Origin of the sequence: Rhizobium sp. ZW T2_16, assembly GCF_044987325.1 — a bacterium.
Taxonomy (GTDB): Bacteria; Pseudomonadota; Alphaproteobacteria; order Rhizobiales; family Rhizobiaceae; genus Neorhizobium; species Neorhizobium cellulosilyticum.
The window spans coordinates 1-55,434 of the sequence record NZ_JBJDRG010000019.1; the positions used below are offsets into that span (position 1 = coordinate 1).

At 57.9% G+C, this 55,434-nt stretch carries 56 protein-coding genes and 2 pseudogenes (1 of these 58 only partly in view); 30 read left to right on the forward strand and 28 right to left on the reverse strand.

All coding sequences use genetic code 11. The annotated features are described in order from the left end of the window. Nucleotides 1-75 precede the first annotated feature (75 nt). The gene (locus ACI3K0_RS25600; protein ID WP_404946472.1) at nt 76-1,221 is read left to right on the forward strand and encodes an RHE_PE00001 family protein; all 1,146 of its coding nucleotides are present in this window, start codon (nt 76-78) and stop codon (nt 1,219-1,221) included. Nucleotides 1,222-1,477: 256 nt separating this feature from the next. Here the strand turns inward: ACI3K0_RS25600 and ACI3K0_RS25605 are convergent, their stop codons facing one another. From ACI3K0_RS25605 to ACI3K0_RS25615, 3 genes are all read right to left on the reverse strand, one after another. Further along, the gene (locus tag ACI3K0_RS25605; protein WP_404946473.1) at nt 1,478-2,620 is read right to left on the reverse strand and encodes a reverse transcriptase family protein; all 1,143 of its coding nucleotides are present in this window, start codon (nt 2,618-2,620) and stop codon (nt 1,478-1,480) included. A 161-nt stretch (nt 2,621-2,781) separates the two neighbouring features. Continuing rightward, a complete protein-coding gene (locus ACI3K0_RS25610) occupies nt 2,782-4,080 on the reverse strand; it encodes a hypothetical protein (RefSeq protein WP_404946474.1) in 1,299 nt (432 codons plus the stop codon). Nucleotides 4,081-4,095: 15 nt separating this feature from the next. Beyond that, nucleotides 4,096-5,226, reverse strand: a complete 1,131-nt coding sequence (locus tag ACI3K0_RS25615) for a hypothetical protein (protein ID WP_404946475.1) — start codon at nt 5,224-5,226, stop codon at nt 4,096-4,098. A gap of 605 nt (nt 5,227-5,831) precedes the next feature. Here ACI3K0_RS25615 and ACI3K0_RS25620 point away from each other — a divergent pair. The 3 genes from ACI3K0_RS25620 to ACI3K0_RS25630 are packed head-to-tail and all read left to right on the forward strand — an operon-like array spanning nt 5,832 to nt 12,015. After that, complete coding sequence (locus ACI3K0_RS25620; protein WP_404946476.1) at nt 5,832-8,198, forward strand: ABC-three component system protein; 2,367 nt, start codon at nt 5,832-5,834, stop codon at nt 8,196-8,198. Next, entirely contained in the window at nt 8,195-8,884 is a 690-nt protein-coding gene (locus tag ACI3K0_RS25625; protein WP_404946477.1) for an ABC-three component system middle component 1, read from the forward strand. The genes ACI3K0_RS25620 and ACI3K0_RS25625 overlap by 4 nt, the downstream gene beginning before the upstream one ends. Then, the gene (locus tag ACI3K0_RS25630; RefSeq protein ID WP_404946478.1) at nt 8,881-12,015 is read left to right on the forward strand and encodes an AAA family ATPase; all 3,135 of its coding nucleotides are present in this window, start codon (nt 8,881-8,883) and stop codon (nt 12,013-12,015) included. Before ACI3K0_RS25625 ends, ACI3K0_RS25630 begins: the two co-directional genes overlap by 4 nt. 375 nt (nt 12,016-12,390) lie before the next feature. Here ACI3K0_RS25630 and ACI3K0_RS25635 read toward each other — a convergent pair whose 3' ends face one another. Then, nucleotides 12,391-13,140: a pirin family protein gene (locus ACI3K0_RS25635; protein WP_062609425.1), complete on the reverse strand. Its 750-nt coding sequence runs from the start codon at nt 13,138-13,140 to the stop codon at nt 12,391-12,393. 71 nt (nt 13,141-13,211) lie between these two features. After that, complete coding sequence (locus tag ACI3K0_RS25640) at nt 13,212-13,787, reverse strand: isochorismatase family protein (protein WP_062594212.1); 576 nt, start codon at nt 13,785-13,787, stop codon at nt 13,212-13,214. 139 nt (nt 13,788-13,926) lie between these two features. Between ACI3K0_RS25640 and ACI3K0_RS25645 the strand changes: the two genes are divergently transcribed. Next, nucleotides 13,927-14,817: a LysR family transcriptional regulator gene (locus tag ACI3K0_RS25645; protein ID WP_062609427.1), complete on the forward strand. Its 891-nt coding sequence runs from the start codon at nt 13,927-13,929 to the stop codon at nt 14,815-14,817. Here ACI3K0_RS25645 and ACI3K0_RS25650 read toward each other — a convergent pair. Continuing rightward, a complete protein-coding gene (locus ACI3K0_RS25650) occupies nt 14,814-15,143 on the reverse strand; it encodes a helix-turn-helix domain-containing protein (RefSeq protein WP_062609429.1) in 330 nt (109 codons plus the stop codon). The two genes, ACI3K0_RS25645 and ACI3K0_RS25650, sit on opposite strands and share 4 nt — an antisense overlap. 106 nt (nt 15,144-15,249) lie before the next feature. Here ACI3K0_RS25650 and ACI3K0_RS25655 point away from each other — a divergent pair, with 106 nt between their 5' ends. Beyond that, entirely contained in the window at nt 15,250-16,236 is a 987-nt protein-coding gene (locus ACI3K0_RS25655) for an NADPH:quinone reductase (RefSeq protein ID WP_062609435.1), read from the forward strand. A gap of 45 nt (nt 16,237-16,281) precedes the next feature. Here ACI3K0_RS25655 and ACI3K0_RS25660 read toward each other — a convergent pair whose 3' ends face one another. Next, complete coding sequence (locus tag ACI3K0_RS25660) at nt 16,282-17,697, reverse strand: aldehyde dehydrogenase family protein (protein WP_062609446.1); 1,416 nt, start codon at nt 17,695-17,697, stop codon at nt 16,282-16,284. A gap of 98 nt (nt 17,698-17,795) precedes the next feature. On the opposite strand from ACI3K0_RS25660, the gene ACI3K0_RS25665 reads away from it, so the two are divergent. From ACI3K0_RS25665 to ACI3K0_RS25720, 12 genes and pseudogenes are all read left to right on the forward strand, one after another. Beyond that, entirely contained in the window at nt 17,796-18,716 is a 921-nt protein-coding gene (locus ACI3K0_RS25665; RefSeq protein ID WP_404946518.1) for a LysR family transcriptional regulator, read from the forward strand. Nucleotides 18,717-18,938: 222 nt separating this feature from the next. Continuing rightward, nucleotides 18,939-19,550 (forward strand): glutathione S-transferase family protein, encoded by a 612-nt coding sequence (locus tag ACI3K0_RS25670; protein ID WP_062609454.1) that lies wholly within the window; start codon nt 18,939-18,941, stop codon nt 19,548-19,550. 60 nt (nt 19,551-19,610) lie between these two features. Next, complete coding sequence (locus ACI3K0_RS25675) at nt 19,611-21,668, forward strand: pyridoxamine 5'-phosphate oxidase family protein (protein WP_113142894.1); 2,058 nt, start codon at nt 19,611-19,613, stop codon at nt 21,666-21,668. 124 nt (nt 21,669-21,792) lie between these two features. Then, complete coding sequence (locus ACI3K0_RS25680; RefSeq protein WP_062609458.1) at nt 21,793-22,341, forward strand: carboxymuconolactone decarboxylase family protein; 549 nt, start codon at nt 21,793-21,795, stop codon at nt 22,339-22,341. Between the two features lie 75 nt (nt 22,342-22,416). Further along, complete coding sequence (locus ACI3K0_RS25685; protein WP_062609460.1) at nt 22,417-22,881, forward strand: DUF1348 family protein; 465 nt, start codon at nt 22,417-22,419, stop codon at nt 22,879-22,881. 23 nt (nt 22,882-22,904) lie between these two features. Next, nucleotides 22,905-23,210, forward strand: a complete 306-nt coding sequence (locus tag ACI3K0_RS25690; protein WP_062609462.1) for a hypothetical protein — start codon at nt 22,905-22,907, stop codon at nt 23,208-23,210. 72 nt (nt 23,211-23,282) lie between these two features. Further along, nucleotides 23,283-24,173 (forward strand): LysR family transcriptional regulator, encoded by an 891-nt coding sequence (locus tag ACI3K0_RS25695; protein ID WP_062609464.1) that lies wholly within the window; start codon nt 23,283-23,285, stop codon nt 24,171-24,173. Between the two features lie 183 nt (nt 24,174-24,356). After that, the gene (locus ACI3K0_RS25700; protein WP_062609466.1) at nt 24,357-25,328 is read left to right on the forward strand and encodes an alpha/beta fold hydrolase; all 972 of its coding nucleotides are present in this window, start codon (nt 24,357-24,359) and stop codon (nt 25,326-25,328) included. 378 nt (nt 25,329-25,706) lie between these two features. After that, nucleotides 25,707-26,387 carry a TIGR02281 family clan AA aspartic protease gene (locus tag ACI3K0_RS25705; protein ID WP_404946479.1) on the forward strand — a complete coding sequence of 227 codons (681 nt, stop codon included), beginning with the start codon at nt 25,707-25,709 and terminating at the stop codon, nt 26,385-26,387. Nucleotides 26,388-26,644: 257 nt separating this feature from the next. After that, on the forward strand, nt 26,645-26,995 hold the full coding sequence (locus tag ACI3K0_RS25710; protein WP_404946480.1) for a transposase: 351 nt from the start codon (nt 26,645-26,647) through the stop codon (nt 26,993-26,995). Continuing rightward, the gene (gene tnpB, locus ACI3K0_RS25715) at nt 26,992-27,336 is read left to right on the forward strand and encodes an IS66 family insertion sequence element accessory protein TnpB (RefSeq protein ID WP_404946481.1); all 345 of its coding nucleotides are present in this window, start codon (nt 26,992-26,994) and stop codon (nt 27,334-27,336) included. The genes ACI3K0_RS25710 and tnpB overlap by 4 nt, the downstream gene beginning before the upstream one ends. Before the next feature lie 198 nt (nt 27,337-27,534). Next, nucleotides 27,535-27,833: pseudogene (locus ACI3K0_RS25720) on the forward strand (ISL3 family transposase); the annotation flags it as partial. A gap of 37 nt (nt 27,834-27,870) precedes the next feature. On the opposite strand, the pseudogene ACI3K0_RS25725 reads toward ACI3K0_RS25720, so the two are convergent. The 3 genes and pseudogenes from ACI3K0_RS25725 to ACI3K0_RS25735 form a co-directional block, all read right to left on the reverse strand. Further along, nucleotides 27,871-27,994: pseudogene (locus ACI3K0_RS25725) on the reverse strand (VOC family protein); the annotation flags it as partial. Nucleotides 27,995-28,238: 244 nt separating this feature from the next. Then, on the reverse strand, nt 28,239-28,544 hold the full coding sequence (locus ACI3K0_RS25730) for a hypothetical protein (protein WP_404946482.1): 306 nt from the start codon (nt 28,542-28,544) through the stop codon (nt 28,239-28,241). A gap of 183 nt (nt 28,545-28,727) precedes the next feature. Further along, nucleotides 28,728-29,132: a hypothetical protein gene (locus tag ACI3K0_RS25735; protein WP_404946483.1), complete on the reverse strand. Its 405-nt coding sequence runs from the start codon at nt 29,130-29,132 to the stop codon at nt 28,728-28,730. Between the two features lie 200 nt (nt 29,133-29,332). Between ACI3K0_RS25735 and ACI3K0_RS25740 the strand changes: the two genes are divergently transcribed. Together ACI3K0_RS25740 and ACI3K0_RS25745 are read left to right on the forward strand one after the other, a co-directional pair. Continuing rightward, nucleotides 29,333-29,842: a histidine phosphatase family protein gene (locus tag ACI3K0_RS25740; protein WP_404946484.1), complete on the forward strand. Its 510-nt coding sequence runs from the start codon at nt 29,333-29,335 to the stop codon at nt 29,840-29,842. Beyond that, nucleotides 29,835-30,311, forward strand: a complete 477-nt coding sequence (locus ACI3K0_RS25745) for an NUDIX pyrophosphatase (RefSeq protein WP_404946485.1) — start codon at nt 29,835-29,837, stop codon at nt 30,309-30,311. The genes ACI3K0_RS25740 and ACI3K0_RS25745 overlap by 8 nt, the downstream gene beginning before the upstream one ends. Nucleotides 30,312-30,544: 233 nt before the next feature. On the opposite strand, the gene ACI3K0_RS25750 is transcribed toward ACI3K0_RS25745, so the two are convergent. The 4 genes from ACI3K0_RS25750 to ACI3K0_RS25765 all read right to left on the reverse strand — a co-directional run bounded on the left by ACI3K0_RS25750 (nt 30,545) and on the right by ACI3K0_RS25765 (nt 33,146). Then, nucleotides 30,545-30,823, reverse strand: a complete 279-nt coding sequence (locus ACI3K0_RS25750) for a hypothetical protein (protein WP_404946486.1) — start codon at nt 30,821-30,823, stop codon at nt 30,545-30,547. 17 nt (nt 30,824-30,840) lie between these two features. Then, entirely contained in the window at nt 30,841-31,338 is a 498-nt protein-coding gene (locus ACI3K0_RS25755) for a Rap1a/Tai family immunity protein (RefSeq protein ID WP_404946487.1), read from the reverse strand. Then, entirely contained in the window at nt 31,338-31,805 is a 468-nt protein-coding gene (locus ACI3K0_RS25760) for a hypothetical protein (protein WP_404946488.1), read from the reverse strand. The genes ACI3K0_RS25755 and ACI3K0_RS25760 overlap by 1 nt, the downstream gene beginning before the upstream one ends. Nucleotides 31,806-31,895: 90 nt before the next feature. Continuing rightward, entirely contained in the window at nt 31,896-33,146 is a 1,251-nt protein-coding gene (locus ACI3K0_RS25765) for an acyltransferase family protein (protein ID WP_404946489.1), read from the reverse strand. 320 nt (nt 33,147-33,466) lie between these two features. On the opposite strand from ACI3K0_RS25765, the gene ACI3K0_RS25770 reads away from it, so the two are divergent. Beyond that, the gene (locus tag ACI3K0_RS25770) at nt 33,467-34,069 is read left to right on the forward strand and encodes an HAD family hydrolase (protein ID WP_404946519.1); all 603 of its coding nucleotides are present in this window, start codon (nt 33,467-33,469) and stop codon (nt 34,067-34,069) included. A 77-nt stretch (nt 34,070-34,146) separates the two neighbouring features. On the opposite strand, the gene ACI3K0_RS25775 is transcribed toward ACI3K0_RS25770, so the two are convergent. Then, nucleotides 34,147-34,323, reverse strand: a complete 177-nt coding sequence (locus tag ACI3K0_RS25775) for a hypothetical protein (RefSeq protein WP_404946490.1) — start codon at nt 34,321-34,323, stop codon at nt 34,147-34,149. 243 nt (nt 34,324-34,566) lie between these two features. Here ACI3K0_RS25775 and ACI3K0_RS25780 point away from each other — a divergent pair, with 243 nt between their 5' ends. After that, nucleotides 34,567-35,505 (forward strand): GlxA family transcriptional regulator, encoded by a 939-nt coding sequence (locus ACI3K0_RS25780; RefSeq protein WP_404946520.1) that lies wholly within the window; start codon nt 34,567-34,569, stop codon nt 35,503-35,505. Nucleotides 35,506-35,661: 156 nt separating this feature from the next. Here the strand turns inward: ACI3K0_RS25780 and ACI3K0_RS25785 are convergent, their stop codons facing one another. The 4 genes from ACI3K0_RS25785 to ACI3K0_RS25800 all read right to left on the reverse strand — a co-directional run bounded on the left by ACI3K0_RS25785 (nt 35,662) and on the right by ACI3K0_RS25800 (nt 39,141). Then, entirely contained in the window at nt 35,662-36,126 is a 465-nt protein-coding gene (locus ACI3K0_RS25785) for a nuclear transport factor 2 family protein (protein ID WP_404946491.1), read from the reverse strand. Between the two features lie 22 nt (nt 36,127-36,148). Further along, on the reverse strand, nt 36,149-36,955 hold the full coding sequence (locus ACI3K0_RS25790) for an SDR family NAD(P)-dependent oxidoreductase (protein WP_404946521.1): 807 nt from the start codon (nt 36,953-36,955) through the stop codon (nt 36,149-36,151). A 408-nt stretch (nt 36,956-37,363) separates the two neighbouring features. Next, entirely contained in the window at nt 37,364-37,951 is a 588-nt protein-coding gene (locus tag ACI3K0_RS25795; protein WP_404946492.1) for a hypothetical protein, read from the reverse strand. A gap of 290 nt (nt 37,952-38,241) precedes the next feature. Continuing rightward, complete coding sequence (locus tag ACI3K0_RS25800) at nt 38,242-39,141, reverse strand: LysR family transcriptional regulator (RefSeq protein WP_404946493.1); 900 nt, start codon at nt 39,139-39,141, stop codon at nt 38,242-38,244. Between the two features lie 145 nt (nt 39,142-39,286). On the opposite strand from ACI3K0_RS25800, the gene ACI3K0_RS25805 reads away from it, so the two are divergent. The 7 genes from ACI3K0_RS25805 (at nt 39,287) to ACI3K0_RS25835 (ending at nt 45,814) form a co-directional block, all read left to right on the forward strand. After that, nucleotides 39,287-40,060: an SDR family oxidoreductase gene (locus ACI3K0_RS25805; RefSeq protein ID WP_404946494.1), complete on the forward strand. Its 774-nt coding sequence runs from the start codon at nt 39,287-39,289 to the stop codon at nt 40,058-40,060. A 269-nt stretch (nt 40,061-40,329) separates the two neighbouring features. Beyond that, on the forward strand, nt 40,330-42,534 hold the full coding sequence (locus tag ACI3K0_RS25810) for a mechanosensitive ion channel domain-containing protein (RefSeq protein WP_404946495.1): 2,205 nt from the start codon (nt 40,330-40,332) through the stop codon (nt 42,532-42,534). Between the two features lie 52 nt (nt 42,535-42,586). Continuing rightward, a complete protein-coding gene (locus tag ACI3K0_RS25815) occupies nt 42,587-42,856 on the forward strand; it encodes a hypothetical protein (protein ID WP_404946496.1) in 270 nt (89 codons plus the stop codon). A 14-nt stretch (nt 42,857-42,870) separates the two neighbouring features. Continuing rightward, nucleotides 42,871-44,085, forward strand: a complete 1,215-nt coding sequence (locus ACI3K0_RS25820) for a low temperature requirement protein A (RefSeq protein WP_404946497.1) — start codon at nt 42,871-42,873, stop codon at nt 44,083-44,085. An 11-nt stretch (nt 44,086-44,096) separates the two neighbouring features. After that, the gene (locus ACI3K0_RS25825; RefSeq protein WP_404946498.1) at nt 44,097-44,669 is read left to right on the forward strand and encodes a DUF924 family protein; all 573 of its coding nucleotides are present in this window, start codon (nt 44,097-44,099) and stop codon (nt 44,667-44,669) included. A 78-nt stretch (nt 44,670-44,747) separates the two neighbouring features. Then, on the forward strand, nt 44,748-45,506 hold the full coding sequence (locus tag ACI3K0_RS25830) for a type 1 glutamine amidotransferase domain-containing protein (RefSeq protein WP_404946499.1): 759 nt from the start codon (nt 44,748-44,750) through the stop codon (nt 45,504-45,506). An 86-nt stretch (nt 45,507-45,592) separates the two neighbouring features. Next, a complete protein-coding gene (locus tag ACI3K0_RS25835; protein WP_404946500.1) occupies nt 45,593-45,814 on the forward strand; it encodes a hypothetical protein in 222 nt (73 codons plus the stop codon). A gap of 281 nt (nt 45,815-46,095) precedes the next feature. On the opposite strand, the gene ACI3K0_RS25840 is transcribed toward ACI3K0_RS25835, so the two are convergent. The 3 genes from ACI3K0_RS25840 to ACI3K0_RS25850 are packed head-to-tail and all read right to left on the reverse strand — an operon-like array spanning nt 46,096 to nt 47,835. After that, on the reverse strand, nt 46,096-46,935 hold the full coding sequence (locus ACI3K0_RS25840; RefSeq protein WP_404946501.1) for an MBL fold metallo-hydrolase: 840 nt from the start codon (nt 46,933-46,935) through the stop codon (nt 46,096-46,098). A gap of 21 nt (nt 46,936-46,956) precedes the next feature. Then, nucleotides 46,957-47,283: a hypothetical protein gene (locus ACI3K0_RS25845; RefSeq protein WP_404946502.1), complete on the reverse strand. Its 327-nt coding sequence runs from the start codon at nt 47,281-47,283 to the stop codon at nt 46,957-46,959. Nucleotides 47,284-47,289: 6 nt separating this feature from the next. Continuing rightward, nucleotides 47,290-47,835, reverse strand: coding sequence for a sugar ABC transporter (locus ACI3K0_RS25850; protein WP_404946522.1), 546 nt, complete (start codon nt 47,833-47,835; stop codon nt 47,290-47,292). Between the two features lie 169 nt (nt 47,836-48,004). On the opposite strand from ACI3K0_RS25850, the gene ACI3K0_RS25855 reads away from it, so the two are divergent. Further along, entirely contained in the window at nt 48,005-48,904 is a 900-nt protein-coding gene (locus ACI3K0_RS25855) for a LysR substrate-binding domain-containing protein (RefSeq protein WP_404946503.1), read from the forward strand. A gap of 65 nt (nt 48,905-48,969) precedes the next feature. On the opposite strand, the gene ACI3K0_RS25860 is transcribed toward ACI3K0_RS25855, so the two are convergent. From ACI3K0_RS25860 to ACI3K0_RS25885, 6 genes are all read right to left on the reverse strand, one after another. Continuing rightward, on the reverse strand, nt 48,970-50,559 hold the full coding sequence (locus ACI3K0_RS25860; protein ID WP_404946504.1) for a glycoside hydrolase family 43 protein: 1,590 nt from the start codon (nt 50,557-50,559) through the stop codon (nt 48,970-48,972). Nucleotides 50,560-50,628: 69 nt separating this feature from the next. Beyond that, nucleotides 50,629-51,423 (reverse strand): ABC transporter ATP-binding protein, encoded by a 795-nt coding sequence (locus tag ACI3K0_RS25865; protein WP_404946523.1) that lies wholly within the window; start codon nt 51,421-51,423, stop codon nt 50,629-50,631. A gap of 8 nt (nt 51,424-51,431) precedes the next feature. Beyond that, the gene (locus tag ACI3K0_RS25870) at nt 51,432-52,280 is read right to left on the reverse strand and encodes an ABC transporter ATP-binding protein (RefSeq protein ID WP_404946505.1); all 849 of its coding nucleotides are present in this window, start codon (nt 52,278-52,280) and stop codon (nt 51,432-51,434) included. Next, nucleotides 52,273-53,187, reverse strand: coding sequence for an ABC transporter permease (locus ACI3K0_RS25875; RefSeq protein ID WP_404946506.1), 915 nt, complete (start codon nt 53,185-53,187; stop codon nt 52,273-52,275). Before ACI3K0_RS25875 ends, ACI3K0_RS25870 begins: the two co-directional genes overlap by 8 nt. Beyond that, a complete protein-coding gene (locus ACI3K0_RS25880; protein WP_404946507.1) occupies nt 53,187-54,248 on the reverse strand; it encodes an ABC transporter permease in 1,062 nt (353 codons plus the stop codon). Before ACI3K0_RS25880 ends, ACI3K0_RS25875 begins: the two co-directional genes overlap by 1 nt. 26 nt (nt 54,249-54,274) lie before the next feature. Beyond that, on the reverse strand, nt 54,275-55,434 hold the 3' portion of the coding sequence (locus tag ACI3K0_RS25885) for an ABC transporter substrate-binding protein (RefSeq protein ID WP_404946508.1). It continues 430 nt past the right edge of the window; 1,160 of the gene's 1,590 nt are visible here — the last part of the coding sequence; its start codon lies off the right edge, out of view; the stop codon is at nt 54,275-54,277.

A 55,434-nucleotide genomic window follows, 5' to 3' on the forward strand; every position in this document is an offset into this window, starting at 1 on the left:
GCAGCGCCTTCAGCGACAACGTATCGGCATGCTCGACCATGGGCAGGCGGCGCTTCGTCATGAAAGAAGAATCTCATGATTTGCAGAAAACGGGAATCCCTCCTGCCACCGGATTTGCTCCAGTTACTCATGGAGCCGGCTTTCCGGGCCGGTCTCGCCCTCACGCGCCTGGACGAGCGCATCGCCCGCTCGCCGGTCGGCGCCGGCTTCCTCGAACGGCAAAATTTCGCCGACGCCTGCGCCTCGCTGTGGATCGACGGCGAACTGGTCCACCTCGAAGACCTCGTCCTCCATGACGCCACGCGGGATATTCGCACACCTACCCACGAACTGACAATCGCCCGCGACGTCCTGCGCACGCGTCGGCGCATCGCCGGCCAGTCCGCGGATTGGTCGCTCTCTGCCGACGGCATCCGATCGCTGCGGAAAACCTCGGAGATCGGGTCGGGCGGCGGGGACGAGGCGACGACGGCAGGAGTTATTAGGCCTGCGCTCACGAAAGATCCGGAAGGCGAGGGGGAAGACGCTGACTATATCGAACATCTGCCCGGCGTCGACTATGCCGCCATCGATGCGGTGCTCGCCCGATCGGAGGCCGCGATCGAAAACGCAACGCGGCCCGGCCGCGCCAGTGCGGCAGACAGAGACGCACTGGTCTATGACCTCGACTGGGACGAGGATGCCCGGCTGGAGGAATGGCGCGGCGTGTTGCGACAAGCCCAAGAACTACCGGCGGTGCTGCAGGCGATTGTCGCCCTCGATGCCTGGAACGAGCTTGCTGTTCTACAGCACGCACCCTGGCTCGGCCGGCTGCTTTGCGCGTCGATCCTTTGCCAAGCCGGCATCACGTCAGGCGCCCATCTTGCCGCCATCAATCTCGGCCTCAAAACCATTCCCGTCGATCGGCGCCGGCATCGCGACCGGGAAACCCGACTGCTGGCGATCGCCCACGGCCTATTGGCGGCCGCCGAGATGGGCCTGAAAGAGCATGACCGGCTGACGTTGGCGAAGACGATGATGGACCGAAAACTGGAGGGGCGCCGGACGTCGTCAAAGCTGCCGGAGCTGGTCGAGCTCGTGATGGCGAAGCCGTTGGTGTCGGCCGGGATGGTGGCCAAGACACTGGAGGTGACGCCGCAGGCGGCGCGGCGGATTGTTTTGGAACTGGGACTGAGGGAGATGACCGGGAGGGGGAGGTTTCGGGCGTGGGGTATTTTGTGAATTTCGGGGCGGCGATCGGCGGGATAGCGGTGAAACCGGAAAGCCTGAACAGAACTGGAGACCGGAGAATTGGGATTTTCGACCCAATGCGATCGGCTATCAAAGGAGCGGGAACGGAGCTCAACGCTCGGCGTCGCGTGGCCAGTAGGCTGACGCAGCATCGCGCGTACAGATCGAAATGGTCGATAGCACTATGCCGGGGTGGACAATATTGCCCCTACCGATCAGATCGCGACTGGGTGCAATCGCGCGTGCCCTAGGCAAGCCAGTCGATGCTGTTGAATTGCCTGTAGAGTCCCGCAGCGTATTTTTCGTCGACGTGATGCGCGAATGCCAGAAGGCCTTCTATATGTTGGCGCATACCGATGACTGAATCGAAACCCCGGTTCTGCATGTGCGACCGAACGCCGATCTTATGACTGGTGAGCGCGTATAGGTGTGTCTCCAAGTTGTTGCGGAACTTTTTTGAAAGCCTGGCGCGATCCGTATCTACCAGGACTCCTAGAACGACCTTGCGAGCACCCGGCGGAATGATCTTAGCCTTGAGCTTGTTGCTGGTGAAGCCGGCTCGGCTCAGTGTCTGGCTCGCAAGCGACATCAGTTCAGCAGCCTTCCCTCGCGAGCTTTTTCCTTCAAGGGAGAAGGTGAGATCATCCGCGTAACGCGTGTATTTCCAGCCGAGCCTCTTTGCCAAATTATCCAGTTCGTCATCTAATTGCCGGACCGCAAGGTTTGCGAGCATTGGACTCGTTGGAGCTCCCTGGGGGAGGTGACCTGCAATGTATCGCTCATGCGGAACCCGTCCTTCGGAGCCAGCGCGACCCTTCGGTGTCAACTTCAAAGTTCTCGTGCATATTCTTGCAAGTTGGAACGATAAAAGAGCCGCATAACCGAGAGAGCGGAAAACATAATAAACCTGACGCTCTGTGACAGTTTCGAAGAAGTTGACAATATCGAGCTTAACTATCCAGCTACTTCTCAAGTGTTCGTTCGCAGCCTCGACTAGGTCACTCTCAGGAGCGAAAGCATGACTCGCCGGGTGTGTTTCGGTGACGTTCAGGATGTTCTGGGCTATCCATCGTTGTATTCGCTTCAGCGCCGGCGAAGGCACACAGATAGTTCTATATCTTCTTGACGGTGCCGCCCTGCCAGGGACTGATCGCTTCTTAACTCGAAAAATCCGATAGTGATCTTCTGTCCTGTCGACAACAGAAAGCAGGCTGTCGACATCAATGTCAGTAAGATGTGCGAGGTGGAATATCGAAAAAATCACGGGCAGGTCGCGATTTTTCCTTTTAATCCTTCTCGCAGTAGCTATCGCGCGATCGATTACCTGATCCGGCCGGCCAGCGTCTTTTGCACCGCGACGAAATTGCTGAGAGTCCCAAGGATGCAGCATCTACCTTCCGCCCCGGATGGGGTGATGCCTGTCGGTTCCAAACGAGCCGGTGACCGAGTGATGTCGCTTGCGACTGGAATCGACAGGCAACAGACTACAATCATCAGCTCTTTCAACGGCGGCCGGAAACCCGACCACCCATGACGATACGCATGGACGCATCATCTTGGCCGCTCCGAAGAGCGGCGAACACTAGATGTGAGCACCCTTGGTTCTCTCAAAGACCATGGATAATATGGTTTTTCGTTCGTGGGAACTTCTTTTCCGCGAACCTGTCTTTTGATTGACGCCTGTAAGAAGGCGTGACCGTTATCTGTCAGCCGTCCAGTGTCGGACAGCAGATTAAGCTTCCTTGCCAACAGAAGAGCATCGTCGACCTCCTTTGTAGCCAGAAAGCTGCGTTCAGAGAGTTCGGTCAGTGAATGGTGTGTGACTCGCCCACGCACCGCCGCCAGCACGAGCAAGAGCTTAGTTTCTTTTGCGCTTTGAGCCGATCGCAATCGGAGCCCAGATGCTTCGACAGAGTTTTCGAGCTTTTGCTCATCTGAAAGTGGGAGGAAAGCGCTCTTTGTGGTTTGGGGCACGGGGCCGTGGTAAAGCGGCCTCCATCCGCCACCTGTGGCGTGCACAATTGCGGGCGTATTATTTGGAATGCGGTAGGTAAAAGCGACCAAGGCGCTTACCCCGGCGAAGCCGACTGCTTCAGCTCCGCGGCCCTCTTCGGGGCCATAGTTTTGGATCAATTCCTCCCACCGTTTCGCCTGGGCGGGTTCGAAATCCTCGATCGTCGGAACAGTGTATTGCGTAATGACCACCGGCTGGCTTCTGTGATTGCGAACAAGCTGCAGTCCCACTTTCGTGGCAGCGCATCCGATGACGGCAAATCGTATCCATCCCAAGGACCACCACGCGCGGATTGTCGGAACACGCCAAAATTTCTCGAGCAGGTTTGAGATACGGGTCCCTGACCCAATGAGGTCGGTGACAATAGCTATCACGCTCGCGTTGCGTTTCCTGATAGACGATGGTCCGGGATGATTGAGATAACGACTGGGATGTCGTTCAACCATCTGCGAAATGACGAATGCAGTCGGCCCTTCGCTGCCAACTCGCGCAGCACCACGGCGTGGACTAACTGCCTTGACCGATTTCGGGCCGTCAGCTCTCAATCGCGGCCGGCCACCTTTGTCGGCCTTTACCGTCGATGAAAAGACTGTTCGTTCGGCAAACTCTCTCTCCGCGTAAAGCGCGATAGGTTTTCTCCGTGAAGAGAAACCTGTGTGCCTCTGTGAAAAGAGCTGCTCGATGCCAAGCCTCTGGGAGTCGGCAACTTGCTCGCTATCAAGCAATAGCATTGCGTCCAACAGCTCGGTCGCCGCAGTTCGATCCGGCCCTTCTTCAAATTGCAGAGTCCATTGCTGCCCGGCGTCTGTCTCTGAGAGACGCGGTATCTGTCGCATTAGGTCACCGGATGGTTAAATTTGAGCCTGTTGTTTCCATACTCGATAGCGTTCCCTCAAGCCTTTTTCTATGTCCGCAAGTAAATGAGCGTAGGACTTCGCGCCACCTGAGGCTGAGGACACATCTTTCGCAACCCTCACAATCCGCCAAGCATCAAAGTCGTGAAAGGGATTTAATCCTAATACGTTGCCGAGGGTCTGGTCCGCCGGATCAGGAATATTGAGCAACCGAGCGAACGTGGCAATTGCTTCGTTCGTCGACCAGTCCTTGATAAACAAACATAAAGCGCACAGCGCCAACAGGGCGGGCGGAGCATTGTCGTAGCGGTAGGTATCCGGCTTTCCCTTGCGCCATTGTATACCAGAATTCTTGGCGACAAATTTCGCGACGGCTATCGTTGCCTCATAAAACGGTCTGAGCGTTCCTCTGTCAAAGGTGATCTGTCCTTGGCGTTTCGAGGCGAACTGGGCGGCACGTTTCCAATGGGATTGTTCGTGGGAGCTGTCCCGCACCAAGTCGAAGAGATGGAGATATTGCTCGGTGAACTCATGATGCGTCGCTTGCCGCCAATCGAAACCCGGCATATCCGCGTGGCGCGGATCGAACTGTTGCCGAATATAGTTTTGGTGGCGACGCAAACAGCGAGCCCATTCGATATCATTTTCAGACACGTCAATACGGAAACTGCTTTGGCCCTTCAGGTCAAAGAACCATTGCCGCATATGTCGAATATTCGACTGATCAAATACATGGGTCGCAATGCCGCGACAAACGAGGCGGCGTACCATCGCGGTATCACTCGAGTTATCGGATCCAAGTGGCACTGTTTCGCCGGTCGGGGCGATCGTGTCTCCACCAGAGTAGAATTCACAAAAGGGATGGTGTGCGTCGTCGCCAGTGGTAGAGAGAAATCTAAAATGTCCTTGGCGGACAATCCGATCTCCTTTGCTGCTTAAAGCAGGCCGTACCGGGTTCGCGCCGCCTCGACCACATGACGGGCACACTACATCATTTTTTAAGAACTCCGCGTAGTGCGTTACAACGTCCCAGTCTTGGACGAAATGCTGCCCCTGCCGCAGCAGCGTAATAAGCTGTTGGACGTCTAGCTCGCGTCTGTAAAAAGTCGAAAATCCGGTAGTAGACAATAGACCACCTCTTCAGCCGGCCAAACACCCTTTATGTCCCAATGGCGGTCTTTAAATAGCGCTTATTCGGAAGGAATATTCAAGGCTGACTGCTTGGTCATCCAAGCTTTAGTCATCCGCGCGACAACCCCAGTTCGAAAAAGCGCTGTCCTGTTCGACTGGCTCTCCCGATAGAATGTTGCCCGCGGAGGTGTGCTTTACACGAAGTTCATCTTGAGACTGGCAAACCGCTCCTAACAGGAAATCCCACCCACATTCCTCTGTCATGGCAGCACGTAAAATTAGCGCAGGAAACTCTGAGTGTCTGAAATGTTTGAAAAAAGTGGACGCCCTAGATAACTCATGTACACGTAAATGTAGTAGTATGCCCTAAAGGGTCGAGGGGGTTTCGTCTTTTGGTCGGGAACGGAAATTCGTGGGGGAATTGGGTCCATGCCTAGCGATCCGGCAGAGGTTGGCTTTAAAGCGGTGGGGGACACTTGGCTATAAACCCACTTAATCCCCTTAACGTCCTCGAAGGGGCTGCAATCCACGGGCGCAAGGGTGCCTACGTTCTGGGCTGCTTCGATCAAAGAATTACCTTCTACTCCCAGCAGGTCAGAGGGATGGCGCTTGTCCATGCCTTACACGAGCAGGAAATTCTCCGCGGTGGTCCCAGGATTGCTGTCATAGGAGGTGGCGCAGCAGGTGTCGCAGCTGCTGCGGCAGCGCTGCTCGCCTCGGACGGAGAGGTCGTACTGTTCGAGGAAGCTGACGTTCTTTTGAAGTTGCAGATGGGAACAGATCGACGGAAACTTGATCCTCACATCTACAATTGGCCTCTCGGCAACTCTGACGACCCTGTGGCCGATCTGCCGGTACTCGGCTGGAATGCAGGGTTCTCGACAGATGTGCGCGAGGATGTTCTACGGCAATTCGATGAACTCTCGAACCGGACCGCCCGACTTTCACTTCGGAAGCGCCACAGGGTGAATGCTGTCGATGAAGTCATCGGCGGCGGCTATCAGATAACCGCGTTGGACATTCAAGCGAATCGCCAAATCAGTGAAGCCTTCCAAATTATTATACTCGCCTTTGGCTTCGGCCTGGAAGCAACTGAAACGGTTCATGGAATCGGTGATAAGAGTTACTGGGACAACGCCGGGATCCCGGGCGTGGAGTTCAGAGGGCGTGCCAATCCCCACTACTTCGTGAGCGGCAGCGGTGATGGGGGACTGATCGACTTTGTTGCGGCAGCGTTGGCGAACTTTGACCATGCCGAGCTGATCCATACGATCACGAACTATCCGAATCGCAAGGACCTTGAGCGGGAACTCCTCGTGATCGAGGCAGGCGCGCGTCTCGACCAAGCTGCAGGCCGTTCGTTTGATCTATTCCAACTTTATACTGACAGGATTGCGCCACTTCTTGAAGATAATGGACTGATTGAACATATCCGCCGAAAGCTGCGGCCCGGTGTGCACATGACCCTGCAGACGGTAGACAAATCAATCTTCACTTTGGGCTCTGCGATCCTGAACCGCCTTGCGGCATTCGCAACCATTAAAGCGTGCGATACGACAGCCGGTCATGGTTTCCAACACGTCGCATGCCAAACAGTATCGAGGGTTAATGGATACGTGGCGAATGCAGGGGAGCCGGCCTACCGGCTCGACTGCGAAGGTCAGATCATCGACGCGGACGAGGTGATTATTCGACGGGGCACGGATAGACTGACCGTTCGCAATCCGTTTGTTCCACTCCTGGGCGACTATGCTCAGCGCCACGATGCTTGGCGGAGACGCCTTGGCGAGGAAGCGCTCGTCCCAGCCCTTTCGAATGACGCGCAGGATTTCTTTCGAATTAAGGCGCGCCAGCTGCATTTAGGTGGCTCGCGGCGTCGGATCGAGATAGCAGCCGCTGCCATCCCGATGTCCGTCCACCTGAGCGTCGATGGTGCCGCCATCAAATGGTCAGGGGAGCTCGGGCCAGATCGCATAGCGGAGGCCTGGCACGACGGACGGGGTTTCGTTGTAACATTGTCAGATGGCCCGACGGAGATCGGACCAATTGCGGGCGCCATATTGCGCGTCGCGGTACACGCATCACACGCCACCGTGCATGCAAACCCGCTTGAGTGGGCCGATCCATGGACCCTCTTAACAACGAAATCGCCTCATGCGCGCGGCATTGTCATGCCCAAATTGATCGGTGGCAATCCAGGTGGGGCTTGGCAGGTGCGAGAGTCCACCTCGTCTGCGCGGCTGGCCGGCATTGTCCATCGCAACCTGGACAGCTGGATCCTGACGCAGCTCGACAATCATGTCAGTGGTTTTTTTGTCAATGAGGACGATCCAGGCGGGCATATAGGTTTGGAAATCGCCCCAGACATTCGAGCTCTCATGCGGGAAACGTGGAGAACCTGGCGCGAGGCGTTTATGGATGACCGCGACTTGCTCGCCAGGTTTCTCCGACTCCTAGTCAGCGCAACGGATGATGATGGGGACGACGTACAGGTGCTTGTCGGTCCTCTTAAACTTCCGGCGATCATCGGCGGGACAGCCTTAGCGCTTTCGATCGCTGCGGTATGGGGGGAAACTGCGCCGCGTGGCGCACGTCCTGGAAACCTTTTGCGGCGCATCGCGGATATTGAGCGTACGGGGTATGGCTGCGCCCCCGATCGCATTCTGGGAAAGCGCCCAGGCACATGCGCAAGCACCCACGATTGGCAGACAAACTTCGTGCTTCTCGCCTTGGAAGGCCGTTTTGATCTCGCGAAAAAGGCGGAGGAGCCTTTTGGCGTTATTGAAGCTGGTCAGCCATCCCTGACTGACACATCTGGCGCTGGGCCGATGATGATGTGGCTTACGCATGAACTTATCCAGGCTCTGTCTGATGGAGCCGATGCCGTTAGAGCACTTCTCGACACAATCGAGCAGCAACATTTCGCATTGCTTTCGACAGCGATCGAACGACGGAAGGAAATCTCATGAGCGAAACACATAGTTCGGACGCTTTAGAAGACTTCGTTACTCGCTTTTCGAAGGATGCGGAACGACAGGGCTTGCCAGTGATCGCACAACCAAAGCTAACGGGATATCGCTTCAGTGGATCGGATAGCGAAGCAGCAACGATCAACCAGAATGAACTGCCATCGGAAGTCCGGGCATGTAAGATTGGCCGCTACACGGTGATATTTGGCTCGCTCCCGGAAACGCCCACACTACCTGCGGTCAGGGAAACTCTGCGCCGATATAGAAATCAGTGTGTTGTCGCCCGTTCCTTTCTCAGCACGAACGAGAGTCTCGATCTACAACTTTATCTTATAGGGCCAAGAGGGTCGGAATGGGAGCGCCAATGGAAATCACTCGGGCTTTTTCTTGAGCGAGATGACCGCGTTGCGCGGAAGTTGGCTTGGCTGAGACCGCGTGATCCCCAGCGAGATGATGAAAGCTTTGCAGAATTTGTTCGGCGAACGTTTATCGCTCGACCTTGGGAAGGCGATGATGCCGCGAGAAGTGATCGCACCCTTGACCTAGAAGAACCGTCGCCGGCGGGACTGCCGCGAAACACGGCCGAGGAATTTGATAGTATCGCCCTCGGGGGGGATGAAGAACGCTCGGGTGAGGAAATTGTAGAGGCGCTCGTCCGTGCATGGGAACAAAGGGGCAAATCATGAGTGACGTCTACCTTTCCAGTGTCGGCATTCATAATTTCCGAACGTTTGGAGATTTCCAGGTAGTTCTGCCACCAGCCCCTGGCCTCTTGCTGTTGTCCGGCACCAATGGGCTCGGAAAGAGCAGCTTTTTTGATGCGATAGAGTGGGCTTTGACCGGCAAAATCCGCCGGTTTACCCCTTACGTATCCAAGTCAGGCAAAGTCATTATACCAGATGCTGACTATCTCACTCGAAACGGCGCGAAAGCCGATAGCCACGCTGTGACCCTTCAATTTTCTGAGGGAGAGGCGGTGCAGCGCAGCGCCATTGAGATCCCGTCGGAGTCGGACGTTTCGGCTCTTCTATCTAGCCAAGGAAGAGGTCAGGTTACGGATCTCGGTACGCATTTGGCGATGACCCATTTCCTTGGTCAGGCAGAAAGACAAAGATTCACAAGTCGTGATGCAGACGATCAATGGGCCGCTCTTAAGGGTCCGAGTGGTGTTGAGCGGCTGGAACTTATTCGAACCCGCCTGCGTGGTCGATCAACCACCTACGCCTTTGGCAACCGGATCAAAGTTGAACAGGCGGCGGTCACAGCAATCGAGAAAAATATTGCTGACTGGCAAGGGTGGCAAGCTCGTCTCGATCGCTTGCGTTCTTCGATTCGTGCGTCTGGTCGACTTACAGAAGAGGACGTTCGGGCGCGGTCGCTCCTGCTAGAGACGGAACTATTGAACGTAGCCGGCCTTGCTCCAACCGTTGTGGTGGGTGAGACGGGCGTTCAGTTGCTGGCCAGGCTCGCTGCACTCCTGGAAACAGCCCGCGAGCGAATTCGGGACCGTACGGCAAAATTAGCAGAATGTGACGATCTGATAGCTCGTTATGAGGTCCAGCAGGCACTCACTTCCGAGGATCATCCAACGTTACTGCGCGCCAGGCAGCAATTGGCCGAAGCCAGCAAAGCGACTGCTGACGCGCAGGAGCGGTCGACCGCTGCAAGAGATGCCGCGACAGCGCAGGCCGCTGTCATAGTTGCCCTTGGCGGCGCGATCGGTCTCTTGGAATCCACACGTGTCGACCTGCTTCGCCGCGCCGAGCTGGCAACTCAGATTGAAACGCTGCGCGGTGAACTCGAATTACATACCACCGCGCTCGCCGAGAGTCAGAAGCAGCTTGCTGATGCGGATTCCGTTATATCTGCAAATGCAACGGCAACAAACGAATTCGCTCAGCTCTCAACGACCGTCACTCAGGTGGCAGCTGACCTAGAAACAGCTCGACAGCTCACGAACCTCTTTGCCAACCTGCGTCTTCAGGAAGCCGAGCTTGCCACCGCGACTTCGAACGCGGCTGAAGTGCAAAGCACGCTTGATGCGACGATCTCGCTTCGTGACACGCGATTGGCGGAGCAGACCACCGCCGAACGCGAACGCGCCGAGGCCGAACGTCACGCAAGCGCGATCGCAAGCGCCGTTGCGTCAGTTGCAAACCATATTCACGAAACCGACGAAGCGTGCCCGGTCTGCCATACACACTTTGCTCCTGGACAACTCAAAATCCTAGCAAGCGAGGCTGCAAAGTCTGGCGATGCTCGTGTCGCCTTCATGGCAGAACGCGTCGAGAAATTGACGACTGAAATCGCTGTGATTGATGGGCAAATCGCAGATCTCGCGGCAATTGTTGGACGCCCCGCCTTGCTCGAGCCGAATGTTGTGGTGGCGCGAGAGAGCTTCACAACGCTCGCAGAGACCCTCCGCCAGCGTTTGAAGGCCACGGAAGATGATGACCTTGCAAGACTTGCAGAGCTGCGCAATGCCGAGGCGACTGCCGCTGCTCGAGTCTCGCAATTGGCGCTCGCTGACCAACAGCCAGCCGTTTTGACAGCTGGGCAGCAACGCGTGACGCTATCAGCAGAGATCGAACGGATAGAGACACTCATTTCGACCAAAAATACTCGCCTGACAGCAATGATTAACGACCACAGAGACTGTTCTGAGCGCATCGCGGCGCGCGGGCTGCCTGAACCGTCTCTCGAAGAAGTTGGTGGTCTTCTGGATGTCAGGCGGAAGGAGCTCGACGAGGCCCAACGAACGCTGACCGGACTTGAAGGTATATCCACCAATGCTCAAGCTGCCGCATCATCTGAACAAGAACAACTGGGCATACGGGAGGCGGAATATGCGACTGCAGAACTTTCCCGGAAAAATGCCGTCGCCGCGGCTCAAGAGCTGGTGAAACAATGGGGAGATCTTGGGTTCGCTAGCAATCCTGATCGGGCTGTCTTGGAGACGGCAGTCGCTGACGCGAACAGAGCCTCCGGTGGACTTTCGGTTCTTGCCGATCGGCTTAGGGACCTTTCCAGGGACAATGAAGACCTATTGCTCGATGAAGAGCTGGCGGCCGTAGTTCAGCAGATGCTGATTGCCGCCGACGAGGAGGGGTTGAAAGATCCCTCCGCGCACCTCGGTCGGCTTCAAGAAAGGCTTGTGTCCGCACGAGCTGCCCTTAAGCTTTCGCAAGACGCTCAAGATGCCGTCAACAGATACACAGTAAAGCTTGGCGAGAGGGCGGAAGCCTATAATAGAGAAGTGCTCCAACCTCTCAATGACCGCATCCTGGAATTTAACGCCGCCATGCTTTCAACGCCGGGTGCGTCTGTTCAATTCAAGGCCAACAAGCGTGTCGACCGGACTGATTTCGAGATGCAACTAGACTACGGGGACGAGCTGGAAAACATTCCCTCCGCTCCGAGAAAGGTGCCGCCGCAGGTGGTCTTGAGCGAAGGACAGCTTGCAGCAAATGGCTTCAGCATTCTGTGCGCCGCGAGCACAGCATATCGCTGGTCAAGATGGAGTGCCCTTCTACTGGATGACCCTCTACAGCACAATGACATCATACATGCCGCGGCCTTCGTTGACGTTATGAGAAATCTCGTGGAACTTGAGGGCTATCAGCTGATGATGTCCAGTCATGACCGGGCCGAAACCGAATTCATCTCCCGGAAGTTTGACGCAGCCGGTCTCCCTTGTACGACCGTCTTTCTAACAGCCCCCTCGGAAAGCGGGGTTCTATACGACCCACCAACTTACAACGTTCACGCTCAGCGAGTTCTCGACCGGGATTTCAACGGTAGAGCAACATCCGCCTGATCTCCAAACTCGCAAGATTTACTAACCATGTCGCCTTGCCCCACGACCCATTTCCCTTCTCTCCTAAATATCTCCAGCAATGAGATGTCCGGATAGAGTCGCAGAACGTGGCTGATGGCGACCCAGATGTTGAAAACGAAGATGGGCAGGATGCTGTCGGCTCCGGAGCCTATCGGTGGTGCGATCCTGTACTCACCCCTAAGGGTAAACGCAAGCTTCTCGACCGCATTTACTCGAGATTGCGGTATGGATCAATGTTACCAGTGGCTTAGCCCGGTCTCGTTCGCCGGCCGTAGGTTCACATCCCATCAAGAGCAAGGAGAAACAGGATGATGTTCTCTCCACGCCGATATTCATCAATGCGTCATTTCCAGTTTATCCGATGCGTTTCTGGTTCCCGCTGAACATGCCGCCACGAAATACCTCGGGTTCAGGATCGAACACGAACAGAACGACATCTGAACCCGCCCTGGCAGTGAGCTGATGATCCAGCGAGCGCGAGAACGCGCTCTCGCCGGTTGCGATCATGACATCGCCAAAATCTATCGCCCCGTCGAAGACATAGAGCAGAAATGCCGTCCGGGGATCGGCCGCGGCGGGCAGGCTCAGCTGGGTACCATTCGTGATGCGCGCATCGAACACGCGGACATCGGATCGCACGGTCAGCGGCGCCTCCTGGGGCCCGGCAATCAATCGCCACTCGTTGTCACTGTTCGCGTCAACGAAATCACGAAACTGCACCATCGGCTCAAGATCGGGAGCGTTGGGCCGCAGGAAGATTTGCAGCGCTCGAACCGGGCTGTTCCCGAGCATCAGCTCTTCGTGCTGGAAGGTATGGCCGGCATTCATCATCATGAAGTGCGTCTTGTCGAGCTTCTTCTCGTTTCCGACCGTATCGCGGTGAAGCATCTCGCCGCCGCGGATGTAGGTCAGGATCTCGTCGTCCTTGTGCGGGTGCATGCCAATGAGGTGACCGGGTTGCACCTGGGCGCGATCGATCCTGCCGATCGGACCGATCCCGCTATCATCGGCCGTTAGGGTGAGACCCGGATACAGGATTTCGACGCCGAAGCCTTGGCTTATGTTCCCGCGCATCCGGCCTGCCGAGATTTTGGTGATCGTCATTGGAGTTTTTCCTTCCATCTCGGGCGCGGGCGATTGTCGCCCGCGCCGATGAACTCAATATCGTTCCGACATCAGTGATAGTTCAGGATGCCGACCAGCTTCTGGCCAAGCGGGCTTGTCCAGTCGACGGCAAGCTCGGAGATGATCTGGTCGACGGTGGTGATGATGGCTCCGGCCTTTTCCATGCGGCGCAGAGCCAGGTCGTCGCCGTACTTGGTGTAGGAGGCGGAAGCGTCCGCCGAGACCTGCACCTCGTAGCCTTCGTCGAGCATCTGCAGGACCGGGAAGGTGACGCAGATTTCCGTCGTCACGCCGGCGACAAACAGCTTCTTGCGGCCGGTCGCCTTGACCGCCTGGTTGAAGCCGTCATGGTGCATTGCGTTGACAATACCGGGGCGCTTGATCCGGGCGTCAAAGGCCTCGGGCAGGATTTCCTTGAGTTCTGGCAGCAGCGGCCCCTGGATCTGGTCTTCCATGCTGGATGTCAGGATGGTCGGGATGTTGGCGGCCTTGGCGATGCGGGCGAGCTTCAGCGCGTTCTGCTTGACCAGGTTGATATCGTGCGAGTGGGTCCAGGCCATCGTGCCGATCTGATGGTCGATCAGCAGCATTGCGGAATTTTCGGGGGTGAATACTTGGCTGTGCATTGTCGTGTTCCTTTTTTTGTCGGCGGCGGGTTGGTGAAGTTCGTTTCGATCCGCTCGATGACTGGAATTTAGCGTTGCGATGAATGGCACGGTAGCTCTATGGTTTGCCACTCTGTAGAACGGAAAATGGAACGCAAGAATGATCAGCTTCGAGGACATGCAGATCTTCGTTGAGGTCGCAGACGGCGGCGGGATTACCGTTGCGGCACGGCGTCTGGGGCTACCGAAATCGATCGTCAGCCGGCGGCTCGTCCGCCTCGAGAGCGAGCTCGGCGTTCAGCTTCTGGCGCGGACGACCAGAGGGGCATCACTCACAGAAGCCGGTGTTTCCTTCCGCGAGCATGCTGCCCGCATGTGCCTGGAAATGGACGTCGCTCGCGAAGAAATGCTGCCGACCGGAGAGCTGCGGGGACGATTGCGCGTGGCGGTTCCTTCGTCCTTCGGTCCCGGACACTTCGCGCCGGCGCTGGCCGAGCTTGCCCGCCTCCATCCGCTCCTGCAGCTCCACGCGCACTACAGCGACCGGTACGTTGATCTGGTCGCGGAAGGGTTCGATTGCGGGATACGGGTCGGTTACCTGCAGGACTCGAACCTGACGGCGCGCAAGATCGGCGCCTTTGCGGCGGGGCTGTTCGCCAATCCGGACTACCTGAGTGCCCACGGCGTCCCGAAGAAGCCCTCGGACCTGCTCGAACATCAGGCCATCCTTCAAGGGACCGAAAGCTGGAAGGTGTCGGACGGCAGTAGGACGGTTGTCGTCAACGGGCAGGGAAGGTTCAAGGCAGACAGCGCCGTGGGCATCGCCGAAGGGACGGCGGCCGGGCTGGGCGTTGCGGCCCTTCCTGTCGTGATCGCGCAAAGCTACGTGACAGCGGGCACGCTCGTGCCGATCATGGCGGAATACAGTCTGCCGGAGATCGGCGTTTACATCGTGCGGCCGCCGGGATCGCACGTCTCGCGGAAGGTCAGGGTGCTGATCGATTTCTTTGTAGAGCGCTTCTCGGCGAGCGCCAGACGAGACGCGACCTAGCGCTGCGCCTCGCTCCTCCGCTCCTGAAACGCGACGCCCCAGTCTCGCATGGCGATCAACACAGGCGCGAGTGTCTGGCCGAACGGTGTAAGCGAATACTCCACGCGCGGCGGGACTTCAGCGAAGACTTCGCGGGCGACAATCCCGTCGGCCTCAAGCTCCCGGAGCTGCATCGTCAACGATCGCTGGCTCGGATCGCCGACCAGGCGACGCAGTTCCCCGAACCGGCGCGGCCCGTCCAACAGCCGGTAGATGATCATCGGCTTCCACTTGCCGCCCGTCACATCGACGGTGGTCTCGACGGGACACTTCTGGCGGAGGCTCATCCTGGTCTCCAATGGTGTACTTTCTATCCCTATAGGCAGAACTGTTGCCTACTTGCAAGATCGCCTGTGGCGCGCGTAGTTGGAACGAGTTGATTGGAGGTGTGTCATGCGCGCTGCGTTTTACGAGAAACAAGGAGCTGCGAGAGAGGTGCTTGTTGTCGGTGACCTGCCCTATCCACAGCCGGGCGCCGGTGAGGTCCGGGTGAGGGTGATCGCCTCGGGTATCAATCCTTCCGACATCAAGACGAGAACCGGCTTCGGCGGCAAGGCCATGCCATTCCCACGGATCGTGCCACATCAGGACGGCGCGGGCGTGATTGATGCCGTCGGCGCGGGCATTCGCGAGACGCGCATCGGCGAGAGGGTCTGGATCTACATGGCGCAATGGGGCCGTGCGTTCGGGACTGCGGCGGAATACGTTGTCGTACCTTCCGTGCAGGCCGTCACGCTTGCCGACAACGTGTCCTTTGAGATCGGAGCATCGCTCGGCGTTCCGGCGATGACGGCGCATCGCTGCCTGTTCGCCGATGGAGACCTGCGCGGCAAGCGGGTTCTGGTGCAGGGTGGTGCCGGCGCGGTCGGCAATGCGGCGATCCTGCTTGCAAAATGGGCAGGCGCGTGGGTGGCGGCGACAGTCAGCCGCGAGGAGCAGGCGGAGGTCGCGCGAGTGGCTGGAGCCGATCGTGTCATCAACAGGCGCCAGGAGGACGTCCCGCAGGCCATACGATCGGCGACGGGCGGCCGTGGTGTCGATCGTATCGTGGATGTCGATATCTCCGCCAACATCGAAGTGGCGCTCGCCTGTCTCGCTCGCGACGGCGTCGTCTCGGCCTATTCGACGGAATCACCGGAGGCTAAGCTCACAATCCCGTTCTTCCCGGCGCTGCTTGGAGGCTTCTCATTCCGTTTCGTCTACGTGTACACCATGCCGGAAGCGGCGATGCGTCAGGCAACCGAGGAGATTTCAGCCTGCGCCGCGTCGGGGGCATACGTTCCGCAGATTGCGAAAACATATGCCCTTGATGCAGTGGCCGATGCGCACGAGTTCCAGGAGAGCGGCAAGGCTGTCGGCAAGATGCTGGTCCGCTTGTGAAGCGCGTGACGCGCGAAGTTCACGCTCCGCTCGTCACGCCTATCATTACGCGATTATAGCCTTTGGTTCCAGAAATGCCTCGAGGCCAAACACGCCGTATTCACGACCAATCCCTGACTGCTTGAAGCCACCAAAGGGCGCGAGCGGCTCATGCGGTGCGCCGTTTATCACCACGCGACCGCTCTCCAGTCGATCCGCAACCGCCTGCATGTGTGCGGCGTCGGAGCCATGCAGATAGGCCTGAAGGCCATACGGGGTGTCGTTTGCGATGGAGATGGCCTCATCCTCGTCGCGGTAGGCGATGACCGACAGGACCGGTCCGAAGATCTCCTCGCGCGCGATCCGCATCTGGTTGTCCACGCCTAAAAAGATTGTCGGCTTTGTAAACCAGCCACGATCCAGACCGGCGGGCCGCCCCCGGCCCCCCGTCAGGAGACGGGCGCCTTCCTGCGTTCCCAGTTCGATGTAGGACTGGACACGATCGTACTGCTTGCGGCTGACCATTGGTCCGATCATCGCGTCCGGATCGTCGGGGGCGCCGACCTTGAATGTCTCGATCTCCTGCTTCAGTCGGACCAGGACGTCATCGAGCAACTGATTCGGAACCAGAATACGGGTACCGGCAATGCAGGCCTGGCCACTGTTGATGAAACCCATCCGCAAGACGGCGGGGATAACCAGATCTAGATCGGCATCGTCGAGAATGATGTTTGGACCCTTGCCGCCAAGTTCCAGGGTTACGCGCTTGAAGGTATCCGCCGCGTTGCGCAGGATTTCGCGGCCGACCGCGGTGGAGCCCGTGAAGGTCACTTTCGCGATATCCGGATGCCGGCTGAGTTCCGCGCCGACGACATTGCCATAGCCATTGATGATGTTGAACACGCCATTCGGCAGGCCCGCCTCATGCAGGCACTCCGTCAGGATCTGCGTCTGGATCGCGCTCATCTCGCTTGGCTTGATGACGATGGTCGAACCGGCGGCGATGGTGGTTGCGAGCTTCGAGGTGATGAAGCCGATATTGCTGTTCCAGGGCGTGATGGCCGCGGCGACGCCAGACGGCTGCATGATGACGCGGGCGCGGCCCATTTGGCGCTCGAATTCGTAGTCCTCCAGAACAGACGCCATGGTGAGAAAGCTCGAAGCAGCATGAGGAATAGCAAAGCGCGTGAAGGTCTGCGGAGCGCCATATTCGAGCGACATCGCTTCGGTGAGATCGGTAACGCGCGCGGCGACCGCGGCGTTTAATCGCTTCAGCATATCGATGCGCTCGGCCTTCGACGTGCGTGAGAACGCGGGGAAGGCGCGCTTCGCAGCGGCGACAGCGTCCCGCGCATCGTCGACGCCGGCAAGCCGGACCGTACCGATCCTCTCTTCAGTGGACGGATTATGAAGATCGCCCGTTTCGGTGCCCTTCGGTGTGACGAACTGACCGTCGATATAGATCTTGTCGATGTTGCGCATGTTTAACTCCTTTCGACTGTCAGGCTTATCTGGCATTTCAGGACTGTCCTGATAAGCTGGCCAAAATCGTTCAGCCTGATAAGGGATTACGGACAATGATGCGTGGCTCGCTCGCCGAACTCGAAGCAGTTCTCGCGGTGTCTTCCAGAGGCGGGTTTCGGGCCGCAGCGCGAGAGCTTGGGATCTCGTCCTCCTCGCTCAGCCAGCAGATCGCTACGCTGGAAGCGCGCATGGGCGTCAGATTGTTCAATCGCTCCACACGGAGCGTCGTCCTTTCCGCCGCCGGCGAGCAATTCGTGGCGAGCGTCGGCCCGGCGCTGGAGGCCATTCGCAACGCCGTTGAGCATGTCGACGAGCATCGTGTGGAAGCCACCGGTACCCTGCGCATCAACACGTCGGTCGGCGCAACCCGCATGATCCTGACGCCGCTGATCCTGGAATACATGCGAAGGAACCCGCAGATGGCGGTGGAGATTGTCACGGAGGGGGCACTCGTCGACGTCAATGCCAAGGGTTTCGACGCCGGGATCAGAATCCGAGAGGCTGTTCCCCCCGACATGGTTGTCGTCCCGATCGGCGACAGCGTCCGTCCGGCCATCGTCGGTTCGGTCGAGTATTTCCGGCAGCATGGAAAGCCGCAGGTCCCGGCAGATCTTCAGAACCACGAGTGCATTCGGGCCAGAATGGCGAGCGGCACGCTCTATCGCTGGGAGTTCGAAAAGCGAGGGGAGAGCTTCACGCTCGACGTTCCCGGCAAGCTCACGCTCGACGACAGCGACCTGATGCTCCGGGCGGCCAGGGACGGAGCCGGACTCGCCTATCTGAATGAATGGCAGGTATCAGACGACGTCGCCGCCGGAAGGCTGGAGCAGGTCCTCGCCGACTGGACGCCGCCCTATCCGGGTCTCTGCCTTTATTATCCCGGAAGACGAAATATCCCCGCCAAATTGCGGCGGTTCGTCGATCTCATCAAGGACGTTCGGCACGGCAGCCACGTTGAGAGCCCGCCTCAAGATTAGGGAATGTCTCGCCAGGGTGTAGGTAACGCAGAGGCCTGAGCAAGGCCCAGCCGTCTATGCGTTGCTTTCAGGAATGAACTCACCGCGCGGAGCGGTTCCAAGCACTGTTGCGTCCAGCGTAACGATGCACTGTCAAACATGAGTATTCAACGCGCTGATCGCCTGTTGCATCCTTTGCGCATGGATCGGGAACGGACCCGGCCTTCAATCAGGAGCGATCACATGAAACTTTATCACCATCCGCTGTCGGGCCACGCGCATCGTGCCCGGCTCTTTCTCTCGCTGATCGGGCTCCCCCACGAGCTGGTCGAAGTCGATCTGAAGGCAGGCGCTCACAAGCAGCCAGATTTCCTCAAAATGAACCCGTTCGGGCAAGTCCCGGTGCTCGCGGATGGCGATGTCTTCATTTCCGATTCCAATGCAATCCTGGTTTACCTTGCCAAGAAATCCGGTCAGACCGAATGGCTGCCGGAAGACGCAAAAGGGGCGGCTGAGGTCCAGCGCTGGCTTTCGGTTGCGGCAGGTGAGATCGCTTACGGACCGGCGGCTGCCCGTCTGGTGACAGTCTTCGGCGCCAAGTTCAATCCGGAAGAGGTCATTGGCCGTGCACACACCATCCTTGGCCGGATCGAGAGCCAGCTGCAAGGGCGGGAATGGCTTGTGGGCAATCACCCGACGATTGCCGATGTCGCTATCTACAGCTACGTCGCGCGCGCTCCGGAAGGCAATGTCGATCTGAGCGCCTATCCATCCGTGAATGCTCTCTTGCGTCGGGTCGAACAACTTCCAGGCTTCGTTGACTTCGTCAAGACGCCGGTCGGCCTTGCTGCCTGACCCTCGACAGGGTGTGCGATACGTCGCGCGCCCTTCGCCTCTTTCCCCTGGAGAACGCAGATGTCCATGACCCTCACAAAACTGCCGACGTGGCATGAAGGCGAGACCTTTATCCAGGAAAAGCTCGGCGTAAAGGAACGCATGGCCGCAGTCGGTCAGCGTGTCGTTCGCGATTTCATGCCGGACCAGCATCGCGACTTTTATGCGCAACTGCCGTTCATCGTCCTTAGCAGCGTCGATCAAGCCGGTGATGCCTGGGCTACCTTTGTCGAAGGCCAGCCAGGGTTTATGTCGTCGCCTTCGCCTGTCGTCCTGAACATTCTCGCAAACCGCGATCCGAGCGATCCGGCGAGCGAAGGAATGGCCGACGGCTTGCCGATCGGCCTCCTCGGCATCGAGATGCAAACACGTCGCCGCAACCGCATGAACGGTTTTGTCTCGACGATAGAGGGCGGTTTCCGCGTCGATGTGGACCAGAGTTTCGGAAACTGCCCGCGTTACATTCAGCTGCGAGACTTCGCGTTCGAGCGGCAGCCGGGAAGACCGTTCCAGGGTAAGGTGGAAGAACTGCCTGTGCTCGATGATCAGGCACGCACGATCATCCAGGAAGCCGATGCGTTCTTCGTTGCGTCTTACGTCGATCGCGAGGACCGGCGCCAAGTGGACGTATCCCACCGCGGCGGGAACGCAGGATTCGTCCGCATCGGTGACGACGGCGTCCTGACGATCCCCGACTTTGATGGGAATCTCTTCTTCGCGACGCTTGGCAACATCCTGCTGAACGGAAAGGCAGGACTTCTGTTCGTGGATTTCGCAACGGGCGACGTGCTGCAGATGACGGGGAAGGCCGAAATCATATTCGACTCCCCCGAGATCGCCGCCTTCCAGGGCGCGGAGCGGTTCTGGACATTCAAGCCGACACGTATCATTCGTCGCCGCAATGCTCTGGCTCTGAGATGGGCGTTTCAGAAGGACGGCTGGTCGCCGAGCTCCCTGATGACAGGCAGCTGGAGCCAAGCGGTCGACCGTCTCCGTGCGACAGAGCTTGCCACAAGCTGGCGGCCAATGACCGTCACCGCGATTGTCGATGAAAGCGCGACGATCAAGTCTTTCCATCTGCAGCCCGGCGATGGCGCCGGGCTGCTCCCCCATAGGGCGGGTCAGCATCTCCCTATACGCATAAAGCTGCCCGATGAAGAAAAGCCGGTCATCCGCACCTACACACTCTCGGTCGCACCCTCCGACGCTATCTACCGCATCAGCGTCAAGCGAGACGGTCGGGTATCGCAGTTCTTGCATGATAATGCTGCCGTCGGCGATGTCATCGAGGCGCGCGCGCCTGCCGGCGGCTTCGGCATTGACGCCCACGCCACACGTCCGGCGGTTCTTCTTGCAGGTGGCATCGGCATCACGCCGCTGCTGGCGATGCTCCGTCATGTTGTTTATGAAGGGCTACGCAAGCAGCGGGTCCGTTCCGTCACGCTGTTATACGCATCCCGCACCAAAGCTGAGCGGCCGTTCGACAAAGAGATTGCCGACCTTATTGGTGCTACCAAGGGCGCCGTGCGCTTGATCAGGGTCCTTAGCGACACCACGGATGCTGAAGAGGGCAGGGATTACGACGCCGCAGGTCGGATCGATATGGCGATGCTGACGCGGTTCCTCCCCTTCAACGACTATGATTTCTATCTCTGTGGCCCCGCACAATTCACGCAAGACCTCTACGACGGGCTGCGGGCCCTCAACATTGCTGATGATCGCATCCAGGCTGAAGCCTTCGGTCCGTCGTCGCTGATCCGCACGGGGCAACCCACACCAGCAGTCGTGCCTTCTGCCTTGCAGCCGTCCGAAAAACCCGTGCCCGTCGTGTTCACGAATTCCCTGAAAGAAGCACGGTGGACATCTGGCTCCGGCACTCTCCTGGAACTCGCAGAAGCACGCGGCCTCGAGCCCGAATTCAGTTGCCGCGAAGGCAATTGCGGGACGTGCCGGACGAAGCTCGTCAAAGGTGCCGTCGCTTATGTCAAGCAGCCCACCGCGAAGATCGACGCCGACGAAGTGCTGCTCTGCTGCGCCGTTCCAGCCGAACAGGAAGGCGGCCTGCAGCTTGCTGTGTAAGCGGCGATTGCTGCGTCCAGCGCAACAGTCCCTTGTTTCCTTTCGATCTTCAGCAAATTACGCCACCCGATCATATTCAATCTCAAGAGAGCAACGTCTCTCTCAACCGAAAAAGGAGATTACAATGTCACGCATTCCTACCCCGGCCACCATCGAAGAAGCTCCGGAAGCGTCCCGTCCGATCCTCGAGACCATCCAGAAGCAGATCGGCTCCGTTCCGAACATCTTCCGGCTGGTGTCCAATAGCCCCGCCGCGTTGACGGGCCTGACCTCGCTCCAGGGCGCACTCGGCAAGGGCAAGCTGCCGCCGGCCACCCGCGAACGCATCGCGCTCGCCATGGCTGAAGCCAACGGTTGTGACTACTGCCTCTCGGCGCACACCTTCACGGGCACAAAGTTCGCCAAACTTGACGAAAGCGAAATTGCTGCCAACCGAAACGGCACGTCTAACGATCCCAAGGCGGCGGCTGCCGTCGAATTTACCCGGGCACTGACAATGGCTCGCGGGTCCGTTGCGCCAGCGGAAATCGCCAAGGTTCGCGATGCAGGCTACAGCGACGCGGAAATCGTCGAGATCATTGCCCATGTCGCCCTCAACACCTTCACGAACTATGTGAATGAGGCCCTCGACACAGAGATCGATTTTCCCCGCATCGATCGCGCGGCTGCGTGATGCCTGGCCTGGAGGCGGTGCTGGACGTACCGCCTCCCCCCTACGATTGACCATCAACCTCAGAGGAATTTTTCCATGTCTCGTCCGCCGCTTCCCCCATTCACCAGAGAGAGTGCCATCGAAAAGGTGCGCCTTGCCGAAGATGGCTGGAATAGTCGCGATGCTGCAAAGGTCGCGCTTGCCTACACGCTCGATACGCGCTGGCGCAACCGCGCCGAGTTCGCGAAGAGCCGCGCCGAGGCAGAGGCCTTCCTGACCCGCAAGTGGAACAAGGAGCTCGACTATCGCCTCATCAAGGAACTCTGGGCTTTCACCGGCAATCGTATCGCCGTCCGGTATGCCTATGAATATCGCGATGACAGCGGCCAGTGGTTCCGCGCCTATGGCAACGAGAACTGGGAATTCGCCGAGGATGGCCTGATGCGGGAACGTCATGCCAGCATCAACGAACACCCGATTGCTGAAGCCGATCGCAAGTTCCGTTGGCCGCTGGGCCGCCGGCCCGACGACCACCCCGGCCTCAGCGACTTCGGCTTTTAAGGCCTAACCCGAGGAGATGAACAATGGTCGGCTCGTCAATGGATCCACGGGCAAGACTTTCAATAGAACTGGCCCTCACAGGAACGAATGCGAACAAGCGTCTACTTGCCAAACAAGAAGAAGCCGGTCGTGCCCTCGGGATGACCGGCGCCGAGATGGATGTGGCAAGGCGCGGTTCAAGCTTCGACTTCAATACATCGATCGCCGTATCACTTGCTTTGAATGCCTGTCGCGAAACGCGCCAGCGCGCAATACGCGCTGGCATTTCCGAGGAAACCTGCGAGGAAATAGAACGCCTCGCGCTTTCTCTTCGTGCGCAGGCCGCCTGAACATGCGTTGCCTCTTGAGGCTTCGGTTCCAAGCACTTAAGGTGCTGGAAACAAACGTGATTGGGGACGCGGATGGACCGGTGGCAGGCAATGAGGATCTTTGTGAAGGTCGCCGAAACAGAGAGCTTCGCAGACACCGCTCGCCAGATGTTCATGAGCGCCCCGGCCGTCACGAGAGCGGTTGCTTCGCTCGAAGACCTGATTGGCGCGCGACTTCTTGTGCGAACCACCCGCTCGGTGAAGATGACCGAAGCGGGCGTTCGTTATTTCGAAGACTGCCGCCGGATTTTGGCCGATATCGCTGAAGCAGAGGCCGCCGCCGGCGGCTCCTATGCTACGCCGACGGGAACTCTCTCCATAACCGCGTCAGCGCTGTTCGGGCAGATGTACGTCCTCCCGATCGTGACGAGCTATCTCGACACACATTCGACGATGAAAGCCAAGACGCTTTTCATTGATCGACCGGTAAACATCGTGGAGGAAGGGATCGATGTCGCTGTGCGTATCGGCCATCTCCCGGATTCAAATCTCTCTGCCGTCAAGGTCGGAAGTGTCCGGCGCGTCATGTGCGGTTCGCCAAAGTATTTCGAGCGCTACGGCGTTCCGAAATCGCCAGACGATCTCAAAGACCACCGCATCGCTGCATCGACAGCGGCATGGGCTTCACCTGAATGGAAGTTTGCCAGCGATCTGCGGGTATCCGTGGATGCGGCTCTGCAATGCAATACCAACGAAGCAGCGATACAGTCCGCGCGTGAGGGATGGGGTCTGACCAGGGTTCTCAATTACCAGATCGGCCCAGCCCTCGTCGCTGGAGAACTCCAGATCGTTCTCAGCGAGTTCGAGGAACCAGCTTTGCCAATTCATATACTCCATCCTGAAGGACGGCATGCTCCAGCAAAGGTCCGTGCCTTCGTCGATATGGCTGCATCCAGACTACGCGAGAACCGGCTTTTGAATTGATAGTTGGCTTTCCAGAGTCAAATAGTCGGCGATCAGGTTGCTTTTGGCATGTCCATTCCATCGCATTTATATCACCTGATGAAATAATCCCTTGTCGAGTACGAGCATTCTCCCTCCAGGCCGAAAGAGCGATGGTGGCTGCAGGCAACAAGCCGCCCGCAATCACTCCTGAGGAGAACCACAATGTCTCGTACTCTCGCCGCACTGCTTCTCGCATCCGCCAGCATCTCTGCTTCCGCTCCAGCCGCGACAGCCTTCGCCGAAACAACGGTGATCACTCAGCAGGCGCCTGCAACGGTCCATTATCGCTCCATGAAAATCGATGGGGTCAACGTTTTCTATCGTGAAGCCGGCCCGGCCGACGGCCCCGTCCTCGTGCTGCTTCACGGCTTTCCGACATCGTCCCACATGTTTCGCAACCTGATCCCGTTGCTCGCAGACCGCTACCGCGTCATCGCCCCTGACTATCCGGGCTTCGGCCAGAGCGATGCGCCCGAGCACACCAAATTCGAATATTCCTTCAGCCACTATACCGATATCGTTGATACGCTGCTGTCCAAGCTCGGCGCCGCCAAATATTCGATGTATGTCATGGATTATGGCGCACCTGTCGGCTACCGGCTGGCGCTCAAGTACCCGGACCGCGTCACCGGCCTCATCGTCCAGAACGGCAATGCCTATGACGAAGGCATTCGCGATTTCTGGAATCCGATCCGCGCCTACTGGAAGTCGGGCGCGACAAAGGACCGGGAAGCGCTCTCGGTACTCGTGGCACCCGAAACGACCAAGTTCCAGTATACCGATGGTGTCAAGGACTTGACGCGCATCAGCCCCGACAACTGGGTCCATGATCAGGCTTTGCTCGATCGGCCTGGCAACAAGGATATCCAGCTCGACCTGTTCTACGACTACCGCACCAACCTGCCTCTTTATCCGCAGTTCCAGGCCTTCTTCCGCGACCGCAAGCCGCCGACGCTGATCGTCTGGGGCAAGAACGACCAGATCTTCCCTGAAGAAGGCGCGCATCCCTATCTGCGCGATCTTCCTGAGGCTGAGTTCCATCTTGTGGACACGGGACATTTCGCGCTCGAAGACAAGCTGGATGAGATGGCGCCGCTCATTCGAAGCTTCCTTGATCGCAAGGTCGCGAAGTAAAACGCCGCTGGCTTCCTGCAACTGCCGTACTGGTTGCGGGAAGCCTCACCCGTTAGTAGCCTTCGATGTTGCAGGCGTTGAGTTGTTTTTTGAACGCCTGCTGCGTCTGGTCGGGAAACCGTTGCAGACTGGATGCCATCACTAGATGCTTATGTCGGGTAGCATTATTTAAAATCAGAGGCTTAGCTGGATTGGTCGAAGCCCAGCTGTTCGATTCCTATCAAGGCGATTAACCGGTCGGGCCGCTGAACAAGGCTACATGAGGTTCAAGGAAGCAGTTCTGCAGCGAGGGCGATCGCCTTAGCGATCTGGGCTCGATATCCAGCGCGCATGATGCCTCCATATTAGAGAAACGACACAAGAGCGCGAATAATTCCAATGAAAGCAGCTGTATTTTATCTTTTTGTCGCAACCGCCGTGGGCTTCGTACTCTTCTTCAACACCGACTCTCTCAACAAGTTCGGCTATCTCCCGCTATCAGCACCCCTCGCAACGCTTTCAGTCGCTGCTCTTCTCATCGCGCGGCGTCCAGCTTTATTCATCCGCGAACTTCAGTTGATGGCGTGGTTGCTTTTGCTGATTGTCCTGATGTTCGGTTACATCAGTCGAAATGACCTTTATCGACAAGGAAGTCGGCTGATTGCAGCGCTCGTTCCTGGTCAGGCGATCGCTTTGCATTCGAACGATGGTATGGAAGTTCTTATCTACAAGACCGAAGGTAGCCACTTCGAAACTACCGTTAAAGTCAACGGTCGAGATGTGTCCATGCTGGTTGATACAGGAGCGAGCCAGATCCTCCTGAGCTATTCCGATGCGCACCGGCTGGGTGTTCTTCCCGATCCGTCTGAGTTCGTCGTTCCGATCGCAACGGCAAGCGGCGTTAGTGTTGCAGCCCGAACAAAATTAGATATTGTCGCGTTGGGGCCAATCATTCGTCGTAATGTGCCTGCCCTGGTTTCGCCTGAGGGTGAGCTGTCGCAAACCTTGCTCGGCATGAACTATTTGTCGTCGCTGAAATCTTTCCAGATGACTTCAGACGAATTGCGACTTCAGGATTGATCGTCGTATTTCGAGCGGTTTTTCTTTGAGCCTCCGTTTTCGGCAAAGGGAAGATCTTGCCGCAATTGCTGGCTGGATATGGGCTCAATATTGCCTGTGCCTCAAACTCTATTTTACGCGCATCGCTCCAAACCGTAAGCGGCAAGCATACCCCATCTGGTAGGGATAATGGCCATCAGGCTATGGCATCAGGCATCTGATTTCTCTGGTTGTGAGGATCTATGTCTACGCCTACGGCTAGCCCTAGAATGATCCATATGATTGAGGCCGTGACGGATCGGCTCGAGGGGTCTCCCCGGCAGCTGCGCCGTTTCTGGTCCGACGAATTTAAGCTCGAGGCCGTTGGCGAGGCTTGCCGACCTGGAGTGAATATCTCGGCGATCGCACGACGGATCGGCATAACTCCCTCGCAACTCTATAGGTGGCGGCGAGATCTTCTAAACGATAGCGCCCCGGAGCCGTTGGTGCGGGGCGAAAGTCAGCCGGGATCTGTGATCGCGAGCAGCTCGGTCATCGAGATCGTTATCGGCGACATGATTGTCCGAGCGGGGGTGGATGTCGATGAAGCACACCTGCGTCTAGTAATCAGAACGGTGCGGTCGGCATGATCCCATCGAACGTGAAAGTCTTTCTCGCAAGCCACCCAATCGACTTTCGTAAGGGGCCAGATAGCTTGCTGTCGTTGGTGCGCCATGCGGGCAGTGATCCGTTCAACGGAGCTCTTTATATTTTCCGGGCGAAAAGAGCGGACCGGATCAAGATCGTATGGTGGGATGGCTCCGGTGTTTGCCTTTACGCCAAGCGGCTGGAGAAAGCGCAATTCTGCTGGCCGCGCGTCGGACACAGCCGGGTCCAACTCAATCATGCCCAGCTCTTGGCTTTGGTCGACGGAATGGACTGGAAGCGGGTTCGCTTCACGCCTGTCAAACCGCCCGAGATGGTTGGGTAAAACCACTGCGGCGAAATGAATCAGGGCCCTGAAACTGCAGGCGGATCACGGCAAATATGCTCTGATCAGGTCCATGACGCGACCCGAGATCGAGCTCCCGGATGATGTTGAGGCCTTAAAGGCCATGGTCCTTGCCATGGCCGAAAAGGCATCGCGCGTCGAAGCCTTGGAAAAGCAGGTCGACGACCTCGAGGCCCGGAATGCTGGAAAATGGCAACCGCCTTGGGCGCCATCTCTTTTACGATATCAAGAGCCGTGGTTACACGGGCAGCCGCTCCAATCTGGAGCGCTTGCTGAAAGTGTGGCGTGAAGTCGAAAACATTCAACTCGATGAGCCGCCTCCGGAGATGGATGTTTCAGAACCCGTCCGCGATCCTGATACGGGCCATCTGATTTCCTCCGTATTGGCCGCAGCTTTGTGCATCAAACCGCGCGGCCTGCTGACAGATCTTCAGGCCAGAAAGGTCAATGCATTGGAGCAGGGCTCTCGAGCGTTCGCTCGGCCGTCGGCCCGAAGCGGACCAACCTCACGATCTAGGTATTTATGGGTTTGATCCGCCACGGAGGATCAACGGGATAATCTCCAGCGTGATATAGCAGAATACGATTTCCACCGGGGTCAAAAAGCTTCCCGCCAGAGCCAGCTCCGGTCCTGGGGCGAACCCAAGAACGAAATTCCTAGGCGCACGGCACCAGACAGAACCTTCCCGCTGGCCATACTTGTGAGGTCACACGGATCCTAGTCATCTCCTCCGCCGCTGGAACATTCAGCTGCTGTTTACGATTTTCGTGCAATAGACTCGAAGCGCGATCTTGTACTGCGTCTCGCGCACGCTTCACGGTGCAGCTTAGCAGACCGGTTTCACCAGAGCCGCGAGGCGAGTGCCCGAGCCACGCTCATGTCACGCGACATTCCTCGCTTGATCTTGGCCGACAATCAGCGTTGTGCGCGGTTCAGCCAGCATTCCCTTCTTTTTTAGCATTCGGTAAAATGTCTCCCGCGCTGCACTGACCGGCAGCTTCCCCTCCAGGTATTTGTTCAGCGCCTGCCAGGTCACCGTGGCGATCACGTCGCTTTCGTCAAAGGACCTGGCCTCCAAATAATCGAGCGCCTCTTCGACGGAACTGATTTCCTCAACCAGATAACGACCTTTCCCGGCGTACACCGGTTCGTCGAAAATTCCATTCCTCATCACACTCATCGCCATTCTAACTATCGTTCCTCCTCGAGCAGGCAGGATTTGTGACGCCGAAAGTAGGGTTTCAAGATGTCAGCGGGATGTCAGGCGCGATAATTTCCGTGCCATCCTTCCTTCTCCGGAAGCACCAACACTCATATCAAAGGATCGGTCGTTTCTTCGCATGATCAATGCTTTGCGGATCCGGTACCTTCAGCAATTTTCTGAAACATCGCGATCGCGTGTGGCATCGCCGTGGCCGCCGTCCAGCAGGAAACCGGAAGTCCCTCCGGTTTGTCGATGGCCGCTTTCATATTCTCGCAGGTCAGGTGTTTGCTTTCTGAAGATCCCTCCGGTGACGATGTGGACGATCCCTGTCACCCTTTCATGTTCAAAAACCATAATGCTTTCCACCCTTCCGAACAGGGAAGGATCACTCCTGACCTTCGCCGTGATTTTCTTGAGGATCACGTCGTCGGCGTTCAGCTGACCCTGCGCCGTGCCTCCCTCAGGCAGCCTGGCGTTCAAACCGATGGCGCAGATCTCGCCGTTCGCGCCGAGAGGAGGCGGTTCATTGGTCCCGCTCGTGATATCGATGTAAATCGAGGTTTCTTCCACGCGTCGGGTCTGGGATTATCACTGCTACGATTAGACTAAGACTGCTCGCTCCCATTTCTGACGGAGCGGAAGCCGTGAAGAACATCCTTGTCGTCACCCACACTCAGTCCATATACCACCTCGAAAACAAGGTCGGAGGCTAGTACGATACGGGTCTGACGGCGCGCGGTGAGGCCGATGCCCGAAAGACTGCAGATCGCTTGGCAGATCTGATAGCAGGCACGTCCCCAGAAATATTCAGCTCAGATCTTCTGCGGGCATCGCAAACCGCTGCGATCATCGCTGATCGCCTTGACTGCCCAGTCGAAGCCACAAGTGATCTCCGTGAGCTCAGCTATGGTTCGGCCGGCGGCATGCGGCAGGCATGCCTCGATGCGCGCCAAATCCCACCACCTCATGATGACAGACTGGATCATCGAGGCGGCATTGAGGACGGTGAGACCAGGCGAGAGATCGCAGAGCGAGTGTATCGCGCAATGGATCGCATCGTGTCGCGGCCCTGCGAAACCCAGATCATTGTCACGCACGGGTTTGCGCTTACCTTCGTCATCGCAGCCTGGATCGGAATGCCAATCGCTTCCGTTGGTCATGTCAGCTTTCCAGCCAAGTCGGGTAGCATTACCCATCTTCAGCAGGACGATTATTGGCGAAGCCGGGCTGTTCTTAATTTGGCGGATACCTCTCATCTCAGGGAGAGCGTTCGTGGCTGAAATTCCGATCCGATGCTTTGCAGTGTCCGTCGTTCTTCTGCGGAGGATTCCTGCCGAATGCGAAGTGCTGCTTCTGCGCCGAAATCATACGCTTGTTGGAGAATGGTGCCAGATCGCTGGTGCGATCGAAGAAGGTGAAAAAGCATGGGAAGCGGCCTTGCGCGAGGTGCGCGAGGAGACAAACCTCAACTGCGACCGTCTCTACTCCGCAGACATTTGCGAGCAGTTTTATGAGGCCGATCGTGATGCCATCACCATGTTACCGGTCTTTGTTGGCTTCGTGGATGCTGATGCGGCGGTGGTGATCAACTACGAGCACAGTGAATTCCAGTGGGTTCCGTTCGATGCGGCCCTGGGAATGGTGCCATTTGCAGGACAGCGTAATGTGCTGAGGCATGTGGAGGCCGAATTTGTGCTGCGTGAGCCGGTTCAGCATCTCTTGACCGAAGCTGCTTCCCGGCGGGCCTGATCGCAAGGGATTTGTGATGCCTCGACACGTACCCCTGGGCGAAGCGGGGGCGAAACTGGCAAGAGCCAATCGAATCCCTGTGATCGGTCGCTCTGGAGGGGGAAGACAGGCTTATATTGGCTGATACTCATCTCCTGATTGTCGCAAAATTCACCAAGTCCATAACGTTGCACGCCGTAGTATTGTTGCGAATTTGGAAATAATACCTTGGCATATGACTATTATCATGCCAGTCAGAACAAAGAAAAGATCATCATGACGGCGAAGGTTATAAGCAGTATTATGTAAAACGGACGAAATAGATAGAAACGCTGCCAATTCGTGAGGCCGAGAGCATTGATATAAACACGTTCATCAAGCTTAAGATTGTCCGCGCCGCTATCGACGGAAAAATCACCGCCGTTACCCTTATAAAATCGGTATTCCTTGATCTGCGCGACAATTTGGTGAGCCGCCAGAAGAATGACCGCCAAAAACGCTGCTGAAAAAATCAAGATTTCCAATAATTGCATAACTCGATAACGCCTCTTTAATTCGCAGGGCAGGGATAAATAGCAGCCAGCGTCTCAATCACAAATGTCGATCCTCTCCCTTCAAGACGCTCTGGCGGGACGCTTTGAAGATGCGTGTATACGCGGTCTGTAAGCTCATGGGGGAGAACCGATCCGGCCCCACACCACCCCGTCCCGCTGGTAGCATCAGCCACCCCAGCTATATAAGCACTACCGCGCGCGCCGGACATGATACGATCAGCCTCACTCTGCAGAGCGCCATCATCGGACTTTCCCTCGAGCGCCTTGAGCAGCTCAGTCCCGCTGATTGCCCAGTCGCGGCGCTGATCGTTGCCTGATTTTGCTGATACATTGATAGCCAAACCTATCGACAGTATCGCCGCCGGAAAAGTTGCCCGGAATTGGTACGCTGCTGTCATCTTCCGCTCCGTTAATCTGGCTGCACCGGCGTTATTCCGACGCAGGCGGTTATCATTCGACGTGAATGACCCAATGCACGCTGGAACGGGCAACATCAGATCGTGTATCGCTCATAAGCTTCGAGCAGAAATTTCTTGCCTTTCTCGGTCAAGCGCGACGCGTCGACGAATGCGGGAAACGAGCCGGCCTGATCCCGCATATTGTCTAGTTCGGCGATCATTTTCTCGCTCCCGAATACGACGTGAAAACGCTCGCCAGCGGGGAGCCAGACAAAAAGCGGACTTGGTGAGAACTCCAGAATGACGTCCTCATGGAAAACTTGAAAAAGACTGTCCCATGCGCGAACCGGGTCGATGCTGGTGGTTTTCTCCGGCTGCTTGCCGAACTCAGCATGATAGATACTGACGGACCCTCCGGCGGCTCCAGCAATCCCTGCCAGGGCAAGGAACGTGGCCTTGTCGAGAACATCAGGCAATATCTGAGCTTTAAACCCACACGCCTGAAGGAATGAAGGGCGCAGAAGCCGCTTTTCATCAAGCGCGTTATCAAACAGTGTAGCCACTATATTGCACCATACATCTTTGACAGGGCTTGTCGCAAAACTCCCGACATTTGCTTGATATGTTAGCCCGACTTTTGCAGCGTTGCAAAATTAGGAAATCTGCGACACCGTGGCGAAGGCACCATCATTCGGTTTTCGGAGTACGTTATTCCGAAGGTGCAGGAATGTCCGCTCCACGCAAAACCAGAGAACAGCTGCGACGGCGAAGCTTCCGATCAGATAGGCGACAAAGCCGATGGTACCTTGCAGGTTCTCTTCTCCGAAAATGATCCGCATGACGTGAAAGACGGATTTGTGCGTCAGGTAGAGGCTGTAGGATAGCGTTGCTACGAGAGCCGCCCCCGGTACAGGCCAGCGGCCGAGAACGTGCTCAAGATCCAGCATGGCGCAGAACAGCAGTGCAATGCCGATCGAGATCAGCGGAAAGCCCGCGACCGCGCCGAGTTGCGCCTGAAACACCGGAAAGATGCCTTGCCCTGCGAGTGGTCCCCGATCAACGAAACAAATGAGTGCCGCGATCACAAAGATTAGACCTGCAGGAATCGTGACCTTCGGCGGTAGGTACTGCCTGCAAAGCTCTGGCTTGAAGAAGCGGGCAGCCGCAAGCACCACGCCGAAAAGCAGGCCGTCGAGACGGGTATATGTGGGATAGTAGACATCCCGGAGGTATGTCGCAAAGGCGGGGCGGAACTGGCCTTCTGCGACAAGGGAGCCAACCTGTATATCCCAAATCGCGTAACGCAGCACGACGCCGGAGAGCGTGAGCAGCCCCGCGACGGCAAGCCCCCATCCTGCGCCAATGCGCTCATACAGGAGGAGAACCAGCAAAGGCAGGACGAGATAGAATTGTTCTTCGACGGCAAGCGTCCATGCTTGAGAGAATGTATTGCCTTCCCTTGGATCGAACCCGAGATTGACCGTGAAAGTGGCGAATTTCCAAAGCGGCTGCATGGTCGGGTTGTCGCGAAGCACCGGGACCAAGGCATAGAGGCCAAGGACTACGAAGAAGGCCGGAAAAATACGGAAGGCACGCCGCAGGTAAAACGACTTGAAATCGACGGCCCCCGTGCGCGTCACTTCCTTGAACAGTTGCGTGCCAATCAGGTAGCCGCTCAACACGAAGAAGATATCGACACCGAGCCAGCCATGTTCGCGCACGGTCACCAATTGGCCGGGCGTTGCGTTCAACGGCAGGTGGACGAGCATTACGAGCAGGATTGCCAGCGAGCGCAGGATATCAGGACCGACCATACGAGTGCCCGTTGCCACGACGCTTGTATGCGAGAGCGGTGAGAAATTGCCTGCATGCGCATTATTGTTCGTGGTGGCAAGCATAGTCATGCGCAACGCTCCGGAAGTTTGATGGCGAAAGCTGATGCCAGTAAACTTACCGATCGGCGGGTGTCGTAGACCTCAAATGCCAGAACTCGTGATCCTCGCCAAAGTAGACCAAGAGCTTTGATACGTATAAGACTGGACTTGGAGATGGTCGCCATTCCTTTCGGCTATCCTAATCCGAAGCAATTCGCAACGGCGAAGGGTATCCCCGTCGGAACCAGTTGCTTCGACCCAGATCGAGCCAGCAGCGGTCATTGCGGAGCCATGCTGCTATGCTACTGTAGAGGATAGTTTCAGGATGCGAGGGACACAAAATTACCGACATAAAACTAGCCGCCTTCGATGTTGATGGCACATTGATACGTGGGGAAAACATTTGCGGGTGTATAGCTCGTAATATTGGCCGCTCAATGGAAATGGAAGCCTTTGAACTTCTGCGTACCCGCGACGAGATAATCAATGGCCGTGATGCTATGCTTCAATGGTACCTGCCCTTTGGTAGCGCGAAGCTGATTGACCACCTGAAGGAGCTGAAGCTAGCCCCAGGCGTAAGAGAAGGCTTTGCCCGTTTGAAGAAAGCGGGGATTAAGACGGCTCTCGTATCTATAACCTGGTCATTCGCGGTTGATTGGCTAGCGGCTGAACTGGAGGCAGATTACGCCGTTGGTACAGACTGGAAAATGGATGGGACAGTTCAGCATTTCTGGCCCGAGGATAAGGCTAGTTACCTCGAAGCTCTTTTGTCTGCACTGGGGCTCAGCCCAAAAGCGCTCGCAGCCGTGGGCGACTCCTGGGGCGATATCCCAATGCTCAACTTAGCGTCCAAAAGCTATTTCGTAGGATACGATTTACCGTCAGAACTCCGCCATACTGCACATTGGCCGGACGGGAATATCGACCATATCGTCTCAAACATCCTTTTATGACCCATAATTATTGAATGGGTTTCAGCGAATCCTACTTGACTGTCAGGATAACGAGCTGAGCTTCTGGCGGTTCTGGATCAGGCCGAACGCCAGCAGATCGCGGCGGAGCTGACGAGGGCCGAGGCGAAGCTTGCCGAAGAAGAGGCAGCCTTTGAAGTGCCGATCAGCGCTGAGCCGCCCGAATAGGCGGCTTTGGGGCCAATAGCAGCCATTGCATCGATACTGTCGATGAGGCAACAACGGGTTGACATCATGTAGGTTACCGATGAAATCCGATAAGCATCCCATCCCGTTTAAGACTCAGCGGTTGATCCTTCGAAAATTCGTAGCGGACGATTTTCCCGGCTATGCCGCTTATCGCTCCCGACCGGATGTTTATCGCTACCTTTATGCTTTGCCATCTGAAGGTCGGGAGCTAGAGAAGAAGTTTCTAAAGTCACTGGAAACAGAATTTGATGAGAATGGTGACGCGTATCGACTGGCTGTTGTCCGCCCCCATGCACAGGATCGCATTCGTCATCTCGCAGGGTTTTCAGGTCATCAGCCTTGCCGCGCTTTCGGCTTTCGAGATGGCCAACGCGACATGGGAAAAACCTGTCTACGCCGTTCGAGTCCTGTCGGAGCACGGCGGGCCAGTATCGGCGTCTATTCCAGGCGTGACCCTGCAGACGGAGCCGCTCGGAGACGCCGGCTACGATACGGTCGTCTTCGCGGGAGGACTTGAGGACTACGACGCGTCTCCGGCGGTGGTCGCGTTTGTGCATGCCGCAGAAGGCAAGGCCCGACGTCTTGCGGCGATCTGCACCGGCGCGTTCGTCCTGGCGCAGGCAGGCGTTCTCGACGGCCGTCTTGTAACCACCCATTGGGGTGCCGCCCGAGAACTGCAGGCGAGATACCCGAAGCTTAATGTGGATTCCGACCGCATCTTCATCGTCGACGGCACGGTATGGACGTCCGCCGGAGCAAGCGCCGGGGTCGATCTAGCCCTAGGAATGGTCGAGAACGACCTTGGTGCGGAAACCGCGCTCCTTGTCGCCAAGAAGCTCGTTCTCTACCATCGCCGGGCAGGTGGCCAGTCTCAGCATTCCGCGCTCCTGGAGATGAACGCCAAGTCAGATCGGATACAGATGGCTTTGGACTTCGCGAAGAAGAATCTTCACAGCCCATTGAACGTCGAAGATCTGGCCGATGCCGCGCGGCTGAGCCCGCGACAGTTCAGCAGAGCATTTCTTGCCGAAACTGGACAGACGCCTGCGAAGGCTATCGAAAATCTGCGCGTCGAAGCGGCGCGCAACCTGATGGAACAAACCAGCCATCCGATCGATGTCATCGCCGAACAGACCGGCTTTGCCGACCGGGAACGGATGAGGCGCGCATTCCTTCGCGCGTTTGGACAGCCGCCGCAGGCGATGCGGCGACTAGTGGCGGCGGCCTGACAATGATCGTCGAACCGTGACCATACGAAGTCGGTGGGTTAGTCATCGACCATCGACGTTGAGGGTAGCCGGTCGCAGTAACGCGGCAGGCATCTATCAACGTCCGCCGCGCCTTTCCAGAGACTCCCTTTCCCACGGGGCATCTGGAGACTTGGGTCACGCCGGCTTGTACGAGTGGATCTCGGCTTCCGGATCGGGAAGATCCTTCGCCCCGCCGGGAAAGATGGCCTGCGCCGAGGCCAGCACATTCACGGCCTCTCGCAACAACTTGATCTTACTGTTCTCCGCGACAAGCACCGCTTGAAACAGCAGGTGGACACGACGCCCGGTGGCCGCGGACTTGGTATGTGCCACATACTCCGCCGCGACCCTTTCGTGTGTCTCGATTATAACGGTGGTGTCCTCGGGCTTGAAGGCGAAGTCCGGGTAGAGTTTCGTGAGGCCAACGTAGAATGCGGCGATGGCGTCGTGCCCCTGGTACCGTGTCTCCATACCGAACGAATGCAGGTAAGGCAGTTCCAATGCACCGTCCTCCGCGAACAGTTCGGCGACCTTCTCACCATCCGGGATGACTGCAAGGACCGCGTGAAGCAACTCGGTGGTGCTTTTATGCTCTGACATGGGAGTGCTTTTCGAGGCTCGTTCAGGCCGCGACGTCTGGAAGGTAGCGGCCTGCCGGCTCGGACTTGGAAAGGTTCGGATGCAGCGCGAGGCGGGCGTTTTCGAAGGCCTGCCAATCCTTTGCGTCGGGAAGGGCTGGAATTGTAACCGCTTCGCCCAGATCGAGACCAGTCAGTGCGGCGTCGACCATGGCATCCGCGGTCATGACGATTTCGGCTGGAAGATACGCGATCGGCGTGCCGGCCAGTTCCCACATGTCGGTGGACGTCGCGCCGGGAAGGACGACCTGCGCCTTGACGGCAGTATCCTTCAGCTCGTTTTGCAAGGACTGCGTAAAGGCGAGAACGAAGGCTTTGGAAGCGGCGTAGACGCCGTTCAGGATTTCCGGATAGACCGCGACGATCGAGGCGATGTTGATGACGATCCCGCGGTCGCGGAGAACGAAGCCGGGAACGGCCGCGTAGGTCAGGCGGGTCAGCGCGTTCGTATTCAGATTGATGATGTCTGACATCCGGTCGACGTCTGCGTCGACAAGCTTGGCGGTCGAGGCGATGCCCGCATTATTGACCAGCAGGGTGATCGAAGCGTCCTCCTTCAAAAGGGTTTCCACCTTCGCTAGTTCCGTCGCTTTCGACAGGTCTGCAGGCAGAACCTTGACGGTCCGGCCAGTTTCGCGGGCGAGGCGCTCGGCAAGCGCGTCCAGCTTGTCCTTCTGACGAGCGATCAGGATGAGGTCATAGCCCCGGCGGGCGAGGCGGTCGGCGTAGATTGATCCGATGCCGGTCGATGCGCCAGTAATGAGTGCGGTTCCAAGTTTATTGCTCATGATCGTGTCCTTTCGTTCAAACGATTGGCCATGAACTTATTGCAGTCGTGCCGTGGCGCAAAAGACGTATTTGCCACCTTTTAGGACACGGGCCGCCGTTGTGTTGATGTCTACTTGTTTGGATTGGGAGGCCATCACAGTAGAACGCGAATACCTTGCACGCCGGGCACACCGAAAGTGCTGGAGGACGTGCATCACTCACGCCTGCTCGGTACGGGACGTCCGGTGCGTCTGGACAAGTGATATAACTTTGTCCAGAGTCTTAGGGATGAATGAACCGCCATTTCCGGCACGGATGCTATCTTGAAACCGGTCCGCCAATTACCTGGCCGGTCGTTCGATATGGTTCAAGGCGTTCAGTTCTTCAAGTGAAAACTCAAGGCGACTTGACCGACGCTGGTGACTCATTCGTCAGAGAATATCATAAAGCCTAACTATCCAGCTAATTTGATAAGTTATTGCAGCAAGTACCAAGCCCAACTGCACCCGCCTGGAGTTGATGAACATTGCGGCGATGGACAAAAGGACGAACGCCGCCTGACGGATCGGATATTCAAGGCCAAGTGATCGCAGGTAATCGGTTCCCTTGATCAGTGTATCCCCGACATCGAGAAGGGAGGCGAAAGCGATGAGCCCAAAGAACCAGCGCTTTCGCTGTTCGAAATAGTCTTCGAACCCCTTGTAGTCAGTCATCTGATCGGGAAACAACAGGGCAGTGAGCGCTGCAAACACCATCGTGTAGAAAATCAAGAAGGCGTACAGCGGAAAGGTCCAGACGGGGACCAGGGACAAGTGAAACTCGTACCACCAAAAATGCACGATCGTAATGAAGAGGAATATGACCCAGCCAAGGTGGACGAGATAGACCTTGATAGTCCCCGGGTGCTGCACGAAGCGTGTCATACCGTTGACCAGCCTGGCAAGGCTCAGGCCGAGTACCATGCCAATAATCGTGCGCACATGCCCAAAATATTCAGCATGAGTTGGCAGAGCTTCCATTTCTGTCCCTTTTTTCGATCGAGCATACATGATGAGATGCCGGTTTTGCCGGAGACAGCTCGGTTTAGGTTACGCAGCCATGTCTGGTTCGTCCAGCAGTCACAAGATCCACGCGGTTTCGGCTGCCGGCACGGTTCCCCGCCGGCCTCCATGAGCCTCGAAGATTAAACCAGTCGAGCCATTCCGTGGCGACGAATTCGTATACCTCGAAGCTGCACCCGTTCCACAAAAAGAGAACCTCACCTGCCGTGCTGCCCGTTCGGCTCCTACCAGCTCTTACCCTGCGTTGATTACAGGAGCTCCCGCTTCAAGAGCAGCTCAAGCCAATCGGCAAAAACCTGAAGCCTCCGGGAAAGATGCTGACGGTTCGGATAGAGCAGCGTCATCGGCATGGGCTCTGCCCGATGTAGCGGCATTACCTCGACGAGCTCGTTAGCCTCAATATGGCCCCTGACGTCGTAAGCCGGGATCTGGATAAGCCCGAGGCCGGCGAGGCAGCAGGCAATATAGGCTTCGGCGCTGTTGACGGTGACTCGGCTGCGCATCGGCCGCGTTCGCATCTCGCCATCCTCGATCCATTCCCAGTCTTCGACTCGGCCGGTCGATGGTGACGCATAGTTGACGGCGAGGTGTTCCCCGAGATCGTCCGGCGCGCTCGGCGTGCCGTATTGAGCGAGGTAGCCGGGACTGGCGACATTGATCAGCGGCAGGTCACCGATCTTGCGTGCGATCAGGCCGGAGTCCCCGAGTGGTCCGACACGCAGCACGCAGTCGATGCTGTCCTCCACGAGGTTGACGGCCCGGTCGGTGACGCGAAGTTCGATGTCGAGTTGGGGATGACGATCCAGGAACTCCGGCAGGGCAGGCGCGATGATCAGCCGACCGATCCGGCCCGGCACGTCGATCCGCAGTTTGCCCGTTGGACCGACAGACGTCTGCCGGAACAGCCCCTCCGTTTCATCGACATCGGCAATCAACCGCAGGCAGCGTTCATAGAAGGCTTTGCCGTCCTGGGTAGGAGAAACTTTTCGAGTGGTGCGGTGAAGCAGGCGGGCGCCAACACGCGCTTCGAGTTCGATCACGGCGGCCGAGACGGACGAACGTGGCAGCCCGAGCGTATCGGCGGCGCGGGTGAAGCTGGCGCATTCGACAACGCGAGCAAATACGCGGAAGAGATCGATACGGTCCAAGGGCTTTTGTCTGTTTGATTGGTCGGAATCTCTGACAGGTGATGTCAGAATGAATGACTTTATGACGAATCTATAGACGATATTGTGCATTTCAGGAAGCGGTCGCGCAGGTGACCGCAAGGCAAGCCCGAAGGAGGCAACACAAATGACCGATCATAGCATCAAGGGAAAAACGGTTCTCATCGCCGGCGGCGCGAAGAACCTCGGCGGGCTGATCGCGCGCGATCTCGCCGGAGCGGGCGCCAAGGCGGTGGCTGTCCACTACAACACCAGCGCCACGAAACCGGCCGCTGACGAAACGGTGGCTGCGATCAAGGCCGCCGGCGCGGAAGCATTTGCCTTCCAGGCCGACCTCACCACAGCCGGCGCGAACGAAAAGCTGTTTGCAGACGCCAAGGCGGCGATGGGCGGCATCGACATCGCCATAAACACGGTCGGCAAGGTGTTGAAGAAGCCGATGGTCGAGATCTCGGAAGCCGAATATGACGAGATGTCAGCCGTCAACTCGAAGACTGCTTTCTTCTTCATCAAGGAGGCAGGCAAGCATCTCAACGACAATGGCAAGCTCTGCAACGTCGTGACGTCTCTGCTCGGTGCCTTTACCCCATTCTACGCGGCCTATGCTGGTACCAAGGCGCCGGTTGAGCATTTCACGCGGGCGGCGTCGAAGGAGTTCGGAGAGCGTGGCATCTCGGTGACGGCGATCGGTCCGGGTCCAATGGACACGCCGTTCTTCTATCCAGCCGAGGGCGCCGATGCGGTCGCCTATCACAAGACGGCTGCGGCGTTGTCGAATTTCTCGAAGACCGGCTTGACCGACATCGAGGACATCGTCCCGTTCATCCGGTTCCTCGTCTCGGACGGCTGGTGGATGACCGGCCAGACGATCCTCGTCAACGGCGGCTATACGACGAAGTAATTCAAGTTGCGGTCGGGGACTGGTCTCGGCCGCATCTGTCTTCCACCGATCGTTTCGATGGAGTCCGCAATGAAAAACCGTTTTCAATCGCTATTCGAGGCCGATTGCGTGCAGCTCCTCAGGAACTCGAGCGAGACCTGTGTCATGCGGATTGTCTTTCCTCCCAATACCGGCAAATGCATCGCCAAAAGTCTGAGCGTGTTTTCATGAGTGAGGGACGGGTACTTACTGTTGCAGCGGCCGGATATTTATCCGGTGAACGTCAAGGGATGTTTCGCCCGCAACGGCGAGATCCGCGATGGAAGGCTATCTTTGTAGCCTGCGCCGGGATAATCGCGCTTCTGGTTGCTGTGACGGGCGCGTCCGCGCAGGAACCGCCGATCACGGTTATTTTGCAGCAGGGCCAGAGCGATGCGGAGATCGGCCGGTTGCTCGGCGCTGCCGCGCAAACCGGGCGACCCGTCGCTGTCGAATGGCAAGATGCAAAGGAAGTTCAGGCTTCCGAGGCTGCCGTCCCGGTTTCGACGGCCGATATGGAACCGGAGGCTGGGCCTCTGGGCGGGGTGTCGCGCGCTTTCGTCCGGGGAGCGAAGCTGGCTCTCAATGGGCTGTCAGGGATCGCAGGTGTTTTCGCCGATACCGAAAGAGCGCTCACCGGCGAAGGACAAGGTGGTTTTACCGTTCTGGGCGTTGCTGTCCTCGCCATAGCGGCGGGCGTACTCGGTGCCTTTTCGTTCAGACGCATCTTTCCGGGAAAATTCCAGCGGCGCGATGACCGGCTGGCGCTTCCCGGAGGAATGAAGGTCGCCATCACCCGTTTTGCATTGGATCTGGTGTCCGTGGGGATACTGGTCTCAGTTTCCAATGTTGGTCTCCGCCTTTTGCTGGAAGAGGGAACATTGTCCTTTCAGATTGCGGCAGGTCTGGTGACGATCGCTACGGTGACGGCGCTTTACGCTGCATCTGGGAGAGTCTTCCTCGCACCGCTTTCTGATGGCGAGCCGCTCATCAGAATTGCGCGGCGGCAATGGCATCTCGCAATGTTGATCGCATATGGCGCCATCGGCTCGCTCGTTGGTGAAACTGTCAGGCTCGCCGATGCACGCGCCCTGGACAAGGGTGCCATAGAAGGCTGGTTCCTGATTGGGACGACCGTTCTGACCTTGCTGAAACTCTGGTGGTTTATCGCCGGACGGCGCGATATCAGAAACGTGTTTATCGGAGCCGATGCGGGTGCTGTGCGGCGGATGGCCGGATATATCCTGCCGGGTTTCTACGCGATTTCGGCGCTGGCGATCTGGCTCGCGGGCTTTCTGGTTGCCGGAACACCCAACAGCGCGGCGTGGAGCTTTGCGGCGGGAACAACGCAGATTGTTCTTATCGCGGTACCCATCATCGCACTGGGTTCATGGTCGCTTCTCGGGCACCTTGCCCGTAACCGTGAGGCTGGGCTCCATTCGATCCTCCTGTGGGGACTTCGCACCGCTGTTTCGGGCGCGGTCTGGCTGATCGGCTTGCATCTGATCGTCACTCTCTGGCAGCCGCTCATGTCCGGCGAAACGGTTGTTGTGACCGGCTGGTTCGTCTGGCTTGAACGTCTCGGCCTCGCAGTCGTCGCAAGCTGGACGCTGTGCAGTGGCCTCTGGCGGTATTTCGATACGATCGCACCGACTGCTGCCATTGCCCTTCCCGGACAGGAGGAAGACGAAGCGCACAAGCAACCGGCCAGCCGCATGTCCACGGTCATGCCCGTCATTCGCAATCTGACGCTGGGTGCGGTCCTCGCGATAGCTGCACTTCTGGTGCTGTCGTCCACCGGCATCAACGTCGCGCCGCTGCTTGCCGGTTTCGGTGTTCTCGGGCTGGCGCTGTCCTTCGGCTCGCAGACCCTGGTCAAGGATGTGGTGTCCGGTATCTTCTTCATTGCCGACGATGCGTTTCGCATTGGCGAGTATATCGATACTGGCGGGCTGATGGGCACCGTGGAGCACATCTCGCTAAGATCCATTCGATTGCGCCACCACAACGGCCCAGTCCATACGATCCCCTTTGGCCAGATTAGCTCGGTGACCAATTACAGCCGTGATTGGGGCACGATCAAATTCGAACTGCGTTTCGAGCGGGACGCGGATGCCGAGTTGATCCGTAAGACGGCCAAGAAGGTCGGGCTCGCCATGCTGGAAGATCCCGAGTTTGGGCCTGAGTTCCTGGTGCCCCTCAAAATGCAGGGGATTCAGACTGTCACGGAAACATCGATGGTCGTTCGGTTCAAATTCACGTCCCGTCCCGGCAATCCGAGTATCCTCAAGCGCGAGGGCATGAAACGGCTGCTTTCAGCCTTCAAGGCCGTAGGGCTCTCGCTTGCTTCCAATGCGGTCACCGTTCGTTCCGGAGCCGGTACAGCGGCCGATGCTGCAGCGGCGGCGATGCCGTTACGTCCACTGGATACAACGTCGGCAAATGCACCTGCCTGACAACGGAGATACAGTGCGCATCTGATGACGACCAACGGATAGGGGATTCGAAATGCACATGTTGATGGTTGTTGTGGGAGGCGTCGTTCAACTCGGCGTGTTCCTGCTGTTTGGAAAACTCTGGGGTGGTGATGCCACCGGCCTCACAATGGCGGCGAAGCTCTTTATTCCGGCCTGGCTTGTTGTATCGATCACTAATCTCTGGGTTGGTGTCAGCTATGCGGGCTACTCGGTGCGGGACGAGCTGCCGATCCTCCTCGTCGTCTTCGCTGTTCCCACGATCCTGGCGGTCGTAGTGATTTGGCAGATTTCACGCTCTTGAGGATAGATACACGCATGACGAACACGTCTGGCAACAGCAATGCTCCGCAAATTCATCCGCTTCTGAGGCGCCGCGACGGCCATCACGCGCGGGTGACGTTCGAGGAGCTGTTCTTCGATCTCGTCTATGTCTTCGCGGTGACGCAGCTCAGTCACGAATTGCTGACCAATCTGAACCTCACCGGCGTCATCGAGACGCTGATCCTCTGGTTTGCGGTCTGGCTCGGCTGGCAATATACCTGCTGGGTCACCAACTGGTTCGATCCGGAGACGCCACGCATTCGAGGGCTGATCTTCGCTGTCATGCTGGCTGGCCTCCTCATGGCCTCGGCGATTCCCGGCGCCTTCGGGGAACGCGGGCTGATCTTCGCGCTCGCCTATGTGGCGATCCAGGTCGGGCGCACTGCCTACATCGTCTGGGAGCTTGGCCCGGATCATCCGCTTGCGGCCAACTACCGGCGCATGCTCGGCTGGGTGTCGATCGCCGCCGTCTTCTGGATCGCCGGCGCCATTGTCGAGCATGAGGCACGCATGGTGCTCTGGGCCATCGCCGTGCTTTGCGAATATGTCTCGCCGATGTTCGGTTTCCCCATGCCGGGCCTGGGCCGCTCGAAGACGAGTGACTGGACGATCGAAGGCGCTCATCTCGCCGAACGCTGCCAGCTTTTCTGCATCGTGGCACTCGGCGAGACGCTGCTGGCGACCGGCGCCACCATGGCGCGCGCAGAAAGCTGGGACGGACCCATCCTCTCGGCGTTGCTCGCAACGTTCCTCGGCACACTTGCCATGTGGTGGCTGTACTTCGGCACATCCAGCAAGGATGCGACCGACGCCATCACGCATTCCGACGATCCCGGTCGCATCGGTGCGTATTTCCACTACGTCCACGCCATTCTGGTCGCGGGGATCATCGCGACCGCGGTCGGCAACGATCTGGTGCTTGCCCATCCTCATGACGGGCTCAAGGTTGCCTATGCGCTGATGCTGTCGGGCGGCCCCGCAATTTATCTGCTCGGGAGCGCCGTCTACAAGAAGGTCGTGTACGGCGTCCTGCCGGTTTCGCACATGGCGGGCGTCGCAGCCCTTCTGGCGCTCATTCCCGTCGCGCCATTTGTCGATCTGCTGACCATGGGCTGGCTCACGACAATCGTCATGCTCGCGACGGGTTTCTGGGAAGGGCGGCTCGTGCGCAAGCGCCGCAAGACAGCCAAGCCGCAGGCGACACATTGAGGACCGGGGCAATGCGAGCGTTCGGAGGCTGGCGGCCTGATGCCGGTCGGCAAGGCACGGCCGACGATGTCGTGGCGTTCTGGAAAATGTCCTCCGGGCATTGGTTCGAAAAGGACGCAGCATTCGACGAGAAGTTCCGTGACCTCTTCCTTGCTCTGCACATGGCCGTCGCGGAACGCCGACACGATGACTGGACGAAGACGCCGCATGGAGCACTTGCACTGCTGATCCTGACCGATCAGTTTCCGCGCAACGCCTTTCGGGGCACTGCGCATATGTTCGCCACCGATCCGCTCGCCCGCCACTTTGCCCGGCAGGCGCTCGACGCAAGGCATATGGCGCGTGTCGAGCCGGATCTGCGGCTGTTCTTCTGCCTGCCCTTCGCGCATTCGGAGGAGATGGCCGATCAGGAGATGTCGGTCCGCCTCAACGCTGGATTGGGTCAGCCTTGGCTGGAGCATGCCGAAGGCCATCGTGACATTATCCACCGCTTCGGCCGCTTTCCGCATCGCAACGACATGCTCGGCCGGACCACGACCCCGGAGGAGAACGCCTACCTCAAGGGAGGCGGTTTTCAGGGATAGGACCCTCGCATTTTACATCATCGCAAGGAGCCTGTGCGGACGCTCCAGGCTACGACAACAACAAGGAGTAATCTGCGAATGCCAGCACCCGACCTGAAAATCGAAACCCGCATCGGCGTGAAGCGCAAGCCGCGCCGCATCCTGTCGATTGTCTCCAACACGACTAAGCTCAAGGGCTTCCCGGTCGGATTCTTCGCCGAGGAAATGACCCGCGCCTTTCTGATGTTCACCGAGGCGGGGCACCAGGTCGATCTCGCCTCCCCCAGGGGGGGCGAGGTGATGTTCGACACCCATAGCGATCCGCGCACCCCCGATGGCGCCTATGTCGACGATCTCATCAGCCTCGGTTTCGTGCATCACGCGAAGTTTGGCGCGATGCTGAAAAACACCTTGCCCATCAGCGCCATCTCTCTAGACGATTATGATGCGGTCTGGGTCGCGGGTGGCGGCGGTCCTCTCCTGACCTTCAAGGACGATACCGTGCTGCACGCCCTGATCGCTGCCTTCTACGAAAAAGGCAAGATCGTCACGCTGATCTGCCACGGCTCCTCGCTGCTGCTCTGGACCCGCCTGTCCGACGGCAAGCTGTTGGCCGACGGCAAGAAATGGACGGGCTTCACCGACGAGGAGGAAGAGGAGGTCAACACCGCCTTCGGCATGATACTGAACGACTACACGATCCAGAGCGCGGCGGCACGCATCGAAGGCACGAGCTTCCTCTGCCGCAGCGCCAATGAGCCGTTCGCCATCCGCGACGGCCGCCTGATTACGGGGCAGCAGCAATATAGCAGCGGGCTCACGGCAGAGCTGGTGCTCGAAGCACTCGATGAATTTTGATCAGGTACCAAGCGCTGATCTAAACGTCACGTCCCGACTTGATATCAGGTCGTATTCAACCAGCTCATCTTACACAGGAGTAAAACATGCAACGCATCTCCATCATCGCCGGACTGTTCGGCCTGGCCATCGTCACAAGCGCGGCTCTCGCCGAGGACGCGAGAGTTCCAAAAGCAGCGCAGGGAGTGTGGGCTGAAAAGGGTAAATGCAGCGGCTCGACGGTGACCATCACCGCCAACACGCTCCAGTACAAGGGCTCTAAGCCAGATGCGGTGTATTTTGCGCCCAAGGAAAGCCCACGTGGCTAAGGCGCGATCCATTATGTGGAGGAGGGGAACGTCGACAATTTCGAGTATGCGAACGACAAGGATCAGATGTTCTACAACCCCGAAGGGTTCGGGATGGGCAAGCCGGTGCTCTACAAGCGCTGCCGTTGAGGTTCGGCGCTAAAGACGGCTTTTGAAGCCACGGGCCTTCCTTTTTTAATTTCTGCCAGGGTGATCGTCTAATCGTTGAAAATAAGACCTTATCGCGTCAAGGGATTTGATGCTTTCCCGTGGTAGTCAGAAAGACGTCCAGTTCAAAACGCTCATTCCTCATAGACCACACCATAGTTTGCTCCTGCTCGCTTGATCTGTGCGAAGCCGAGTTCGCCCAGATGCATGCCGGCGATCACCACCTGCTCGGAACTGACGAGATCAAGCAGCCTCGACCGTGTTGCTGCAGCAAGCTGTGCGTCCTGGTCGAATGCGATCGACACGTCCGGGCGCGGAACCTGAATTTGCGGGAAATGAACGATGTCGCCCCAGACCAGCAGGCTCTTATCACCTGAATCGAGCCGGTAGCCGGTGTGCCCGGCTGTATGTCCCGGCAGCGGCATCGCCGTGATGCCGGGCAGCACCTCGCCGCCGTCGAAGGTACGCAGTCTGTCGCGATAGCCATCGAACGCCTGACGCGCCACGAGGAAGTTGCCACGGGCGCGCTCGGGCGCGCGGCTCAGATTGCCGTCATCCTGCCAGAACGCGACCTCCCGATGGTGGGCGACAAGCTCGGCGTTCGGGAAGACGACTGTTCCTGAAGCGTCCATCAGCCCCCCGACATGATCGGGATGGGCATGCGTCAACAGGATCGCGTCGATCTCCGAAGGCTCGATGCCAGCGAGCAGCAGGTTGGCAGTTAATCGGCCGCCCCACTGTTTGAATCCACCCGCTCCTGCGTCGATCAGGATCGTGCGACCGCTGCCGCGCACAAGGTAGCAGTTGATATGGATCGAGGTGTGATCCTCTATCCCTGCATTTTCCTGCATACGGGAGGCATCGACCGGGTCGATATTCGCGAGAAAATCGAAACTGGCATGGAGATAGCCATCGCTGACTGCGGTGATTGTTAAATCGCCGACCTTTTGTGCGGGAAATCTAGGACTAGACATGGTTCTTCTCCAAGCGTCGGCTCAATTTCGCGCGTGAACGCTCGACGCGTCATAGCCAAAGCAACGAATGCGCGCGGTGAGGCCAGTATTGTGGCTTATGGCGTCGTCCAGTCCCCCCATGAACTGCGCCATGACCGGCGGCGTCCGAAAATGCTCAAGGCGATATTGGATTTCTGCGAAGGCGGGATGCCCCCGGCCATGGCGGACAGCGACATAGACAATATGCACGTTCGCTAATGCAGATCGGAGAATGCCGGTGCAGAGTTCGGTGCATTGCTCCGTGAGGTCTGCGAGGGCTTCGTCCGGCGGCATCCTGTCTGCCGGGATGTAGATCGTGACATTCGGCATTGGGGCCTACCGTGCCTTCGCGGAGGTGGCGTCACTGTCATTCGTCAACTGCGCCGTCATCGGCGCATAGACATGGACGCCTTTCGGCAGATCCTCGATGTCAGGCACATTGCCGCGCTCCACCTTGGCGAGCCAGCGGTGTTCCGGGAACTTCTCCATAGCGACCGCCTGCATCGCATATGGGGTGAGGCCCAGCCGGATCAGAGGTTCGGGGCCTGTTGCGCTCAACGCCAGATATTCGCCCTCACCAATGGCCGGCGCGCGCTCGACGCCGCCATAGAGGTTCCGGTGCCAGTCGGTGATGTGCTGCTGCCAGCGTGCGAAATTGCCGCCGCCCTTCTGGCGGTATTCCTCGCCCGTCAGTATGTCGAGGCCGTCGATCGAGTGTAGGGCGAGATAGACTGGGCAGCCACGGCTCAGCGCCTTGAAACGCTGCGAAGTGTGGAAGCCGCTCACCGAAATCAGAGCTGGCAGCTTGTCCAGGCTGTAAAAGTCGTTCCATTCCGCTTCGCTGCCGGGATCGGCAAAGCTGCATTCCACCGTGTAGATCATTGCATCACCTTTGACCGAAAGCATTGAGCTTTCGGCCTTGTCTTTCGTTGATATTTTCTCATGATAGACTGGTGACATCCGCCCATAAATCGACATTGGATCATGCTTCAGTGATCTAATATCAAGGTGACGATGGATTGATTGCCGAGCCATCCTGTCAGGAACCATCATGCGCCGCAAGATTCCCAGCAATTCCGCACTCATGGCGTTCGAGGCGTCGGCCCGTCATGGCAGCTTCGCGCGCGCGGCCGACGAACTGGCCCTGACCGAAGGGGCGATCAGCCGCCAGATCGGCCGGCTGGAAGCGTTCCTCGGCGTCACGCTGTTCGAGCGTGTCGGCAATCGCGTCCGGCTTCTGCCGAATGGAGAGCGTTATGCCGTTCAGGTCCGCGAGACACTCGACCGGCTGGAGCGCGACAGCCAATATCTGATGGGGCAGCCCCGCGACGGCGCGAGCCTCGACATCGCGATCCTGCCGACATTCGCCACGCGCTGGCTCATCCCGCGTCTGAAGCCGTTCCAGGAGCGGCATCCGAATATCACCCTGCATCTTGCCGAACGGATGGAGCCGTTCGTTCTCACCGGCAGCGGTTTCGACGCTGCCATCCATTTTGAGCATCCTGCCTGGACGGGAATGCGGACGCACCGCCTGCTGCATGAGGTACTGGTTCCGGTCTGCCATCCGGCGCTTCTCCGTGAAGGCAAAGGAGCGGTATCTATGGACGAACTGCCGCGCCTTCATCGACGTCAGAACCCGGATGCCTGGCAGCGCTATGGCCAGGAGACCGGGATCGTGCTGACCAATCCTGCGGTTGGTGCCCGTTACGATCTTCACTCCATGCAAATCGAAGCCGCGCTGGCCGGTCTCGGCGTGGCGCTGGTGCCGCGCCTCTATATCGAAACCGAGTTGGCAGAGGGTCGCTTGGTCGCGCCTTGGCCCGATGGGAAGTCGATCTCCAAGACCTTCTGCCTAATTCTGCCGGCGGCGATCCGGTTGAGTGACGGTCCTATCCAGATGTTTGCCAACTGGCTTCTCAAGGAGGCTCGATCGTCAAATCCAAAACCTTGAAAGCGGCACTTTCGCCCAGCCTACCCCGCCAGATTGCGATGACAGCGTCGTGGGTTCACATCACATCAAGGCGATGGCGAATACGAAAAAAACGGGAAATCCGCGTGCATTGCCTGACCGCTCGTATCGTTTGCTGTCATGCCAACGAATGCGCCGGTGAAGTTGGCGTGTTCACCTTCGCCGCATTCGTCGGACAACGCAGAATGATCGAGAACCGGACCGATTCTCGTCCAGCCGTCCTGCCAGTAGTAGAAGCGTGACGCGGCCCCGCGGACTTCAAGCTTCATGCGGACAGGTCTTTGCGGTGCTGCCACGGATTGCTCGAGCATCAGTTCTGTGTTGCCTTGAGGCCATCCGCCAGGACAGGAGAGTATCTGCAGCGATCGGCCGTGAACCTCATCATGGGTAAGGCAGAGGTAGTGGTATGCGAAGCTGTTATAGTAGGCGACCAGTCCCGCCATCTGATGGTAGCTGGTAGGATTGGCTTCAACTTCGGTTTCAACATCGAATTCGAAGTCTGTCTGACGACGTGCCACAAGTGCCTGTTCGAACGTTGATCCGATGGATTCGCGCCCAGTCAGCCGCAAATGGCCGGGACGGTCTGAAAGCGAAAACAGTCGATCGTGCAGGGGGCTGCGCAACCATTGGAAATCCGGTGGCAGGCTTTGGCTCGCATCAAAGGCATAGCGCTTCGGACTCGCCTCCACTTCGCTCATTGCCGATCCGGCAAGTCCGGGCACTGACGTTTCCGGAACGACCGGATCGCCATGAAGACGCAGCCAGCCATCTTCACCCCAGACACACTTCTGGATGGCGGTCTCCCGCCCGAGGACCGAGCGCCTGATCCCCGCCAATGGCCGGCTGCAAAGATGCACCATATAGGTGTCACCATCAGGCGTATCGACCATGTCACCGTGGCCCGAGCGTTGCAACACGAGGTCCGGGTCAAAACGGCTTGTCACGACATGGATATCTGGATGAAGCTCGTATGGACCCGCAATCTCCCGCGAGCGCGCCATGGTCACCGCATGTCTCATGCCGGTCCCCCCTTCGGCGACGAGGAGGTGATACCATCCACCTCGCCGGTAAAGATGCGGTCCTTCCGCAAGGCCGAGCGAAGATCCCCTGAAAATGTTGGTAAGCGGGCCGACCAGCTTGCGCTGCCTTTCATCATACTCTTGAAGGACGATGCCGCCGAACCGACTCGGGCGTCCACGATAATCCCAATTCAGGTTCACCAGCCACTTGCGGCCATCTTCGTCATGGAAGAGGGAGGGGTCGAAACCAGATGAGTTGAGATAGATGGGCGCCGACCATGGTCCTTCGATCGTTTCCGCGGTGACAAGATAGTTATGGCAGTCCTTGAACGACCCGGACTTGCGTCTGACGATGGTATAGATGAGCCAGAAACGGCCGTCCGCGTGGGTGAGGCACGGAGCCCAGACACCACATGAATCCTGCACCCCGCGCAGGTCGAGCTGGTCGGCTCGATCAAGAGGACGTTTTACCAACTTCCAGGATTGCAGATCGTTCGAGCGGTGTATCTGCACGCCGGGGTACCACTCGAAGGTGGACGTTGCGATGAAGTATTCGTCACCGACCCTGCAAATCGAAGGATCCGGGTTGAAGCCGGGAAGGATCGGGTTCTCAATCATTCATTACCTCCTCGCAAATGTCTCAGGTCTGGAAGGCCTCACGGCAGGAGCCGTGATCTTGGTGAACGGCTATGTCGGCAACGGCGACTGCGGGCGACGTTGCGCATGGTCCTGCCTTGTCGCCACATACCCTCGGCTGCCATCCATCAGTATGCGCGTATAAGAATGCTGCACCGTGTTTTCGAGCAGTTGCTGCCTGGTGGCGATCTCGACAAAACCACCGCTCTGCATGATCGCCACACGGTCGCAGAGATGCGCAACGACCGCAAGATCATGACTGACGAGGATATAGGTGAGTTTTTCACGTTCGCGGAGATCCTTGAGCAGGTTGAGAATTTCGGCCTGAATGGAAACGTCGAGTGCGGAAGTCGGCTCGTCAAGCAGCAGGATCTTTGGTTCGAGAATGAGGGCGCGAGCGATAGCCACGCGCTGCCGCTGGCCACCGGAAAGCTGATGCGGATAACGGTAGCGGAAATTCAGCGGAAGGCCGACATCGGTCAATACTTTTTCGATACGCTCCTGCCGACGGTCCTTGCCGTGGATTTCCAGAGGCTCCAGCAGGGTCCGGCCGATCGTATGGCGGGGATGGATAGAGCCGAACGGGTCCTGAAACACTAGTTGCTGCTTGGCGAGTTGTGCACGAGTGCGCTCCTGGCCGATGGTGTCGCCATCGATCTCTATCGAGCCGGTCCATTGCTTGTTGCGGCCGGCAAGCGCGCCGAGAATGGTGGACTTGCCGCAGCCGCTTTCACCGACAAGGCCGAATGTCTCGCCCTTTTCGACTTCGAAAGAAACGTCCTTGACAACCTTCAGGGCGGTTTCGCCATGTCCGTAGGAAACGGCCAGATGATGTGCTTTGATCATCGTCATGTTCAATTCTCCAGCCATGCCGGGTCGCGACGCAAAACTTCCAGCCTGTCCTTTGGACGATCGAGGCTCGGAAGGGCGTTCAAAAGACCGCGTGTATAAGGATGTTGCGCCTGATCGAGATCGGCGGCTGCTATCGTTTCGACGACACGGCCGGCATACATAATGATAACGCGGTCGCAGAAACTGCGCACCAGATTGAGATCGTGGCTGATGAAGATCAGGCCGATGTTTCGCTCGACCACCAGATCATCGAGGATCGACAGAACCTGCTGGCGAACCGTCACGTCAAGCGCCGAGGTCGGTTCGTCCGCGATGATCAGGGAGGGCTTGGCGATCAGCATCATCGAGATCATGATGCGTTGGCCCATGCCGCCAGACACTTCATGCGGATAAAGATCGAACACACGTTCCGGATCACGAATGTTGACGCGTTCCAGCATGGCAAGCGTGCGGCTGCGTGCCTCCTGTGGTGTGGCGCGTTCGTGCAGGATCACCGTCTCGGAAATCTGCTCGCCCACGGTCATCACCGGGTTCAGCGAATATTTCGGGTCCTGCAGGATCATGGCGATGCGCCGTCCGCGAATGGAGCGCATCTCCTCTTCGCTCGCCGTCAGGAGGTCTATATCCTCGAACTGCATCCGGCTGGCCTTGACGATGGCCTGCGGCGGTTGCAAGCGCATGATGGCGCGGCCGGTCGTGCTTTTGCCAGAGCCGGATTCACCGATGATGCCGATCTTCTCGCGGCCGACGGTAAAGGAGACGTCCCGGACGGCGGTGGTGACGCCAGAGAGCGTGGGAAACTCGACCGACATGTTTTCGACCGTCAGAATGGTATCGGATGTGTTAGCCATTGCGGGGATCCAAGATGTCGCGCAGCCCGTCGCCGAGCAGGTTGAAGGCAAGGCTGACGGTCAGGATCGCAATGCCTGGAACCGTTGTCAGCCACCATGCGTCAAGAAGGTATTGACGGCCGGAAGCAGCCATTGCGCCCCATTCAGCCATTGGCGGCTGTGCGCCAAGCCCAAGGAAACCGAGGCCGGCGGCCGTCAGGATGATGCTCGACATGTTGAGGGTAAGTCGCACGATGATGGATGGCGCGCAGAGCGGTACAATATGGCGCAGCAGTATTCGGCCCACGCCGGCGCCTTGTAGTTCCGCCGCAACGACGAAATCGGCGTGGCGAAAGGTCAGCGTTTCGGCCCGCGCTAGACGCGCGATCGGCGGCCAGACGGTGAGAGCGATGGCTATGACCGCATTTTCGATGCCTGGACCGAGTGCGGCCGAAAAGGCCAATGCAAGGACGAGGCTTGGGAAAGAGAGAAAGATGTCGGTGATGCGCATGAGCACGACATCGATCCATCCGCCGAGATAACCGGCCATTGCGCCGATCACGAAACCGATAGGGGCGACGATGACTGTGACCAGAATGGTAATGTAGAGCGTTGTGCGGGCACCATAAATTAGCCGCGAAAACACGTCGCGTCCGAATTCGTCGGTGCCGAACCAGTGAGTGGCTGACGGTGCCTGTAGCGCCGTCAGGAAGTCCTGCGCAAACGGATCATGCACCGCGATAACCGGCGCCAGTGCGGCAACGATAATCAGCAGAAGGACAACGGCGAACCCGGCGAAGGCCAGCGGATTGGCGACGAGGCTGAGCCAGCCAAGGTAGATGCTGTGCAGACGTGCCTGTCGAGACGATGTGAAGTCCTCGCTGATCAGCCAGTCGTGCAGGTTTGAAAAAGTAGCGGACTTGGCCATTAGCGGGTCCTCGGATCGATGAAGCGATAAACGATGTCGGATAGCAGGTTGATGGCGATCGATATGATGCCGATCAAAAGCACGCTTCCGAGCACTGCGTTCATGTCGGCGAAGAAGAGTGCCGATGTGAGGTAGGAGCCGAGGCCGGGCCAGGCGAAGACTGTTTCGATCAGCACAGTGCCGTCCAGCAGGCCGCAATAGGCAAGCGCAATAACAGTCAGCAGCTGGACCCGGATGTTGCGAAACGCATGCCGCCAGACGATCGGTCTCTGCCCGAGACCTTTGGCGCGAGCTGTCAGAATGTATTCCTGTCGGAGCTGCTCGAGCATGAAGCTGCGCGTCATGCGGCTGAGATAGGCCATCGACGCGTAACCGAGGATGACCGCCGGGGCGATGATGTGATGAAGCGCGCTCCAGAATACGTTCCAGTGACCGCCCAGTGCGGAATCGATCAGGATGAAGTTGGTGCGCGCCTGAACGATGCCTTCGTCATAGAGATAGATACGACCACCCGGCGGAATTGCGCCAAGGTAGGCGTAGAAAACCAGAATGACGATCGTGCCGAGCCAGAAGATCGGTGTTGAATATCCCAGAAGACCAACCACGCGGGCGAGATGATCCACCCATGTGCCTTTGCGCACGGCAGCGATGACACCGAGAGGGATGCCGAGGCCAGCGCCGATGATCGTCGCAAGGGTGGCCAGCTCGATGGTCGCCGGGAAGACACGGGCCAGGTCTTTCGAAACGGCTTGCTTGGTGATGATCGACTGGCCGAAATCGAGGTGAACCACATCATTCAGGTAATTGCCGAACTGCACATAAATCGGCTTGTCGAGGCCCATCTCCTTGTAAACGCGATCATAGGTGGCTTGGTCGGCCTGATCGCCAATGACGGCGATCACGGGATCGGCCGGGACCATGCGGCCCACCGTGAAGGTGATCATCATCAGTCCAAGCAGCGTTGTCAGGATCACGACAAAGGATGTTGCGATCTTGGCCGCAGCTTTCGGAAACGGTGATTTCCTGTTCGGCGGGGCATCGGAAGTTTGGGTAATGCTCATGCCACTGTCCTTGAAGTTTTTTATCGTCACTCGCCCTTGGTTACGGTATCCCAGCGGGTGAGCCAGGTCGGGTGCCCGACATAACCTTTCACCTCGTTGCGGACCGCTTTCGGGTCGGTGCGTTGAAATGATGTGACGAGTGCCGGCGAAGACCGCAGATAGGCTTCGTTGATCCGCGCATAGAGTTCATCGCGCTTTTCCTGATCGGTCTCGTGCGCTGCCGCGGTGACCATGTTCTGGATCTCCTTGGGCACGTCCCACGCGGATCGCCAGGCCACCAGGCCAGCCAGTTTCGCGTCATCTGCATTGTTGGCATTGGTGGCGTAGGATTGCAGGACGGCATGCGGGTCGGGCAAACGCTCGCCTGTTCGCGACGAGAACAGTTCGAACTGACGGGACCGGAATTTTCCGATCTGGTCGCCGATCTGAAGGTTTAGCTTGATGCCGGCCTCGGCGGCATTGTTCTGGAGCGAAACGCCGACTTCGGATTCCGGCGTGCCAGGCTGAGCGAAATAGACTTTCGAGAAACCGTCAGGGTAACCCGCTTCGGCAAGCAACTGCTTTGCCTTCTCGATATCGAGTTTATAAGGCATGTCACTGGATGCGCCGGGAAGCCCATTTGGAATAATGGTCTGCTGCTTGATCCCGTAATATTTCATCACCGAACCGGCGAGGCCGTCATAATCGATTAGGTAGCGAAAGGCCTCGCGCACCTTGGGGTTCGAAAGGATCTCGTCCTTTTGGTTCAGGGCCAGATAATAGAACCCGAAACCCGGCACCTTCTGGACGGTCACCTTGCCATCTCTTTCGAGACCGGAAAGATCTGTCGATGACAGACGTGTGGCAACATCGACATCGCCGGCGTCGATCTGCAACCGTTGGGCCGAGGATTCCGGCACGTGACCCATGTAGACACGTTTCATGGCGGGCGCGCCCTTCCAGTAATCCTTGAACGCATCAGCGATCAGCAACTGATTGGAGCGCCAGGTGACGAGAGAGTAGGGGCCGGACCCCGCGTCGGCCGTCTGCAGATAGTTGCGCGCCCAGTCGCCATCCTTCTCCTTGGCGGCAAGGAATTTGCTATCGACAATCGATGTGGAGTAGCTGGCCAGCGAATAAAGGATAAGGTTCTGGTTCCAGATTTCGGGCGTCTCGAGAACAAGCGTCTGGTCATCTGTTGCCCGGA

What these genes read in the sequence shown, in the direction of transcription:
- ACI3K0_RS25600 (WP_404946472.1), top strand. Translation starts at nt 76, where the DNA reads ATGATTTGCAGAAAACGGGAATCCCTCCTGCCACCGGATTTGCTCCAG.
- ACI3K0_RS25605 (WP_404946473.1), bottom strand. Translation starts at nt 2,620, where the DNA reads ATGCTGCATCCTTGGGACTCTCAGCAATTTCGTCGCGGTGCAAAAGAC.
- ACI3K0_RS25610 (WP_404946474.1), bottom strand. Translation starts at nt 4,080, where the DNA reads ATGCGACAGATACCGCGTCTCTCAGAGACAGACGCCGGGCAGCAATGG.
- ACI3K0_RS25620 (WP_404946476.1), top strand. Translation starts at nt 5,832, where the DNA reads ATGGCGCTTGTCCATGCCTTACACGAGCAGGAAATTCTCCGCGGTGGT.
- ACI3K0_RS25625 (WP_404946477.1), top strand. Translation starts at nt 8,195, where the DNA reads ATGAGCGAAACACATAGTTCGGACGCTTTAGAAGACTTCGTTACTCGC.
- ACI3K0_RS25630 (WP_404946478.1), top strand. Translation starts at nt 8,881, where the DNA reads ATGAGTGACGTCTACCTTTCCAGTGTCGGCATTCATAATTTCCGAACG.
- ACI3K0_RS25635 (WP_062609425.1), bottom strand. Translation starts at nt 13,140, where the DNA reads ATGACGATCACCAAAATCTCGGCAGGCCGGATGCGCGGGAACATAAGC.
- ACI3K0_RS25640 (WP_062594212.1), bottom strand. Translation starts at nt 13,787, where the DNA reads ATGCACAGCCAAGTATTCACCCCCGAAAATTCCGCAATGCTGCTGATC.
- ACI3K0_RS25645 (WP_062609427.1), top strand. Translation starts at nt 13,927, where the DNA reads ATGATCAGCTTCGAGGACATGCAGATCTTCGTTGAGGTCGCAGACGGC.
- ACI3K0_RS25650 (WP_062609429.1), bottom strand. Translation starts at nt 15,143, where the DNA reads ATGAGCCTCCGCCAGAAGTGTCCCGTCGAGACCACCGTCGATGTGACG.
- ACI3K0_RS25655 (WP_062609435.1), top strand. Translation starts at nt 15,250, where the DNA reads ATGCGCGCTGCGTTTTACGAGAAACAAGGAGCTGCGAGAGAGGTGCTT.
- ACI3K0_RS25660 (WP_062609446.1), bottom strand. Translation starts at nt 17,697, where the DNA reads ATGCGCAACATCGACAAGATCTATATCGACGGTCAGTTCGTCACACCG.
- ACI3K0_RS25665 (WP_404946518.1), top strand. Translation starts at nt 17,796, where the DNA reads ATGCGTGGCTCGCTCGCCGAACTCGAAGCAGTTCTCGCGGTGTCTTCC.
- ACI3K0_RS25670 (WP_062609454.1), top strand. Translation starts at nt 18,939, where the DNA reads ATGAAACTTTATCACCATCCGCTGTCGGGCCACGCGCATCGTGCCCGG.
- ACI3K0_RS25675 (WP_113142894.1), top strand. Translation starts at nt 19,611, where the DNA reads ATGTCCATGACCCTCACAAAACTGCCGACGTGGCATGAAGGCGAGACC.
- ACI3K0_RS25680 (WP_062609458.1), top strand. Translation starts at nt 21,793, where the DNA reads ATGTCACGCATTCCTACCCCGGCCACCATCGAAGAAGCTCCGGAAGCG.
- ACI3K0_RS25685 (WP_062609460.1), top strand. Translation starts at nt 22,417, where the DNA reads ATGTCTCGTCCGCCGCTTCCCCCATTCACCAGAGAGAGTGCCATCGAA.
- ACI3K0_RS25690 (WP_062609462.1), top strand. Translation starts at nt 22,905, where the DNA reads ATGGTCGGCTCGTCAATGGATCCACGGGCAAGACTTTCAATAGAACTG.
- ACI3K0_RS25695 (WP_062609464.1), top strand. Translation starts at nt 23,283, where the DNA reads ATGGACCGGTGGCAGGCAATGAGGATCTTTGTGAAGGTCGCCGAAACA.
- ACI3K0_RS25700 (WP_062609466.1), top strand. Translation starts at nt 24,357, where the DNA reads ATGTCTCGTACTCTCGCCGCACTGCTTCTCGCATCCGCCAGCATCTCT.
- ACI3K0_RS25705 (WP_404946479.1), top strand. Translation starts at nt 25,707, where the DNA reads ATGAAAGCAGCTGTATTTTATCTTTTTGTCGCAACCGCCGTGGGCTTC.
- ACI3K0_RS25710 (WP_404946480.1), top strand. Translation starts at nt 26,645, where the DNA reads ATGATTGAGGCCGTGACGGATCGGCTCGAGGGGTCTCCCCGGCAGCTG.
- tnpB (WP_404946481.1), top strand. Translation starts at nt 26,992, where the DNA reads ATGATCCCATCGAACGTGAAAGTCTTTCTCGCAAGCCACCCAATCGAC.
- ACI3K0_RS25730 (WP_404946482.1), bottom strand. Translation starts at nt 28,544, where the DNA reads ATGGCGATGAGTGTGATGAGGAATGGAATTTTCGACGAACCGGTGTAC.
- ACI3K0_RS25750 (WP_404946486.1), bottom strand. Translation starts at nt 30,823, where the DNA reads ATGCAATTATTGGAAATCTTGATTTTTTCAGCAGCGTTTTTGGCGGTC.
- ACI3K0_RS25755 (WP_404946487.1), bottom strand. Translation starts at nt 31,338, where the DNA reads ATGTTGCCCGTTCCAGCGTGCATTGGGTCATTCACGTCGAATGATAAC.
- ACI3K0_RS25765 (WP_404946489.1), bottom strand. Translation starts at nt 33,146, where the DNA reads ATGACTATGCTTGCCACCACGAACAATAATGCGCATGCAGGCAATTTC.
- ACI3K0_RS25775 (WP_404946490.1), bottom strand. Translation starts at nt 34,323, where the DNA reads ATGATGTCAACCCGTTGTTGCCTCATCGACAGTATCGATGCAATGGCT.
- ACI3K0_RS25780 (WP_404946520.1), top strand. Translation starts at nt 34,567, where the DNA reads ATGCACAGGATCGCATTCGTCATCTCGCAGGGTTTTCAGGTCATCAGC.
- ACI3K0_RS25785 (WP_404946491.1), bottom strand. Translation starts at nt 36,126, where the DNA reads ATGTCAGAGCATAAAAGCACCACCGAGTTGCTTCACGCGGTCCTTGCA.
- ACI3K0_RS25795 (WP_404946492.1), bottom strand. Translation starts at nt 37,951, where the DNA reads ATGGAAGCTCTGCCAACTCATGCTGAATATTTTGGGCATGTGCGCACG.
- ACI3K0_RS25805 (WP_404946494.1), top strand. Translation starts at nt 39,287, where the DNA reads ATGACCGATCATAGCATCAAGGGAAAAACGGTTCTCATCGCCGGCGGC.
- ACI3K0_RS25810 (WP_404946495.1), top strand. Translation starts at nt 40,330, where the DNA reads ATGTTTCGCCCGCAACGGCGAGATCCGCGATGGAAGGCTATCTTTGTA.
- ACI3K0_RS25815 (WP_404946496.1), top strand. Translation starts at nt 42,587, where the DNA reads ATGCACATGTTGATGGTTGTTGTGGGAGGCGTCGTTCAACTCGGCGTG.
- ACI3K0_RS25820 (WP_404946497.1), top strand. Translation starts at nt 42,871, where the DNA reads ATGACGAACACGTCTGGCAACAGCAATGCTCCGCAAATTCATCCGCTT.
- ACI3K0_RS25825 (WP_404946498.1), top strand. Translation starts at nt 44,097, where the DNA reads ATGCGAGCGTTCGGAGGCTGGCGGCCTGATGCCGGTCGGCAAGGCACG.
- ACI3K0_RS25830 (WP_404946499.1), top strand. Translation starts at nt 44,748, where the DNA reads ATGCCAGCACCCGACCTGAAAATCGAAACCCGCATCGGCGTGAAGCGC.
- ACI3K0_RS25835 (WP_404946500.1), top strand. Translation starts at nt 45,593, where the DNA reads ATGCAACGCATCTCCATCATCGCCGGACTGTTCGGCCTGGCCATCGTC.
- ACI3K0_RS25840 (WP_404946501.1), bottom strand. Translation starts at nt 46,935, where the DNA reads ATGTCTAGTCCTAGATTTCCCGCACAAAAGGTCGGCGATTTAACAATC.
- ACI3K0_RS25845 (WP_404946502.1), bottom strand. Translation starts at nt 47,283, where the DNA reads ATGCCGAATGTCACGATCTACATCCCGGCAGACAGGATGCCGCCGGAC.
- ACI3K0_RS25850 (WP_404946522.1), bottom strand. Translation starts at nt 47,835, where the DNA reads ATGATCTACACGGTGGAATGCAGCTTTGCCGATCCCGGCAGCGAAGCG.
- ACI3K0_RS25855 (WP_404946503.1), top strand. Translation starts at nt 48,005, where the DNA reads ATGCGCCGCAAGATTCCCAGCAATTCCGCACTCATGGCGTTCGAGGCG.
- ACI3K0_RS25860 (WP_404946504.1), bottom strand. Translation starts at nt 50,559, where the DNA reads ATGATTGAGAACCCGATCCTTCCCGGCTTCAACCCGGATCCTTCGATT.
- ACI3K0_RS25865 (WP_404946523.1), bottom strand. Translation starts at nt 51,423, where the DNA reads ATGATCAAAGCACATCATCTGGCCGTTTCCTACGGACATGGCGAAACC.
- ACI3K0_RS25870 (WP_404946505.1), bottom strand. Translation starts at nt 52,280, where the DNA reads ATGGCTAACACATCCGATACCATTCTGACGGTCGAAAACATGTCGGTC.
- ACI3K0_RS25875 (WP_404946506.1), bottom strand. Translation starts at nt 53,187, where the DNA reads ATGGCCAAGTCCGCTACTTTTTCAAACCTGCACGACTGGCTGATCAGC.
- ACI3K0_RS25880 (WP_404946507.1), bottom strand. Translation starts at nt 54,248, where the DNA reads ATGAGCATTACCCAAACTTCCGATGCCCCGCCGAACAGGAAATCACCG.